The sequence below is a fragment of the Noviherbaspirillum suwonense genome, assembly GCF_900182955.1.
GTDB classification, from domain to species: Bacteria; Pseudomonadota; Gammaproteobacteria; order Burkholderiales; family Burkholderiaceae_D; genus Noviherbaspirillum_A; species Noviherbaspirillum_A suwonense.
In genome coordinates, this window is sequence record NZ_FXUL01000005.1 from 1 (window position 1) to 57671 (window position 57671).

Below are 57671 nucleotides of genomic sequence, written 5' to 3' on the forward strand. Positions count from 1 at the left end.
AAAAGGCGACCCCTACGATGGCGGTCCGCTGCGCGGACTGCACGCGCCGCCAGCACCTGAAACGGGAAGCGTCCGAAACTCGCTTCGCTCAGACAACGGACGCTTCTTTATCCGTTTCAGGCGCTGGCGACGCGTCGCCATCTAACGGGGATTCACTGCAACGGCAACAGCCACTTCACAGGCAACGGCAACTGCAACTGCAACTGCAACTGCAACGGCAACAGCAACAGCAACAGCAACAGCAACAGCAACGGCAACAGCAACAGCAACAGCAACAGCAACAGCAACAGCAACAGCAACAGCAACAGCAACAGCAACAGCAACAGCAACAGCAACTGTCGCTACGCGGAACGGCAACTACAACGGCAACAGCCGCTTCAAAGGCAACAGCCACTTCAAATGCAACAGCCACTTCAAATGCAACGGCAACTGTCGCTACGCGGAACGGCAACTACAACGGCAACGGTCGCTGCGCGGAGCTAACTGCAACAGCAACGGTCGCTACGCGGAACAACAACGACAACTGCAACGGTCGCTGCCCGGAGCAACCGTCACTCCACAAAACCGCTTCATCAACGGCTGCCTCCGCGAGTGCATAACCGCCCACGCCCCCACCAACTTACCGAAACACCACCGTCTTATGCCCATTCTGCAGAATGCGCTGCTCGACAAACCACTTCACCGCCCGCGCCAGCACCACACACTCGACATCGCGACCGATAGCCGTCAACGTATCCGGCCCCATCGAATGATCAACCCGCTCTACGTCCTGCTCGATGATCGGTCCTTCATCCAGGTCGCTGGTGACGAAATGGGCAGTCGCCCCGATCAGCTTCACGCCGCGGTCGTGAGCCTGGTAATAGGGCTTGGCGCCCTTGAAGCTGGGCAGGAAGGAATGGTGGATATTGATCGCCTTGCCTTTCAGGGCGGCGCACATCTCCGGCGACAGGATCTGCATGTAACGGGCCAGCACGACCAGGTCGATATCGCAATCCCGCACGATCTCCAGCACCTTGTCTTCCTGCGTGCGCTTCGCGGCGGCCGATGCGCCGGGTGCGAGCGGCAGATGGTGGAACGGGATGTTGTAGCTGGCGGAGAGCTGGTAGAAATCGGTGTGATTGGAGACGATCGCCGGGATCTCGACCGGGAGCAGGCCGCTCTTGTAGCGGAATAGAAGGTCGTTCAGGCAGTGGCCGATCTTCGAGACCATGATCAGCATGCGCGGCTTCTTGTGCGCGTCGTGCAGCTGCCAGTTCATCTGCATCGTGTCGCCCAGCGCCGCGAAGTCGCCGCGCAGCTGCTCGTCGCTGACGCCGGCATCCTCGAGCGAGAAATGGACGCGCATGAAAAACAGCTTCGACTGGGCGTCGCCGAACTGGGCGGAGTCGATGATGTTGCAGCCGTGGTCGGCCAGGAAGCCGGACACGCGATGCACGATGCCGCGCTGGTCGAGGCAGGAAAGGGTCAGGATGTATTCCGGATGCGTCATGTCTTGTTCGGATAGCTCGTGGTACGGGAAGGCCGCCATTGTCGCATGCGCCACGGTTTCCGAATATAAACGGCAGGCACAAAAACGCCGGCGACCCCTTCGGGACGCCGGCGTTTCTGGAACGTCGTGCTGTCTGGCTTAGACGGCTGCCTTGGCGACCGACAGGCTGGAGCGGGAGTTTTCCGCGCCGACCTGGGTGTCGCCGGCCAGTTCGCCGCCTTCTTCGATGACGATCTTGCCGTAGCGGACCGTGCCGATGACCTTGCCGGTCGAGTAGATGACCAGCTTCTGGCGGGCAGTCAGGTTGCCGTCGAACGTGCCGCGGACATGCGCGACGTCGATTTCGGCGGAACCGCTGAAGGAACCGTTTTCAGCAATCTGGATCTCGCGGGCTTCCATCGTGGCTTCCACGGTGCCTTCGACGACCAGCGTGTCGCAGTCGGTGATCTGGCCGCCGGTCAGCTTGATCTTCGGGCCGACGATCAGCTTGCTGCCGCCTTCATTGGCGACCGGCGCCTGGGCTGCCGGCTGGGGCGCTGCATTCGCGCTGCCCGGGGCCATGCCGACCGGGGAGCCGGCTGGCTTGACCGAGCCGGGCGCGGAACCGGCCTGGGTGGCCGTGCTGTTCAAAGGCGAGTTCGGGGTGGGGGAATTCGGTTCGCGCTTGCCAAAAAGGGTTTCGGAACGAAGCATGGGATCTCCTGGAAATAACAAGGGCTGGTTAAGGACACGTCAAGGACACATCGGGACACGTCGGGACACATCGGGAGCGCGCTTAAACTATCGTGGGATCAGTCGTTCGCCACCGGTAAGGGGCATCTTGAACGCTGGATCATCAGGGTAACACTATTGAGCCTGCGCATGAGCAGGCTCCCGGCTTGGTCTGGTGATCGGACGGAAAGTTCCTGTACTCTTAGAAAAACTCAAAAAAGCACGACCGTTTCAATCTACGCTATAGTGCCTCACCCATACTCAAGGAGACCTTTATGACAACCACTCTCGCCAACCAGCAGTTCCGCCTTGCCGCCCGTCCCGTAGGCCTGCCCAAGGACAGCGACTGGCAGCGCACTTCCGAGCCGGTACGCGAACTGGCGGACGGTGAAATCCTGGTCAAGGTGCTTTACCTGTCGCTGGACCCGGCGATGCGCGGCTGGATGAACGAAGGCAAATCCTACATCCCGCCGGTCGGCATCGGCGAGGTGATGCGGGCCGGCGGCATTGGCCGGGTGGTGGCGTCGAAGTCGCCCAAATTCGCGGTCGGCGACTTTGTCTCGGGCGGCACCGGCGTGCAGGAATACTGGATCGGCGCGGCGGATGACAAGACCGCCGCCTTCTACAAGGTCGACCCGAAGGCCGCGCCGCTGCCGAAGTACCTGAATGCGCTGGGCATGCCCGGCATGACCGCCTACTTCGGCCTGCTGGAAGTCGGCCAGCCCAAGGCCGGCGAGACGGTGGTGGTGTCGGGCGCGGCCGGTGCGGTCGGCCAGACCGTGGGCCAGGTCGCCAAGCAGCGCGGCTGCCGCGTGGTCGGCATTGCCGGCGGCCGCGAAAAATGCGACTTCGTGGTCAACGAGCTCGGCTTCGACGCCTGCATCGACTACAAGACCGGCTCGGTCAAGGACGGCCTCAAGCAGCACTGCCCCAAGGGCGTCGATGTCTATTTCGACAACGTCGGCGGCGACATCCTCGACGCCGTGCTGACCCGCATCAACCGCAAGGCCCGCATCGTCATCTGCGGCGCGATCTCGCAGTACAACAACACCACGCCGGTCAAGGGCCCGGCCAATTACCTGTCGCTGCTGGTCAACCGGGCGCGGATGGAAGGCATCGTGGTGTTCGACTGGGCCGACCGTTATCACGAAGGCGCGGCGCAGATGGCGCAGTGGATGAAGGAAGGCAATTTCAAGACCCGCGAGGACATCGTCGACGGCCTGGAAAACTTCCCGCAGACGCTGCTGATGCTGTTTGAAGGTCGCAATTTCGGTAAGCTGATCCTGAAAGTTGCCGACGAGAATTCCTGACGCGAGTCCGGCTACCGTACGGTTTTTGACGCCGACCCGCGTAAAGGTCGGCGCAAACGATTGACAATTTCCTGGGAGCAGGCAATCTGCTGCTCTCGCCCGATTCCCAGGAAAACCAATGACCAACCCCGGCCACCTCCCTGCGGTGCAATCCGTCATCGTCGAGCCGCTCCGGTTTACAGGCAGCGGCAGCGAATACTTCCGCATCTGGATCACCAACACCTTCCTGTCCATCATTACGCTGGGCATCTACTCGGCGTGGGCCAAGGTCAGGCGCACCCGCTATTTCTACGCGAACACCCGGCTTTCCGGCGCCAGTTTCGATTACCACGGCAAGCCGACCGCGATCCTCAAGGGCCGGGCCGTCGGGCTGGCGCTGCTGGTGGCCTACCAGCTGGCGACCGAATCGACCAGCGCGCTGGCGGCCGCCCTGTTCGCGCTAGCCTTGATCGGCATGCCCTGGCTGATCTGGAAAAGCCTGCAGTTCCGGCTGGTCAATTCCAGCTATCGCGGCCTGCGCTTCGGCTTTGCGGGCAGCCTGGCGGGCGCCTACCTTGCCTATCTGCTGTGGCCGGTGCTGGCTTTTTTCAGCGCCTTCCTGCTGGCGCCGTTCGCGCACCAGCGCATCAAGCGCTACCAGCATACGCAAAGCCGCTACGGCGCCGTGCGCTTCGATTTCCATGCCGGCGTCGGCGGCTTCTATCTCACTTACCTGAAGACCCTGCTGGTGATGCTGGCGGGCGTCGCCGTGCTGGCGCTGCTGTTCAGCGGCACGCTGTCGATGGTGACCAGGCGTTCCGTGGCGCCGGGCGCCCATGTCAGCCTGCTGGGATTCATCGCGGCGCTGTATGCGTGGTTCTTCCTGATCGTTCCGCTTTTCTCGGCCATGATGCAGAACCTGGTCTGGAACCACACCAGCATCGGGCCGCACCGCTTCGAGAGCCGGGTGTCCCCAGGCCGGGTGCTGTTCATCGCGCTGACCAACCTGGTGGCCATCGTCTGCACGGCCGGCCTCTTCACCCCGTTCGCAAAGATAAGGATGCTGAAATACCGGATCGAAGCCATGGCGCTGCTGGCCGACGGCAGCCTGGACGACTTCGTGGCCGATGCCCAGGCCCAGGCCGGCGCGCTGGGCGAAGGCGTGGCAGACCTGCTCGACCTCGACCTGGCGCTCTGAACATGCCCGCGACGCTAGCGCCGACGGCAGCGCCACTGGCGGCAGTCTATTTCGACGGCCTTACCTCGCGCCGCCACCGGGTCATGCTGGCTGTCGAGGATGGCGTCGCCCGCGTCACCGGCGAAGCCGAACGCCGGTGCCCGCTGGCCGACCTGCGGGTTTCGGAAGCGAGCCGGCATGGCGCCCGCATCGTCACCTTTCCGGACGGCGCCTTCCTGGAGATCGATGACAAGGCCGCCTTCGCCAGCCTGCTGGCCAGCACCGGCCATCGCGGCACGCTGGTGGCGCGGATGCAGCAAAGCTGGCGCGCCACGCTGCTGGCCGCCGCGGGCATGGCCGTCGCCCTGCTGCTGCTCTGGCGCTTCGCATTGCCGCTGCTGGCGGACGCGGTGGCCGCCGCGGTGCCGGCCGGCGTGGAGCAGGCGCTGGGCAAGCGCGTGCTGGAGGAAATGGACCGGACCTATTTCGCCGCGAGCACGCTGGGCCAGGCCGCGCAGGCGCGCATCGCCGCGCAATTCGCGCAGTTGACGCAGTCGATGCGGCTGACGGCAGGCGCGGACGGCGCGCCGCCCTACCGGCTGCTGTTCCGGAAAAGCCGGATCGGCCCCAATGCGCTGGCGCTGCCGTCCGGCCAGGTCGTGCTGACCGACGAACTGGCGCGCCTGCTGCAGGACGACGGCGACGCGCTGACCGGCGTGCTCGCGCATGAACTCGGCCACCTGCAGCGACGCCACCTGATGCGCCGCGTGGTCCATGGCGCGGCGACCGGCGCGGCCGCCACGGCGCTGTTCGGGGATGCGTCCGCGATGCTGGCGACGGTGCCCGCGCTGCTGCTGGACCTCAAGTATTCGCGCGACGCCGAGATCGAGGCCGACGACTTCGCCGCGGGCGCAATGGCGGCCGCCGGGCTGGACCCGGAGCGGCTGGCGGAGGCGCTGGAACGGCTGGCGGGCGACGGCGGGCATACGGCCGCCTACCTGTCGAGCCACCCGGACACCGCGGAACGGGTGGCCAGGCTGCGTAACCGGCGGCCCTGATGCAAGTTGGAATTGGCCGGTGGCTGGCCCGGCCGCCCGGCGCGGTGCCGGGCCAGGCTCAGGCGGTGCCGCCCACCGTCACCCCGTCGATGCGCAGGGTCGGCTGACCGACGCCCACCGGCACGCTCTGCCCTTCCTTGCCGCATACGCCGACGCCGGAATCGAGCCGCATGTCGTTGCCTATCATGGACACGCGGTTCAGCACGTCCGGGCCGTTGCCGATCAGCGTCGCGCCCTTGACCGGGTAGCTGATCTTGCCATCCTCGATCATGTAGGCCTCGCTGGCCGAGAACACGAACTTGCCGTTGGTGATGTCGACCTGGCCGCCGCCGAAGTTGACCGCGTACAGGCCGTTCTTCACCGACGCGATGATTTCCTGCGGGTCGCGGTCGCCGCCCAGCATGTAGGTGTTGGTCATCCGCGGCATCGGCAGGTGGGCGAAGGATTCGCGGCGGGCGTTGCCGGTGACCGGCATCTTCATCAGGCGGGCATTCATGGTGTCCTGGATATAGCCTTTCAGGATGCCATCCTCGATCAGCGTCGTGCACTGGGTCGGGTTGCCTTCGTCGTCGATGTTGAGGGAGCCGCGGCGGTCGGCCAGCGTGCCGTCGTCGACCACCGTCACGCCCCTGGCGGCGACGCGGTCGCCGAGGCGGCCGGAAAACGCGCTGGAGCCCTTGCGGTTGAAGTCGCCTTCGAGGCCGTGGCCGATGGCTTCATGCAGCAGGATGCCGGGCCAGCCCGGGCCAAGCACCACGGTCATCGGGCCGGCCGGCGCGGGACGCGCCTCGAGGTTGACCAGCGCCGACGCCACCGCGTCGGACGCATAGGTTTCCAGCAGCTCGTCGGTGAAATACGCATAGCTGTAACGGCCGCCGCCGCCGGACGAACCCATCTCGCGGCGGCCGTTCTGCTCGGCGATGACCGTCAGGGACAGGCGCACGAGCGGCCGGATGTCGGCAGCCAGCACGCCGTCGCTGCGCACCACCAGCACCACGTCGTATTCGCCGGCGAGGCCGGCCATGACCTGCACCACTCGCGGGTCCTTGGCGCGGGCGATGCGCTCGATGCGTTCGAGCAGCCTGACCTTTTCGGTCGCGTCCAGCGAACTCAGCGGATCGTGCGGCAGGTACAGCGAACGGCCGCCCGACGCGGTCACGCCGGCCGCCACCTTGACCCGGCCGGCGCCCTGGCGGCCGATGGTGCGGGTGGCCGCCGCGGCTTCCAGCAGCGCCGCTTCGGAGATTTCATCGGAATACGAGAAGGCGGTCCGGTCGCCGGAAATCGCGCGGACGCCGACGCCCTGGTCGATCGAAAAGCTGCCGGTCTTGACGATGCCTTCCTCCAGGCTCCAGCCCTCGCTCTTGGTGAACTGGAAATACAGGTCGGCATAGTCGACCTTGTGGGTGAACATCGTGCCCAGCACCTTGATCAGTTTGGACTCGTCCAGGCCGAAAGGCGTCAGCAGCACGTCGCGGGCGAGCGACAGGGTCTGGATATTGGGTTCGAATGGTTTCATGGTGTCGGTGCGGTCGCTGGTTGGCTCGGATAGGCAAAACAGATTAACCGATTGCCACGCTTCTTGTCTTCAGGCGCAAATCACATCGGCGATTCACGCCAGAGAATCACATCACCCGGTGCCGCAGCGCCGGCAGGTTGCCGCGCACGGTCTCGATCTTTGCCGGATCGAGGTCGCCGCCGACCACGCCCTCGCCTTCCGGCAGCACGGCCATCACCTCGCCCCAGGGGTCGACCAGCATGCTGTGGCCCCAGGTGCGGCGGCCGTTGGGATGCACCCCGCCCTGCGCGGCGGCCAGCACATAGCACTGGTTTTCGATCGCGCGTGCGCGCAGCAGGATGTCCCAGTGCGCCTGGCCGGTGGTGTAGGTGAAGGCCGAGGGCACCACGATCAGGCTGCAGCTTCCCATGGCCCGGTACAGTTCCGGGAAGCGCAGGTCGTAGCAGACCGACAGGCCGACCTGGCCGAACGGCGTCTCCAGCGTCCGCACGTCGCCGCCGGCGGCGATGGTGCGCGACTCGTCGTAGCTTTCCTCGCCGCGCGTGAAGCCGAACAGGTGGATCTTGTCGTAGCGTGCGGCGGCGCTGCCGTCGGGACCGTAGGCCAGCAGCGTGTTGAGCACCTTGCCGGGCGCCGGCGCGGCCAGCGGCAGCGTGCCGCCGATCAGCCAGATGCCGAGTTCCCGCGCGAGGGACGCCATCGCATCCTGGATCGGGCCGCCGCCCGGCTGCTCGGCAACGGCCAGCTTGTCCTTTTCGTGCATGCCGAGGATGGGCCAGTATTCCGGCAGCAGCACCAGGCTGGCGCCGTCGCGCGCGGCCTCGGTCGCCAGCCGGCGGGCCGTGGCGATATTGTCGGCAACGACGGGCGTGGAAATCATCTGTACGGCGGCTATCCGGTTCATCGCGCTTGTCTCTCCTGGCTGGCGGTAGGGTTGCTGGCGACCGGGCTGGCCTTGCGGTTGCGCCGGTCCACCTTGGCGATCTCCGGGTCCTTCCACGACCCGGCAATCTGGTATTCCATCGTGAATGCCTCGGTCAGCGGGTCCCGCAGCACCAGCTGGGCGAGGAAGGTGCCCAGGCCGATGACCGGGTTGACCAGCAGCCCGTAGGCCACCGACGCCGCGCCCACGTTGATCTCGGGCAGCACCACCACGTTCAGGTTCTGGGTTTCCTTGACGATGTCGACCGAGCCGTCCAGCAGCACCGCGGCCGACACGCTGCGCATCTTGAAGCTGTCGGTGGTCATGATGCCATGGGTGATGCCGGCGCTGGCGACGATGCCGTCGAATGCGAAGCCCTCGGAAAACACGTCGCGGAAGTCCAGCGTCAGCCGCCGCGGCAGCGACTGCAGGCTCAGCACGCCCAGCAGCTTGGCCGCGCCCGGGTCGACCTTGAGGAACTGGCCGGCCGCCAGGTCGAGCTGGACCTGGCCGGACAGGCTGGCGAGATCCAGCGAGAACGGCAGGCCGTTCCAGGCCAGCGTGCCCTTCATGCTGCCGCGCCCGCCGCGCAGCACGTGCTGGAAGCCGAAGCGCTCCAGCAGCCGGCCGGCGTCGGCCACGTCGAGCGTGTAGTCGAGGCCGGACAGGTTCGCGCCGTCGCGCAGCGTCCATTTGCCGGTCGCCTTCAGCGCGCCGTCGGGATTGGTGATCGAGAGCTTGCCGATCCGCCATTCGCGCCAGGTGTCGGTGCGCACGTTGTTGGCCGCCAGTTCGAGGCGGCCCAGCTTCTTGCCGCTCAGTTCGAACTGCTCGGCGATGATGTCCAGCGCCGGGATCTGCGTGGTCGCGCTCTTTTCCTCCATCAGGTCGGACATGCCGGTCGTCGCCGACTCGGGTATGGTCAGCGAGGCCAGGCGCGCCGTCACCTTGCCCAGGCCGCGCCCGGAGCGCGACTCGTTCCAGGCCACGTGGCCGGACGCCTGCGCCGACTGCACGTTGGCCTGCCAGACATTGCCCTCGTGCGACACGCCGACCACCACGTTGTCCAGCTTCTTGCCCATGATGACCAGTTCGGTCGCGCTCAGGGCCAGCGTGTCGGGGTCCACGTACTGGCGCATGCCCTTGTCGCCTTCCGGGGCGGTAGTTGCGGCAGTTGCGGCGGTCGCGGCGGTCGCGGTTGCTTCGGATGCTTCGGCGGCGGCTGCGCCGGGCGCGGCCGGCTTGCTGGCGGCCATCGACGCCACGAGGCCGCGCCAGGCGTCGGCATCGAGCCGGTCGACCGCGAGGTTGAGCATCAGCCCGCTTTCCGGCTGCGGCGCCGGGGCGTCGACGCCAATGCCGCCCCGGACCACTTGCCATTCGGCGTGGCGGTCGTCGGCCTTGCGGCGGCTGTAGCGCGCCTCGATCGCGCGGCCCAGGGCCAGGCGCAGTTCGTCGCGCAGTTCGCCCGGCTGGGCGGAAGGCATGCCCGCCATTTCGAAGCGCAGCGGCATCGCGTCGCCGGCGGCCTTGCGTAACGGCGCCGGGAAGTCCAGCGCCACGCCCTGCAGCGCGGACTCGACGACGATATCGGGCCGCTTGTTCCTGACATTGATCTGCGCGGTGTAGCGGCTGCCGCCGCTGATGCGGCCCAGCAGCCCCTGCATCGCGGGCGTCGGGTAATTCTTGCGCAATCCTTCGGCGGTGAACGCGCCCTCGGCCCGGATCGCGATGTCGGCGTCGCGCTGGCCGCCGCCGGTCACGGTGGCCGGGCCGCCGAGGAAGGTCGAGCGGATATTGTTCAGCGCGAATCCCTTCTCGTGGAATTTCAGCTCGCCGCTGGTCTGCAGCAGCGGCGGGATCGTCGGCTCCAGCGTCACGTCATTGCCGGCGAACTGCAGCGCGCCCTGCACTTTCGTCTCCAGCAGGCGCGCCAGCGGCAGCTGCAGCTTCAATGCCATCTTCGCGTTGCCGGTGCCCACGCTGTGTTCGGTGAAGTGGCCTATCCATTCGCCGATCGGGCTGTCCTTCGTATATTGCAGGTAGTCCTGCAGCGCGCCGGCGCCGCTGCCGTGGATGTCGAGCACATGGTCATGGTCGAGCAGGTCGGCGATCACCGCATCCACGTTGCTGAGCATGACATTGCTGGTCTGCGCGCTGTCCGCATGGATTTCCATCCGCGCGCGTTCGAAACTGAAATTGCCGCGTATCTTCTCCAGCAGCGGCCACATCGGCTTGACGTTGTCGGCGGCGAGATGGCCGGGCGTGTAATTCAGGCTGCCGTTGTCGAGCTTGCCGCTGACGGCGAACTGGCCGTGCTGGCGCTGGCTGCCATGGAAGGGAAAATGCGCCAGCTCGCCCTTGAGCACGACGCTGACATCGTGCGCGCGGCCGGCGACCAGCGCGCCGCCCAGCCATTCGCGCAGCTTGGCCGGCGTCTGCAGCGGCAGCAGGCGGCCGGTCTGGCCGACGTCGAATTCGCTGATCTTCGCGCTCAGGTCGGCGACGCCGGGCGACTTCAGGCCGCCGGCAGACAGCACCGCCTGGTATTTGCCCGAGACCGACGCCGTCATTGCCGCCTGCCTGAAGCGCAGGCTGTCGATATCCACCTGCAGCTGGCCCTCCTCCTGGCCCTCCCGGTGCAGCGCCCATTTCGCCTGCAGGTCGAGCTGGCTGAACGGCAGCGACGGGTCGGCGAGATAGCCGGGCAGCTGCAGCACCGCGTCCCGGGACGCCAGCCGGATGCTGCCGCCCTGTTCGCCGGCGTCGATACTGCCGCTGAGGTTGGCGAAGCCGGGCATGGCCGCGACCGCTTCCTGCGCGGCCTGCCCGCCGGCGGCGGCGCGCGCTGGCCGGGCCGGCCGCGGCGCAAGCGACAGCCCGCTGAAATTGCCCTTGACCCGGTATGCGACCACGTGCGGATACTCGCCCTGCCAGCTCGCCGCGAAGTTGCTCAGCACGCCGCGCGGCGCGATTTCCGCCAGCAGGTGCCGCCGGGTCGCGTCCAGCGGCAGCCGGCCGACGAAGCTGGCGATGGTCTGCAGGTCGAGCAGGCTGGCCTGCACCTCGGTACGCTGCGGTGCCCTGGCCGTCGCCGCGACGAAGGTTTCGCTGATGGTGGTCGACGGCAGCTTCAGCCCGTCCTCGGTTTCCATCGAAAAGTCGCTCAGGCCGACGGTATGGCCCAGCGCGCCCAGCGTCGGCATGCCATCCGGATTGGCGTCCAGCACTTCGCTTGCCGATATCCGGCCATTCGCCTGCTTCAGGGCCAGCGGCTCCAGGTCGGGCGCGAGCCGGGTCCAGAGGCCGTCCAGCGACAGGTCGGCGGTGAAGCTGGCCACCCGGGCCTGGTCGAAATCCAGCCAGGCGCGAACCGCGCCGGTGCCGGCGCGCACTTCCACCGGGTAGTCGAAATAGGGCCGCCAGCGGGCGAGGTCGGTGTCGCGCCAATCCGCGTACACCGTGCCGGTCCAGCGCCTGACATCGGCGATGCGGCTTGCAAACGACGGATGGCTGAAGTCCGCGCGGATGTCGAGCGGCGCGCCCAGCGCGGCCGGCGGCGTCGCCTTCAGCGCAAAACGGTGATGCCGCCACTGGTTCAGCAGCAGCAGGTCCACTTTTTCCAGCTTCAGTTCGGGCGCGCCGCGCTGCGCATCGCGCCAGCGGACCCAGCCATTGCGCACCACGATCTGCCGCTGCGACAGCAGCCAGTTCAGGCCTTTTCCGTCGTCATTCGGCGTCTGCTCGACCAATACGCCGCCGACATACAGCTTGCCGTCGGCGCTGCGTTCCACTTCGAGGTCGGGGCGGTCTATCTGCAGCGAGTCCAACCGGAGATCGGCTACCAACAGCGACTTCCATGACAGCGTGGCAGCCACCTGCGGCAAGCTCAGCGCCGCTTCCCCGCCGCGGTTGTGAACCACGACATTGCCCAGCACCAGGCGGGGATTCAAGCCCTGCCAGGACGCATGGATCGTGCCGATGGTGACGGTCCGCGCCAGCGTCTTGCTGGCCATCTGCTCGACATTCGCCTTGTATCTATCGATATTCGGCAATACCAGGTAGCGCAGTCCGATCACCGTCGTGCAGAAAATGAAATACAAGACCACCAGGCCGGTCAGCAAGGCGCCCAGCAGGTGATGCGACAAGCGGTCCGCCATCCGATACCACACCCTGGCGCGGCGCCAGCCGTAGTCGGCAAGACTGCCCAAGCGCTTGAAGAGGGGTGGTTGACTGGACATCGGGACAGGGAACGGGGAAAGGAAAGGGAACTCGGATGCGGGATGCAAAAACCGCATGTTCGCATGGATGACTGTGATTCGCCGCCGGAAACCGCAAATCGGCCTAAAATACCCGCCTTGTTTTCCAGCCATTTTTCCCCGCCATTCTTTGCCAGGAAGCATCAACTTGACTGACCAGACCGCCTCGCGTTTCCTCCGCCGCTGGCTGCAGGCCGACCCCGGCCGCACCGCAATGCTGCAACAGACCGCGGGCGCGCCGCTCATGCCGGACGATATCGCCCGCCTGCTCGACGAGCAGACCGAGGCGGGCATGCCGCTGCCGCGTGCGATGCGGCGCGTACGCAACCTGGTAATCGCCACGCTGATCGAACGCGACCTCGGCGGCCGGGCCGACCTGGCCGAAGTGGTGGAAACCATGTCCCGCTTCGCCGATTTCGCGGTGCGCACCCATCTCGACGCGCTCAGCCGGGACATGTGTGCGCTCCACGGCACGCCGACCGGCGCGGAATCCGGCAGGCCGCAGCAGCTGATCGTGCTCGGCATGGGCAAGCTGGGCGGCGACGAGCTCAACGTGTCGTCCGACATCGACCTGATCTTCGTCTACCCGGAAGACGGCGACACGCAGCCCGACCAGCCGGGCCAGCGGCAGTTGTCCAACCATGAATTCTTCATCCGGCTGGGCAAGAAGCTCATTGCCGACCTGTCCGAGATCGCGGAAGACGGCTTCACCTTCCGGGTCGACATGGCGCTGCGCCCGAACGGCGCGTCCGGCCCGCTCGCGGCCAGCTTCAACATGGTCGAGCAATACCTGATGGTGCAGGGACGCGAATGGGAACGGTACGCCTGGGTCAAGGCGCGTGCGCTGACCGGCGACCCGGATGACATTGCCGTGCTGGACCGCATCGTCCAGCCCTTCGTCTACCGGCGATACCTGGATTTCGGTTCGATCGACGCCATGCGCAACATGCATGCGCAGATCCGCGCCGAAGTGCGGCGGCAGGAAGCCCGCCACCCGGAGCGCAGCGACAACGTGAAGCTGGGCCGCGGCGGCATCCGCGAGATCGAGTTCCTGGCCCAGGTCTTCCAGCTCATCCGCGGCGGCCGCGAACCCGAATTGCGCGACCGCTCGACCCGCCGGACGCTGGACATCCTGGCGCAGAAGCGGCTGCTGGGCGACGAGGAAGTCGCGCAGCTACAGCAGGCATATGCGTTCCTGCGCAATCTCGAACACCGGCTGCAGTACCTGGACGACGCGCAGACCCATACGCTGCCGGCAAATGACGAAGACAGGCTGGTGATCGCACAAATGGCAGGTCACGCCGACGTGCCCAGCCTGATGGCGGAATTGCAGCAGCATCGCTCTATCGTCGCCGCGCAGTTCGATGCGATATTCAGCGACAAGACCGTGGCCCCGGCGGACGAGCAGAACACGATGTCCAGCCCGGAACTGTCGGCCGCCTTGACGGACGGCGATACCGAAGATGCGATCACCGCTCACCTCAGTGCGCTGCAGTATGAGAATCCCGTGGTCGCCGCGCGCCGCCTGACCGATGTCTGGAACTCGCCGCGCATGCAGGCGATGACGGAGAACAGCCGCAACCTGATGGTGTCGCTGGTCAATCGCGCCCTCCCCGTCATTGCCGGCATCGCCGAGGACAAGTCGGCGACGCTGGGCCGGCTGCTCGACTTTTTCGACACGATCGCCCGCCGCGCATCCTACCTGGCGCTGCTGACCGAATATCCGCAGGCGCTGGAGCGGGTGATCAAGATGATGGCGGTCAGCGCCTGGGCCGCCGGCTACCTGACCCGGCATCCCCTGCTGCTCGATGAATTGCTCGACGACCAGACCCTGCGTTCACCGCCTGACTGGACCGCCTTCGCCGCCGAATGCCAGCGCCAGCTCGATGCCGCCGCGGGCGACACCGAACGCCAGATGGACCTGCTGCGCGAATTGCATCATGCGCAGCTGCTGCGGCTGCTGGCGCAGGACCTGGAAGGCGACCTGACGGTCGAGCGCCTGGCCGACCACCTGTCCAGCCTGGCCGATGTGCTGGTCGGCGCGACTGTCCGCGCCGCCTGGCAGACGGTGCGCACCCGGCACTGCGAGGTGCCGCGCTTTGCCGTCATCGCCTACGGCAAGCTGGGCGGCAAGGAACTCGGCTACGCGTCCGACCTCGACGTGGTCTTCCTCTACGACGACGACGACCCGGAGGCGCCCGGCAACTATGCGCGGCTGGCGCAGCGCTTCATCACCTGGATGACCAGCCACACGCCCGCCGGCATCCTGTTCGACGTCGATATTGCGCTGCGGCCGGACGGCGCGAGCGGACTGATCTGCTCGTCCATCGCCTCGTTCGAAAAATACCAGCTGACATCGGCCTGGGTCTGGGAACACCAGGCGCTGACCCGCGCCCGCTTCTGCGCCGGCGACGAAACGATCGGCCAGCGCTTCGAGAGCCTGCGCGAGCAGGTGCTCTGCCTGCCGCGCGACCCGGACAAGCTGCGCGCCGACATCCTGAACATGCGCAGGAAGATGCACGAGGCCCACCCAAACCGCTCGCCGATGTTCGACCTCAAGCATGATGAAGGCGGCATGATCGATATCGAGTTCATGGTGCAGTTCCTGGTGCTGCGCCACGCGGCCCGGCACCCGGAACTGACCGGCGACATCGGCAACATCGCGCTGCTGAAACTCTGCGGCCGGCTGGGCCTGATCGACGCCGCGCTGGCCGAACAGTCCGCCAACGCCTACCGGCTGTTCCGCCGGCTGCAGCACCAGATCCGGCTGCGCGGCGAGGAACGCGCCCGCGTCGCCGTCGAGCGCATCGCCGCCGAACGCGCCAGCGTCGAGGCGCTGTACGCCCAGGTCTTTGCCAGCCCCGACTGACGCCGGGAAGCCAAGTTGCCGGAATGCTTCGGATAAGGGATAATCCGGCCTGCGTTGCCGAGATGGCGGAATAGGTAGACGCACGGGACTCAAAATCCCGCGCTGGAGACAGCGTGCCGGTTCGATTCCGGCTCTCGGCACCAATGAATTCAAGGGCTTAAGCGATTAAGTCCTTTTTTCATTTTTGGGCTCAGTTTTGCAATTTGGTTCAGTTCCGCAAAATGGCATGGTGAAAGGTTGATATGCGCGCCCTCCCCCGCCTTAATCCAAGCTTGCTTCGAAGCCCTCGACGACAGCGACGGGCCGCCCGCCCCCCTTTCTCGACCGTGGATTCGGGCTCCGGCCTTGAACCGGTAGATATCGCCGAAACCCGCATCACGGATGAGGAAGTCCAAGCGCTGCATCAGGTAATTTCCGAACTGAGCGACTACATCCGGCGGACGGCGCCGGGGCCGGGGCCGGGGCCGGAGGCAATGACACTGCTGATCAAGGCGGAGCAGATTGTTGGTTTGACCAGCAGGTAAAACAAAATTTAAGTGCAAAACCTCATCTTGCTGATGATCGCACATTGGTGCATAAAGCAACTGTCATTGTCATTGATGCAACGTATGTAACCGTAGATACTAAACTGTGCAACTGGAATCTAGTTGCACTACACTGAACTCCAACAGATAATCCCGTGTTCAAAAAAGATAAGCTTTTTGCCAGACTGTACAGAGTCCCGCCGCCTAAAGATTTTGGATGGGATGACTTGATAACAGTGATGCGACGAGAAGGTTTTTAGAAAACTGCGATGGTGGATCACATTACATTTTTGAACATGAGAGCGGCTTTCGATTTTCAATGTCAAAAACGCATCCATCTGGCATTTCGAAACGTTACCAGATCGAAAACGCAAAGTCGGCCATTAAAGCAGTTCAGAGTGCAAGCGAGGGAACGCCATGAGTAAATTAAATCTAGCCCACAAAGGGTTTACTGGGTCCTATGAGATCAGCTTTGAGGATGATTGTCTTCATGGAAAAGTTTTATTCATCGAAGATCTCATTACCTATGAGGGTAATACAGCAGGCGAGTTGAGAAAAGCTTTCATAGCTGCAGTCGACCGTTACTTGGAATATTGCAAAAAGACTGGAAAGCCAGCGAACAAGCCATATAGCGGCACGTTCAATGTCCGGGTAGGCGCAGAATTGCATCGGAAGGCTGCGGTATGCGCTCAAAGGCGAGGAGTTAATTTAAACGAAGTTGTCGCGCAAGCGCTCCAGGTTGCTGTTGATCATGACGGACTGGCTAAAGTCGCGCATTTGCACAAACACGAAGTAACGATTGCGGCACCGCAGGTTTTTGAGGATGTCATCGTGACAATGGAGCGGCCGACAGCTTGGGGGCAGCTCAATGCAGCAGCTCACTGATTCGATGCCCGCGCCACTTCAATTAAATTTGTCTTTGTCTCAGCTGGCCGAGGTGCTTATCAAGCATCACTCTATCCATGAAGGGCTGTATGACGTTTCCTTTCATTTCCAGATTGCCGTTGGCGCCGTCGGCCCCCAGGGTGAGCAAGTAGTGCCAGGGGCAATGATCGGTATAAACGGAATTGGCCTCGCAAAAACTGAAAATCCGGGGCCGCATACCGTTGATGCAGCTGTTTGCAATCCCGTGAAAAAAAGCCGAAAAAAAGATCCGACGTAAAGCAAGCCCACCGCGCGCGGGCTTTTTCAATTCCCCATTTCATCTACTTTTTAAAGCTCATTGGCCCAAGCGCGAGAGTATTAGACTTACTCCCCGGACGGCTTCTTCCGCACATCCCCCCACACGATTTTCCCGACAAACAGCGGCGCCAGCGCCCTCGTCCGCGGCGACACCAGTTTATACGAGACGACCCGGATCTTGCCGTCGTTGCCCATGCGTCCGTGCATCACATGCCGAAATGGCCTTAGTCGCTTTTCCGCACCACCAGATACTCGTCATTCCTCCGCATCGACGGCACGCCCTTTTTCCGGCGCCGGTCGTCCGCGGCGCGCCGGCGGAACAGCAGGACGAACGCGAGGAGGATGCAGTTGGACGGGGCGCAGGCCCATGGCATCAGGACCTCGTCAGATTGTTATCGTGTCGTCCTTCCTGGCGCTGGTGCGGGCAATGCCGAACTCGAACGAAACACCTGCTCGACCCGGCTCGTAGGATGTAATAAGCAAAGCGCATTACACCGTTCGTTGCGGACAGGCGATGGTGGTTGATTGGACGGTGGTGCAATGCGCTTGTGCGCATTACACCCTACGGATTTTCAACGCACCTTGTGAACGGGGATTTGTATAAGACATGTCCTGGCGTTTTCAACCATGCCGGCGACAACCCGAAACCGGGCACGGGCTGAAGCGCCTGTCCAAATGCCAGGCCGGTCGACCTCCCAAGGTAATGCGAGCTAACCGGTCCCGTCTGCTGCCCACCCTGACCCAGGCTCCGGAAAACTTCCTGAGCAATAGGGATGTGCCGGACGAAGCCTTGCACTACAACGGGCCTTTCGCCCACGGTCCGGTAATGGCCACCGTGATGCCGGGCGTATAGATATTGGCGAACAGGGTGCGGCCGCTCGGGTCGAAGCATGCGCCGGCGAGTTCGGCGGTCCGGTGGTCGCCGGCGGCGCTCGTGGGTTTGCCCGCAGTGGCAAGCTGGTCGGCGGCCAGGTTGACATTGTTCTTTGCAAAGATGTAGGCATCGCCCGATGCGGTGATGCCCATCAGCCGCTGGCCGACGCCGTACGGGTCGAGAGTCAGTTCCTTGCCGCCGTCCTCGCACATCAGCAGGCCGCCGCGCGGACTGACAGTCAGGTTGTCGCCCATGCTGCCGACCAGCGGACTTGGGCTGCAAAAGATGCACTTGAGGCTATGCCGCGCGAGATCCAGTTCGAAGATGGTGCCATTCGCTTCGGCGCCGCCGCTGGTGTCCATCACATAAATCTTCCCGGCGTGATGCCAGATGCCTTCGCCGCGGTTCATGCGCAGCGCGCCCTGCGCCCACCCCTGGACGAAGGGTCCGGACGCCGACTTGATGGCGATGCCCGTGGGGCCGGTGGCATCGCCGCGGTTCTGGTCCGGGTCGGCGATGTCGACCCATTCCAGCGGATAGACCGAGTTGATCGAAGCAGCCGCAAGATTGGCGTTGGGCGTGCCGCGCACCCTGGCCATCTGCAGTTGGCCGCCCTGCGCCAGCGAGCCCGGCGCGCCGGTTTTCACGGTCGGCACATAACGGTAGAAGCCTGAGCGGGCAGCACTGTCCTCGGTCATGTAGACGATGCCGCTCGCCGGATCGACTGCAACCGCTTCATGCCCGAACCGGCCCATGCCGACGATGGGCCGGCCGGTGGTTTTGCCCGGGTCGGGCAGCACCTCGAAGACGTAGCCGTGCCGCTTGCCCTCGGTGCTGGCAGTGTCCGAGCCGATTTCCTCGCAGCTTAGCCAGGTTCCCCAGGGCGTCACGCCGCCGGCGCAGTTGCCAGTGGTGCCGCCCAGGCTGGGCGTGACGCTGACCCAGTTGCCGTCGCGGTAGACCAGGTTGGTCGTGCCGCCACTGGCGACGCTGGCAGAGGTGGCATTTTTGGCGCCGCGGTCGTAGACGGCCGGCGCGTGGATGAAGGATGCGGCCGCGCCGAATAGGCATTCGTGGTTGCGCACCAGGACCAGTTCAGTTGCGCCGCCCGCCTTGCGAGACAGGACGACGCCCATGCCGTCATGGTTGCCCGGACATGGCCTGCCATCGGCCATGATGTCGTCGCGCCAGCCGAAGCTCTTGTAGCTGAAGCCAGCCGGCAGTTGCAGCAGCGGCAGCCCGGTGGCGAGATCCCTTGCCGGCGCGATCGGGCCATAGGGGCTGTTGACGAGCGCGCTGGCAGCGCCCGCGCGGGCCGGGCCGGACTGCAGCGCGGCAAGCACGCCGAGGAAAGGCGCGGCATTGGCGCCTGCGAGGCCCATGAGAAGGCCGCGGCGGGTACGTGAGAAATTCTTGTCGTTCATTGTTTTTTCATCTGTTGAAAACGTTGCGTGCCAACATTCCGTGACGGCCCGCCGGGATGATTTCGCCAGGGACGCTGCGCCGGAGCGCTTCCTGATCGATGGCGCAATTGCGTCCCGGGCCAGGAACCGCGTGATGACACACGCAGCGCCCCGCTCCGCCAGTCATGCGCTCCCTGTCCTGTCACGATGCCCGCGACCGGCCAACCGCGCCGGACAGCAGCGAAACCAGTTCCTTCGTGTCGATCGGCTTCACGAAATAATGGTCGAATCCCGCGGCCATGCTGTCTTCGCGGTCTTTTTCCTGGCCATAGCCCGTCACCGCGATCAGCATCGCGTCCGCGGTTTCAGGCGCGGCGCGCAGTCTTCGCGCCAGCGCATTTCCATCGATGTCCGGCAGGCCGATATCGAGCAAGCACACTTGCGGCGCTTCCTTGCTGGCCCGTTCCAGCGCGGCAAGCGAGCCATGTTCGACAATGACTTCATGCCCTGCCGCTTCCAGCAGCATCGCCAGCATCGCGGCTGCGTCCGCATTGTCATCGACCAGCAATACCTTCACGCGCTGCGATACGGCCTGCAGGTCGTCGGACGCTTGCGGTTCGCGCTCCTGCCTTGCCACCAGCTCGCGCGGCAGGCGGATCGTGAACCGGCTTCCCTTGCCGACGCCGCGGCTTTCGCACTCGACGCTGCCATGGTGCAGTTCAACCAGGTGCTTGACCAGCGCCAGCCCAAGCCCGAGCCCGCCCTGCGCCCGGTCGGAGGTGCGTTCGGCCTGGGAAAACAGGTCGAACGCGCGCGAGACGAGTTCCGGCGCCATGCCGATGCCGTTATCGCTGATGTCGACAAGCACCTGCGCATCGCGCACGTCGGCCGCGAGCGAGATCGTGCCATCTTCAGGCGTGTATTTCGCGGCATTGTTGAGGATGTTGACGATCACCTGCACCAGCCGTTTCCTGTCGCCGGTGACGGTGATGGCATGCTCCGCCAGATGCAGATCCAGGACCTGGCGCCGCGACTGGATGAGCGGCATCACCTGTTCGACTGCGTCGCTCACGACATCGCGCATGTCCAGCGACGCATTGTCGAGTTCGACCAGGCCGCGGGTCACGCGGGAAACGTCGAGCAGGTCGTCGATCAGGCTGGTCATGTGGCGCACCTGCCGGTCGATGACCTGGCTCGTCCGGCGCACATGCTCGTCATCGAGCTTCACCCTCTGCAGCAGCGTCGCGGCCGCCCCGATCGGCGCAAGGGGATTGCGCAGCTCATGCGCGAGCATCGCCAGAAACTCGTCCTTGCGGCGATCGGCGTCCTTCAACCTCTCCTGGTAAGCCTTGCGCTCGGTGATGTCGCGAAAGAAGAAGGCCAGGCAATCGTCGAGCGCCGGATGTGCCCGCACTTCGATCCACCCCTGCTTGCCGTCGGGGAAGGCATAAGGCATCTCGACGATTTCCGCCTTCCGTGTTTCCTTGACCTGGCGGTAGACCGCCTCGAGGCCTGTGCCCTTGAGCTCGGGCCAGATGTCCCAGTGGTTCTTCTCGAGGACCTCCGGCGCCGTGCGCTGCGTGATCCGCAGCCCTTCGCCATTGACCCGCAGCACGGTCCAGTCGCTGTCGAGCACGGCAAAGCCTTCCGCCATGCTGTCGAAGATGTACTTGCTCTGGTCCCGCTCGGCCCGCAGTTCGGTTTGCGACCGGGCATGCTCGGCGGCGGACCAGGTTCGATCGACCATGTCCTGGGCCACGGCGATTTCATCCGCTGTCCAGTCGTGGCAATTCGCATCGTGGATGTTGACGATGGCCCGCAGCGCGCCGGACTTCATCAGCGGTATGCCCATGAAGGACCGCACGCCGTTGGCCGCATAGACCGACGCATAAGCCGCCGACCGGGCGTCGCTCGTGACATCCGGCACGGCAAGCCAGGCGCCGGCGCGTATCGCCCCGGCCAGCACGGGGCCGAAATCGTCCAGGCGCAATATCGCGCCGGACATCGATGGCAGCTCGCCGTCGGACCAGTCGCGTTTCATGCTGATGGTTTCCCCGTGCCCGGCGACTTCGCCATACACAACCCGCGTCACGCCCAGATACCGGCCCAGCATTTCACAGGCGGATGCGATTACTTCGTCCGGATCGGTCAGCGGCCTTATCCGGTCGGCCAGGCGCAGCTGGAATTCCTGCCGCCGGTTGAACATCACGTGGCCGGTGGTTTCCACGCCGGAATTGAGCACGCCGATGACGCTGCCGGACGCATCGAACACCGGCAACAGCGAATAGGTGAAATAGACCTTTTCCAATGCGCCATTGCGCAAGATGGAAAACGCCATGTTTTCCATCGAACAGAATTCACCGCCCAGCGCGCGTTCGAGGATAGGCGCGAAGCTTTCCCGGGTTTCCTCCCAGCTTTCCCAGAACGGGCGCACCAGCGCGCCCGGATGCTTGGCGCCGATTAACTGCACATAGGCGTCATTGTAGAAATAGGTTAATTCGGGCCGCCATAGAAAACACATCGGGGCGTTCGAATTGAGCAGCATCCGGAGAATGCCGGTGACCGCAGCAGGCCATCGTTCCGGCTCGCCGCCGGGAAACGTCGACCAGTCGTGGCGACGAAGCAGCGAGCGAACCTCGCCCTCCCCGGCGAACAACGAATAATTTGACGAATATTCCATTGCGTCATTTTCGCACGGTGCGGTGACAGTTCAGGCGTGCGACTTTGCGCCGGACGTACGATCATGCCGTTTCGGGCGGCCGGCTCCTGCCCTTGCCTGTCGCAGCGGCCGGGGGACGCGCCGCGCGGCGCCGGGCAACCGGCGCAGTCGATAACGAATGGTAACTTTCCATCTTCCGCTGATCGCCCTGCGTGTCGGAAATCCTTACAACCATCGCCGTCGCCATGGATAGATTAAACGCAACTAATTGGTTTATATCAATAATTGCGCGCTGGCACTGTTATTGCAATGACTGCTGCATCACGAACCAGACATTGTCATTCCAATGCGCCGCTATCTACTTCGTCAATACATGCATGGTGAACAGAGCCATGACCCTGCGAACGTCACCGGCACGTTCGACGAACTCAAGCGGGCGCAGGCATTTGCCGGCATGCGCCTGTGCGACTTCAACGAGGTCATCGACAGCGATACCTGGGAAGTGGTGTGGCGCTTCAATACCGGCGCATCGAAACGGACGGGCAGCCCGGCGCTGCAGCTCTCGATCGAAAGCCAGGACGCGCGGCAATCGACTCATTGGTTCAACTAACCCTTCGCTACCCGCATTCCTCGATATATCCCGGTGCGGTTCAATTGGCCCGCCTGGCCGCGGCCATGGTCTGCAGCGCGCCCTGCACGCCCGGCTTCGCCGCCAGCGGCCGCGTCGCTGCCGGATGCACGTATTCGAATTTCGGCGTCAGACTGACGCCATTGACATCGTCGGGCGCGACGAACTTTGCTTCGATGTCCGATCCCGACAGCAGCCGGTAGTCATAACGCATCGGCAGCGCAAGCACGGTCCAGTCCACATTGATGTTGTTGACGAAACTGCCCTTGATCGCGGGCCCCGGCCGAGGCGCCGACCTGTCCTGTGAATACACGGCCCTGGCAAGATCCTTAACCTTGTCGCGCCAGTCCTTGATCTCGCCACCCTCCAGCTTCGCGCTTCCGACCACCAGGTTGTTGATCGCCTGGACCTGCTGTACGCCAGGCTGAACCCGCAGCATCACGCCATTAGTCGGGCGGTCATCGATGATCGTATTGCTGGCGAGATAAAGTGCACTGGCCGGCGACGCATAGCCCTCGGCGCCGAAGGAAATAATGGCGGGATTCCCGGTGGTCGCGGACTGTTCGATGATGTTGCCGACCAGATAAGCCAGGCCGCCATTCGGAAAATCAAGTTCGAGACTGCTCTCGCCGCCGACTTCATCGGTCAGTCGGTTGTAGAAAATATGGTTTTCCGCGGCCCGGCTCCTGAGCAGGCTGCCCTTCCTCGCCTGGTGGACATAGCTGCCGGTGACCTTCAGGCTGCGAATGCTGCCCACGTTCAGCTGATGGGTGCTGCCGCTGCCGTCGCCATTCTCGCCGAACTCGCTGTTTTCGATCTCCAGCACGCCATCGCCATCGGTGGCCAGCAGGCCGTTTTCATTGTCCCTGAATGAACAGCGGCGCACGACCAGGTGCCCGCTTTCGAGGACGATGGCGGCGCCATTGCGCCTGGGCGTGCGGGCGCCGCGAAAGTCGATGTCCTCGACGGTGATCCGGCCGCCGCCGATGACCCAGGTGCCCTTGCCCTGTACATGCGAGCCGGCGGCGATCAGCCTGACCCTGCCGCCGGCGCCGGCACGTATGGTCAGCTGGTCCTGTTTCCAGACCGCGACGTCGCCATAGTAGTCGCCGGGCGCGATGACGACCGTGTCGCCGTTGCCGGCAAGCGCGGCTGCCTCGGCAATGGTGCGCACCTGGCTTTTGCCGCCGACCTGGATGATCTCGCCCGCCAGCCCGGCGCCAGCAGCCAGCGCGAGCAGCGCGGCCAGCAATAAACGGCAGGGCCGGCCGCCAATGCGCATCCGGCGGCGCGGGTCATGGTTCATCGCACGGTAAGGCATGCGTACATCGATGCTTGATGGAATCATCATCGTCGGGTCGAATGAGGGCCAAGCAGTAATTTACAGGATCGGGTGGCAAATTTGGCAACGAAAGGCGGGTGCCGGCGATGTTGCCCCATTCGATTGCCCCTGGCTTAGTCCGCATGGCGCTCCGCGGAGCGCGAGGTCCGTGACGCATGGCGTGCGCCACATGTATCCGCCAACTCGGTTTATCCTAGCGCCGGGACGCGCCGGCCGACGGGGCCGGCCTTATCGGGCTGCTTAGCGACAAGGAGAGAGATGAAATTCTGCATCGTAGGATTGGGCGCCATCGGCGGCCTGTTTGCCGCCAGGCTGGCCGCGGCCGGGCACGAGGTGTCGGCACTGGCGCGCGGCGCCACGCTGGAAGCGGTGCGCCGCGACGGCCTGACGCTGCTCGAAGGCGAGCGCAGCCGCCAGGTTCGCATCGACGCGTCGGACGATCCGTCTGCGCTGGGTCCGCAGGACGTGGTCATCGTCGCGGTCAAGACCACCGGCCTGGCCGGCGCGGCCGACAGCATCGCCGCCCTGCTGGGACCGGGAACGACCGTCCTGTCGGCGATGAACGGCGTGCCGTGGTGGTTCTTCCACGGACTCGCGCCCGAACTGGGCCGGATTGCGATGCCGTCGGTGGATGCGGGCGGCCGCATGTCGCGTGCGATTCCTCCGGGGCGGGTGGTGGGCTGCGTCACCCACCTGTCGGCAGCGTCGCCGGCGCCGGCGACCGTGCGTTCGGTCGCCGGCAATCGGCTGATCATCGGCGAACCCACGGGCGGCGCCGCGTCGCCGCGCGCATCGGCAATCGCCGTGGCGTTGCGCGAAGCCGGCTTCGACGTGGAGGAAGCGGAAGTCATCCAGCAGGAGATCTGGTTCAAGCTGTGGGGCAACATGACGATGAACCCGATTTCGGCACTGACCGGGGCCACCGGCGACCGCATCCTGGACGACGAGCATGTGCGCAGCTTCATGTCGCGCTGCATGGTCGAGGCGGCGCAGATCGGCGAGCGCATCGGCCTGCCGATCGCGCAGGACCCGGAGCAGCGGCATGCGGTCACCCGCAAGCTGGGCGCGTTCAGGACGTCGATGCTGCAGGACGTGACGGCCGGCAGGCCGGTGGAACTGGATGCGCTGGTTGCGTCGGTGATGGAGATAGGCCGGCAGGTGTCGGTGCCGACGCCGAATATCGACGCGCTGTTCGGCCTTGCCCGGCTGCAGGCACAGGTGCGCGGCCTGTACTAGGCGCTGTACCAGGGCCTGCATCAGGGCCTGCAGCAGGCGGGAACGGCCGTACGGCGCAGCCGCGCCGCCCGCCGTGCAGCCTACCCCGCGACGCCCGGCAAAGCCACCGGCGCGCGCGACCAACCGGTCTGTGCACGGTCCGCCGGCTGGTCCCGGTCTTTCAGCCTGAAGATGCTGACCTCGGCGGCCAGCTGCCCGGCCTGCTCCTGCAGCGCGCCGGCAGCCGCCGCGGCCTGCTCGACCAATGCGGCATTCTGCTGGGTCACCTGGTCCATCTGGCCGATGGCCTGGTTGACCTGCTGGATGCCGGCGCTCTGCTCGTCGCTCGCCGCGGCGATCTCCGCCATGATGTCGGTCACCCGCTGCACGCTGTCGACGATGTCGCGTATCGTGGCGCCGGCCTGGCCGACCAGCTCGCTGCCGGCCTCGGCATTGCCGACCGACTCGGCGATCAGGTCCTTGATTTCCCTGGCAGCCGCCGCGCTGCGCTGCGCCAGGCTGCGCACCTCGGTCGCCACCACGGCGAATCCCCTGCCCTGCTCGCCGGCGCGGGCCGCTTCCACGGCGGCATTCAGCGCCAGGATGTTGGTCTGGAACGCAATGCCGTCGATGACGCTGATGATGTCCCGGATGTTCTTCGACGAGCGGTCGATCGCGCCCATGGTGTCGACCACTTTCGCCATCACGTTGCCGCCATGCGCGGCCACGGTGGAAGCGGCGACGGCCAGCTGGTTGGCCTGGCGCGCGTTGTCTGCATTCTGGCGCACGGTGGCGGTCAGTTCTTCCATCGCGGACGCGGTTTCCTCGAGCGAACCGGCCTGCTGCTCGGTGCGGGAAGAAAGGTCGAGGTTGCCGGACGCGATCTCGCTGGACGCGGTGGCGATGGTGCCCGCGCTGCGGTGCACGCTGCCGACGATGTTGACGAGGTTGCCGTTCATGTCCCGCAGCGCCTGCATCAGCTGGCCGGTTTCATCCCGGGAACGCGGGCGGATGTCGCTGGTCAGGTCGCCCTGCGCGACCCGCTGCGCGACCTTCAGCGCATGGCCGATCGGACGCGTGACCGAGCGCGCTATCAGCAGGCCGACGGCGAACAGCGCGGCGCCCAGCACGGCGGCAATGAGCAGGGCCATCCGGGTCCGGCTCCAGACCGCGGTGTCGACCGAATCGATATAGACGCCCGAGCCCACCACCCAGCCCCACGGGGCATAGCCCTTGACGTAGGACACCTTGGCGACCGGCGCGTCGCTGCCCGGCTTGGGCCACATGTAGAACTCGAAGCCGCCGCCGTTCTTTTTGACCAGGTCGACCATCTCGACAAAGATGCGCTTGCCGTCCGGGTCCTTGTTTTCCGCCAGGCTGGTGTTGTCCAGTTCCGGCTTGAACGGATGCATCAGCATCGTCGGCTTCATGTCGTTGATCCAGAAATATTCGCCATTGCCGTAGCGCATGCCGCGGATAGCCGACATCGCACGCTGCTGCGCTTCCTTGAGCGGCATTTCATTGGCGGCCACGCGGGCCTGGTAGTACTCGAGCGTGCCGTACACCGTTTCCACCGCCTGCTGGACGCCGTTCTGGCGCTCCTGCAGGATCACTCCGCGCTCGGTGTAGAGCAGGAAACCGGTGATGATGAGTATGCCGACGAGGGCATTGACCGTGAGGACGAAAAGCTTGTTGGCTATGGTGGGAGCAGGCAGCCGGAATGCATTCATGACCTAACCTTTTATTGGTATTTTTAGGAATGCCGGAAATTGCCGGGGCGCATGATAAAACGCTGCAGCCGCGCCAACCAACAGTTACAAAATTGGGGCCGGGCTGAAACTTTGGCAATTGCCGGTAACGTCGAGTACGGCATACATACAGCCGTACGCGTAGCAAGACGTGGGCGCGATCGCCGTGCACCGAAGAAGTTTCCAACAGGAATTATTTTGATTATAGTGAGCGTTTTAGCAAATAACAACAAGTAAATGCCATCAGGAAACACACTGTTGTATTGACTGCTGTCGCCGGCAGAAAGGCCCGGCTGGCCGCCGGCCGCCATGGTCTACGCACGCGATGCGATGCCTGCCAGCTGCCGGTTCCGCCGCACCTGCGCGAGCAGGCCGAGCATGCGCGTCCGCATGGCGATCCGCAGCTTTTCGATCGGCTGCGTCGCAAACCACACCACCAGCAGGGTGCCGCCGATCAGCAGGACCCTGCGTGGCCAGCCCGACGCATCCGCCGGACCCGCGTAGCTGAAAAACTGGATCAGCGGACGGTGCAGCAGGTAGAGCGGAAACGTGGTCGCGGATACGGTGGAGATCGTCGACTTCGCGGACGCGGGCAGCCGGGGCAGCGAACGGCTCAATCCATGCACGCCGACCAGGTGCATGAAAAAGGCAAGGCCGTCGATATAGCGGCCGAGGATCTCCGCGCCCATGATCTGGAAGCGCAGCGCAGGCAGGGACCGAAGGAAAGGCGAGGCTGCGAGCAGCGCGAGGCCGGTAATCGCAAGCACCATGCAGAGCGGTGTGCCCAGCGTCCTCGACTTGCACAGCCGGTAGGCGAGCAAGCCCAGTCCCCATACGGGAAACAGCGCCGCGATCACCGGGCCGCCCAGCAGCAGCAGGGCCGCAACCGCCAGCCATTTCAGGCGCTGTCTTCCATAAAAAATGACGCCGAACAGCAGGTAGTAGAACGCCTCGTAGCTCAGCGACCAGAATGCGCCATTAATGCCCGGCACCAGGTTCAGCTTCCAGACTTCCTGCAGCATCAGGAACGACGCAAGATAACGCAGCACGGGATGGTCGCCGGCGAACCAGGGCTGTCCGAGGTATAGCCCGGGCGCGGTTCGCACGCCGAACCAGTCCACGACGAATGTCAGCGCCAGCGCCGGCAGCACCACCGACCATAGCCGGGCGGCGCGGCTGACCAGGTAGTCGCCGGGCGCATGCTCCTTCACGTCGCTCACGTAGGCAATGACCAGCCCTGACAGCACGAAGAAGATCACCACGCAGGTGTCGCCATAGGCGCCCAGCGGCCAGAGAAAGCCGGCAGTCCAGTTCAGGCCGGCAGCATGGCCCAGGAAGACCACCATCGCGGCGAGGAAACGGACCAGGTCCAGGTAGGCGGAAAAATTCGACGGCATTGCTGAACGGCAGCATTCGCTGCTTTACATTGACAGGCTGGCGAGCATACGGACCGGCGAGATTGGGAAAACGGATATCGGCACGCTTGTTGATGATTTGCAGTGCCGCGCTGCCTGAACGGCTGCCGACGGCGCAACCGCCGGCCACCGGAAAGCCGGCATGCCGCAGGCCGGCGCTAGCCTTTCCGGCGCGGGTAGCCTTCGCGCGTGATGCGCTCCCAGACCGCGTCCTTTTCCTGCTGGGTCATGAATACCCAGTTCGCCACTTCGCCCACGGTACGTCCGCAGCCCCGGCAGATATCATCGAACAGGGTGGAACAGACGGCGACGCATGGGGTGTCAGGACGGTGTGGCGGGGGTTGTTGCATCGGGTTGGTCGCTGTGCGGGGAAGCCGCCATTGTACCGGTCCCGGAAAGCGGCAGGCGGACGGTGAAGGTGCTGCCCTGGTCCGGGCCGGGGCTGGCGGCGCTGACGTCGCCGGCATGCAGCACGACCAGCTGGCGAACCAGCGCCAGTCCGATGCCAAGGCCGCCCTGCGAACGGTCCAGCGCGCCGGCGCCCTGCACGAACACGTCGAACACACGCTCGACCAGTTCGGGCGGCATGCCTATCCCGGTGTCGCTGACGGTCAGCACCGCGCTGTCGCCGAGGGCGCCGACGTCGACCGTGATGCTGCCGCCGGGCGGGGTGTATTTCAGCGCATTGCTGACCAGGTTGGAGATGACCTGCTCGATGCGGGTCGGATCGGCGTCCACCCAGGCCGGCGTCGCCTGCAGCTGCAGCCGATGCTGGTCGATCCGCCCGGTGGTCTGCATGCTTTGCACGCAGTCCCGCACCGCCTCGGCCAGGTCCAGCCGCTGGCGCACCAGCGCCACCTTGCCGTTCATCAGCCGGCCCAGGTCGAGCAGGTCGTCGACGATATGGGCCAGGTGCCGGCTCTGCCGCTTGATGATGTTGCGGGCGCGGGCGGCGATGTCGGCCGGCACCGCCGGATGCTCCATCAGCGCGATCGAGTTGCTGATCGCCGCCAGCGGATTGCGCAGCTCGTGGCTCAGCATCGCCAGGAATTCATCCTTGGCCCGATTCTGGTTTTCCGCGAGCAGCCGCGCTTCCTGCTCGCTGGTGAACAGGCGCGCCCGCTCCTGCTCGACGACGCCGCGCGACTCCCGCTCCTGCTGCAGGATGCCGCCGGCCGCCACGAGCGCCGCATGCAGCCGGTCGAATTCGAGCACGCCCGACGCGAACTGCTGCGGCGCCTCGCCGCGGCCCAGCGCGGCGGCCGAGGTGACCGCGCTCTCGATGGACAGCGCCATGCGCCGGCTGAAGTACAGCGCCAGCGCCAGCGCGCAGATGATGGCCGCCATCAGGCCCATGGAGGCGACCATCACCGCGCGCCGCGCCGACGCCTCGATCACATCGACCGGAACGCCCACGGCGACGGTCCAGCCGGACAGGGCGGAACGCTTGAACGCATCGTAGACCCGGATGTTTTCGCGGGTGTCATGCTGCAGCACGCCCTCGGTCGCCGAGCGCGAGCTGTCGAACAATTCCTTGCGCACCGGCTTGCCGACCAGTTCGCTGGCGCGCTGGCTGCGCGCAATCGAGATGCCCTTGCGATCGAAAATGCCGATGATGTAATTGGCCGGGACTTCATTGCGCCGCAGTGCGGCGTCGAGGTCGGCCGGCGAGAAGGCCTGGTTGAGCACATAGCGCTGGCGCCCGCCATCGAGGACCACGGGCACCTCGATCGCCAGCACCTTGCCGCCGGCGACCGTACCGTCGAGCAGGTTGGAGACCCGCATGGCGCCGGTCCGCAGCACTTCGTGGCCGTATTCGGGATGTCCGCGCCGGGGCAACTCGGTGCCATAGGGAACCAGGGTATTGACCAGCTGCCGGCCGCTTTCGTCGAACAGCACGGTCCAGGATTTTCCACCCCTGTTGGCAAGGCTGGCACGCTCGTGGAATGCCTTGAAGTCGCCGTCGACCAGGCTGGTGGCCGTCGCCAGCACTTGCGCCCGCGCCTCGGCGATGCTGAGTTCCCGGTCCACGGCCAGCGTGGTCGCGCGCGCGGTTTCCTGCAGGCTGCGCAGTGCGGTTGCCCGCTCGGCCTGCATCAGCATGGACAGCGCGATGGCGGAGAACAGGATGATGGGCACCAGCACGGCCAGCGCCATGACAGCCAGGTAGGCGCGCGCTTTCAAGGGCCGATCCCCTGCCCTGCCGCCCGCCTCCGGCGCTGTTCCATTGCCTCGTTTACGCCCGCTATCATTTCCTCGCCAACCGCTCCACAGACCGCAGGCGTCCTGGATGACGCGATGCAAGAATGGACAAGATAATAGCCGGTTAGCACCCAAACCTAAATCACATTTTCTTCAAGCAATTTTTTCGCGGTTTGTAATGCGGCCAGCATGGCCTGGAATGCCGCATCCTGCTCTTCGCGCCCGGGCAGCCGCAGCACGTACGAAGGATGCCAGGTCGGCACGACCAGGCGGCCGTCCACTTCCAGCACTTGCCCCTGCACCGCCGACAGCGCCAGGTCCCGCCTGCCGGTCACCGCACGCAACGCGGTGCTGCCCAGCGCCACGACGACTTTGGGCGCCACCGCGGCGAGTTCCTGCCGGAGCCACGGGTTGCAGGCGTCGACCTCGCGCTGCGCCGGCGTCTTGTGGATGCGGCGCTTGCCGCGCGGCTCCCACTTGAAATGCTTGACCGCGTTGGTCAGGTAGGCCGCGTCGCGGGCGATGCCGGCATCCTGCATCGCCCGGTCGAGCACCTTCCCGGCCGGCCCCGCGAACGGCACGCCGATCAGGTCCTCCTGGTCGCCCGGCTGCTCGCCGACCAGCATCAGCCCGGCGGTGGCCGGCCCGACGCCGGCCACCGCCTGCGTCGCATTGCGCCACAGATCGCACTGGCGGCACTGCGACAGCGCGCTCGGCAGCGCGCGCACCGGCATCGCCTGCGCCGCCTCCACCCGCACCTGCGTGCCCTGCCGGTCACCGACGCCCTTCGCCTGCCCGACGCGCCGCGCGCCGGCGCCGGCGGCGCTGATCAGGCCGGGAATGAGCCGGCCTTCCGGCAGGTTCTTCCAGTAGCGGACCGGCATGTGCATTTCCATCGCGCCGGCATTGAGCCGCGACGGGTTGTAGATGCTGCGGTAATAGGCCAGCCACAGCGCTTCGCCCTGGTCGTCGATGTCGACTTCGGCCGGCCTGCCGGCCGGCGCGGGACCGAAGCGCACCGTCTCGCCGTCGGACGCCGCGGTGCCGTCGGGCGTGACGATCAGCCAGCTGGCGCGGCCCATGCGCCTGGCGAAATGGCCGGCCGCGTCCGCCAGCACGTCATGCGCCGGCTCGAACCAGGCGATGAAGCGGGGGTCGCCGGCGGCCGGGTCGCGTTCCCGGAAACGCACGAACGCATGCATCTTGTGGGCTTCGCGCTTGACCGCCTTCGCCATCGCATGCAGCCGCGCGCCGTCCGGGTCGGCGGCGGACATCGCGGTGGCGTCGCCCTGCTGGCTGCGCCACAGGATGCGGTACAGCAGCGCCCAGCGGTCCGGCGCGCGGAAGCAGGAAGCCGCTTCGAGCAGGGTCATCAGGCTTGATGAAATGCGCAGCGCCGCGCTGGGCGCGGCATCGATGCCGGCGACCGCGTCCGGCGCGTCGCCGAACAGGTCGGCCTCATGCTGCGCGGCCCAGTCCACTTCATGCGGGGCCGCGCCCAGCGTCAGCAGGCTGCGCGCCGCCTTGCGCCACTCGGCGAAGGTCGCGGCGGAAACCCGGTGGTTCAAGCCGCTTCCTGCAGCGCCGGGAACAGGCTCATCTGCTGCGGCGCCTCCGACATCATCCGCCGCAGCGATTCCGACGGAAGCGTGTCGCGCTGCGGCCGGTAATCCACGGTGACGATGAAGGGCTTGATCTTGTCCATGCTGCAGCGCAGCCGGGCCAGGTCGACATAGCGTATGCGCCGGCTGCGCCTGAGTTCGACGATGCGCTTGGCGTTGCGCACGCCGATGCCCGGCACCCTGGCGATCATCTGCGGCTCCGCCAGGTTCAGGTCGAGCGGAAACAGCTCGCGGTGCTGCAGCGCCCATGCGAGCTTGGGGTCGATGTCCAGCGCCAGGTTGCCGCCGCCCTCGGGCAGCAGCTCGCCGGCCTGGAAACCATAGCCGCGCATCAGGAAATCGGCCTGGTACAGCCGGTGCTCGCGCATCATCGGCGGCGGCCGCTGCGGCAGGCCGGTCGGGCTTTGCGGGATCGGGCTGAACGCCGAGTAGTAGACCCGGCGCAGCCGGTAGGCGCTGTACAGCGTCTGCGCGGTGCCGAGGATGGTGCTGTCGTCGGTCTGGTCGGCGCCGACGATCATCTGCGTGCTCTGCCCGGCCGGCGAGAAGGACGGCGCCCTCGGCTCCTCGGCCTTCTGGTCGATGCGCCGGCGGATCGCGCCCATCGCGAACTTGATGGTGTGCATGCTCTTTTCCGGCGCCAGCTTCTCGATGCCGGCGTCGGTCGGCAGCTCGATGTTGACGCTGAGCCGGTCGGCCCAGCGGCCGGCTTCCTCGATCAGTTCGGGCGCGGCGTCGGGAATGGTCTTCAAGTGGATATAGCCGCGGAACTGGTGCTTCTGGCGCAGCGTCTTCGCCACCAGGATCAGCTGCTCCATCGTGTAGTCCGACGACTGGATGATGCCGGAACTGAGGAACAGGCCGTCGATGTAATTGCGCAGGTAGAAGTCGACCGTCAGCCGGATCACTTCTTCCGGCGTGAAGCGGGCGCGCGGCACGTCGCTGCTGCGGCGGTTCACGCAATACTGGCAGTCGTACAGGCAGAAGTTGGTCAGCAGGATTTTCAGCAGCGAGACGCAGCGGCCGTCCGGCGTATAGCTATGGCAGATGCCGACGCCGTTGGTCGCGCCCAGCCCGTCCTTCCCCTTCGACGACCGGGTGGCGGCGCCGCTGCTGGCGCAGGAAGCATCGTATTTCGCTGCGTCGGCCAGAATCTCCAGCTTGTCGGTCAGTTCCATGGCGTCTTCCACTGTGTTTAATCACAGTATTTTACAGCAGTCAACGTCCTTCCATGCCGATCCCCGCAGTGTTTTTACATTCGGCGCGCAAATTAACAAGGCTCGCGGCAGCGCGTTGCGCGGCTAGCCTTTGCCGGCCTGCCATTCCTCACAAGGGAGCGGCCGGGCAAGCATGCCACCTGTCCAACCATGAAAGGAATGCATCATGCCGGAACCAGTCGCAAGCAGCCATCGTCCCGCCGCGCAGGTCACGTTACGCGGGCTCAGCGCCTCGGGGAAAACCCAGGCGAAAATAATCGCAGGCGAACTCGGCATAGACGCTGCGAAGCAGCCGAGGTGCATCAACAAGGCCATGAAGCAGATGTCGCGGCCGCAGTTGCTCAGCGCCCTTGACCGCCAGGAACGCGCCATCCACCAGCAGAAGCTCCACGACAGGCTGCTCATCGTCGCCCAGCGAAGCGAAGATGCAAGCCGGGCGGCAGGGAAACGGGAAGCGGCGGCCCAGCGGATCGCCGGCGCCACGGCGCGATCGCTGGAGCAGGCGGACCCGGAACTTGGCGTGGCTTTGATCGCAAGCCCGCGCAACCCGCGCATGCTGGTCACCCATGCGCCGGAAACGCCCGCCGACTGCCTGGTCCCGGCCTTCCATGATTTCCACCGCGCGAAGGATGCGGCCGACCGAACAGCCTATCGCATCGCGCGGGCGCAGACGTATCTGGCCGAAATGCTGCTGGACCGGTTTCCGGAAAGCGAGGAAGTCCAGGTTGCGTTTTCGATCGATGGGAAAACGGTGATGGTGTCGGCCAATATCGATGCGCAGAACGCGGCGATCGGTCGTTTCTGCAGCGATAAAAATGCCGAAAGCCTGATTGCAGCGCTGACCGGCAGGCACGAGGCGGCACTGGCCGACCCGGCGAAAGTGGACCAGTCCGATCGCACCATCCGGCACGCGGCGAAGCTGCAGCGCCACTGGCCGACGCTGCTGGAGGCCGACGCCGCCATCCGCGTCCCGGAACGGGTGAAAAAGCAGGATGGCAAACACGCGGAACTGCGCATCGCCGACGACCCGGCCTATTTCCTCGCAGGCGTCGCCCTGTTCCACCCGCCGACCGGCGTGCGCGAACCGTGCATCGCCTGCGCGATCGCGCTGCACGAGAAGACCGGGACGGCGCCGGCGCAAGCCACCGCGTTGTGGCTGACGCGTCCGACGCGCAAGGCACTCGGGCTGGTGGGGTCATCCGTCGAGGTGATGGGCGAACGCCTGTCCGGGGGCATACTCGTCCTCGCCGGAGAGCAGGTCCGCTTTGCCGAGAAAAGCCGCATCCGGGGCAATGCGCCCGACGGCTCGCCGCGGATCACCGCCAGTCATGCGGCGGACTCCGACAGCGACCTCGAGAGTCCCGGGCCGGCGACCCCCGTTGCGCGGAGCCCGGCATCGAAGCGGCGCGCCTGATGCGGTGAACGCGCGGGATGCGACGCGACATGCGCCGCACCCGCGCCCTGCCCTCAGGTCAGCACCTTGTCCAGCGTGATCGGCAGATCCCGCACCCGCTTGCCGGTCGCATGGTAGACCGCGTTGGCGATCGCCGCGGCCACGCCGGTGATGCCGATCTCGCCTATGCCCTTGGCGCCCAGCGGATTGATCTGCGCATCCTTTTCCGGCACCACGACGATGTCGATGACGCCGATGTCGGCATTCACCGGCACATGGTATTCGGCGAGGTTGGCATTGACCGGGCGGCCGGTGCGCAGGTCGTATTCGGTCGCTTCCATCAGCGCCATGCCGACGCCCCAGACCACGCCGCCCATCAGCTGGCTATGCCCGGTCTTTTCGTTGAGCAGCCGGCCCACGCCATAGGCGGCGCTGATGCGCGGCACGCGGATCTCGCCCAGCTCCGCATCGACATGCACCTCGGCGAAGACCGCGCCGAACGAGTGCATCGAATATTCCTCCTTCTCGCTGCCGGGCTTGGCTTCGGCGCTCGCCTCGATCGGCCGGCCGCCGTGTCGGGCCAGCACCGCCGCATACGGTTCGCGCCGGTCCGGCGCCGAGGTCAGCACCAGCCAGCCATTGTCCGATGCGATGTCGGCGGCGCTCGCGCCGGCCAGCGGCGAGCCGCGGTCTGCAATGGCAAGCGCCACCAGCTTGTCCCGCACCGCGGCAGCCGCCGCCTGCACCGCCGGCGACACGCTGGCGACCGACTGCGAACCGCCGGACACGGGCGCTTTCGGCAGCGCGGAGTCGCCCAGTTCGAAGCGCACCTTGTCCACCGGCAGGCCCAGCGCGTCGGCCGCGACCTGGGTCATCACCGTGTAGGTTCCGGTGCCCAGGTCCTGCGTGCCCGACTGCACCAGCGCGCTGCCGTCGGGCAGGATGCGCGCGGTCGCGGTGGCGGCGGAACGGTTGGCCGGATAGGTCGCGGTCGCCATGCCCATGCCGATCAGCGTATTGCCATTCCTCATCGACATCGGACGCGGGTCGCGCTTGGCCCAGCCGAAACGCTCGGCGCCGACCCGGTAGCATTCGCGCAGCGCATTGCTGGACCACGGCTTGTTCTTTTCCGGGTCGCGCTCGGCGTAGTTGCGCAGCCGCAGGTCCACCGGGTCCACCTTCAGTTCATAGGCCAGTTCGTCCATCGCGCATTCGAGCGCAAAGCTGCCGCTGGCCTCGCCAGGGGCGCGCGTGAAGGTCGGCGTGCCGGTGTTGAGCCGGCCCAGCCGGTGCGTGGTCTGCTGGTTGGGCGCGGCATACATCATGCGCGTGACCAGCGCCGACGTCTCGAGCCAGTCTTCCTGGAACGAGGTGCTGGCGACCACGTTGTGGCGCACCGCGGTCAGCGCGCCATCCTTCGCGGCGGCCAGCAGCATGCGCTGCTCGGTATGCGGCCTGTGGCCCACCGGCCCGAACATCTGCGGCCGGTCCAGCACCAGCTTGACCGGCCTGCCGGCGCGGCGCGCGGCCATCGCCGCCAGCACCACGTGCGACCAGGTCGAACCCTTGCTGCCGAAGCCGCCGCCGACATACGGGCAGATCACGCGCACCTTGTCGGGGGAGATGCCCAGCGTCCTGGCGACCGTGTTGCGGTCGCCCGTCACGTACTGGGTCGAGTCGTACAGCGTCAGGTGGTCGCCTTCCCAGACCGCGATGGTGGCATGCGGCTCCATCGGGTTGTGATGCTCGACCGGCGTGCGGTAGGCCGCGTCGATCTGCGCGACGCCGGCCGCGATGCCTTCGTCGAGCTTGCCGCGATTGGTGTCGGCCGGGCCGTTCTTGGCCTTCTTCGGGTCGACCTGCTGCAGCTTGGCCTTTTCGAAGTCGGTCGTCGCCTGCTCGGCATGGTAGGTCAGGCGCACGCGGCGGGCGGCATCGACCGCGTGTTCGAAAGTGTCGGCCACCACCAGTCCGACCGGCTGGTTGTTGTAGTGGACACGGTCGTCCTGCAGCAGGTTGAGCACGCGCCCGGCCGGCGGCTCGCCGGCGGCGGCCTTGCCGGCCGATGGCAGCCGGGGCGCATTCAGGTGCGTGATGACGGCGATCACGCCGCGCATCCTTTCCGCTTCGGCGCTGTCGACCCGGGTGATGCGGCCGCTCGGTATCGTGCTCGTCACCAGCACCGCATGCGCCAGCCGCGGTATCTTGTGCTCCGCCGAAAACGTCGCCGTGCCGGTCACCTTGCGTATGCCGTCGACCCGGTTCAATGGCTGTCCTGTCACGCTCATGCTGTCTGCCCCGCTATGCGCACCGCGCGCGTGATCGCCCGCTGGGCGAGGGTTATCTTGAAGCCGTTGTGCTCGTAGGCGCGGGCGCCGGCCAGCGCCGCCGTCGCGCACTGGCGCAGCAGCGCGTCGTCCAGCGGCTTGCCGACCAGCAGCGCTTCGGCCGCGGTCGCGCGCCATGGCTTGTGGGCGACGCCGCCCAGCGCGATGCGGGCCTGGCGCACCACGCCGTTGTCCATCTGCAGCGCCGCGGCCACCGACACCAGCGCAAACGCATAGCTGGCGCGGTCGCGCACCTTCAGGTAATGCGCATGGTCGGCAAACAGCGGCGGCGGCAGGTCGACCCCGAGGATCAGTTCGCCCGGCCGCAGCGTCGTGTCCCGCTGCGGCGTGTCGCCCGGCAGCGTGTGGAAGTCGGCGATCGGTATCGCCCGCTCGCCGTCGGCGCCGCGCACCCGCACCACCGCGTCCAGCGCGGCCAGCGCCACGTTCATGTCGGACGGGTTGGTCGCGATGCAGTGCTCGCTGGCGCCGAGGATCGCGTGGATGCGGTTGTGGCCTTCCTTCGCCGCGCAGCCGGAGCCGGGCTTGCGCTTGTTGCACATGTCGAAGGCGGTGTCGTAGAAGTAGTAGCAGCGGGTGCGTTGCATCAGGTTGCCGCCCACCGTGGCCATGTTGCGCAGCTGCGGCGACGCGCCCGACAGGAAGGCCTGCGTCAGCAGCGGGTAGCGCTGCCGTATCAGCGCATGGTTGGCCGTGTCGCTGTTGCGGGCCAGCGCGCCGATGCGCACGCCGCCCTGCGGCAGCTCGGTGATGGCCGCCAGCGGCAGCCGGCTGATGTCGATCAGCCGCTGCGGCGTTTCGACGCCGCCCTTCATCAGGTCGAGCAGGTTGGTGCCGCCGCCGATAAAGCGCGCGCCGGGCTGCTGGGCCATGCGCACCGCCTGTTCGACATCGGCCGCGCGTTCGTAGGAAACCGGGTTCATGTGGGCTGCTTTCTCGGCTAGGCCTTGTTGCCGGCGACATCCCGGACAGCGGCGACGATGTTGGGATAAGCGCCGCAGCGGCAGATGTTGCCGCTCATGCGCTCGCGGATTTCACTGTCGTCCAGCACGACGGGGATCTTGCGCACGTCGGGCGTGACCGCGCTGGCCGTGTTGGCCGCGGCTTCCTTCAGCAGGCCCACTGCCGAGCAGATCTGTCCCGGCGTGCAGTAGCCGCACTGGAACGCATCCCGCTCGATGAAGGCCGCCTGCAGCGGATGCAGCGCATCGGCCTGGCCCAGGCCCTCGATGGTGGTGATCTCCTGGCCTTCGTGCATCACCGCCAGCGTCAGGCAGGCATTGATGCGCCGGCCCTCGACCAGCACCGTGCAGGCGCCGCACTGGCCGCGGTCGCAGCCTTTCTTGGAACCGGTCAGTCCGACCACCTCGCGCAGCGCGTCGAGCAGGGTCACGCGCGGCTCCAGCGTCAGCCGGTGTTCCTTGCCGTTGATGCGCAGGACCACCGGCATCGCGTTGGCCGCCGCGGCGGCGGTCCCGGCGGGCCGGGCCGCTGGCGCCGCGTCGGCTGCACCGAGGGGCGCGGCAATGCCGCCCAGCGTGGCGACGGTGGCCTGGATGAAGCCGCGGCGGGAAATCGACGCGGGAGAGGGATGGGAGCCGGAATCGGAATCCAAATCGGGATCGGGAGCGGAATGGCCGGGATGCGCTTTCCGCGAACCGCTGTCGGATGAATCGTTCTGCATGGTCGTCGCCTGTCTGCCAACGGTGGTCCGGCATCGTGCCAGCCCACAACGGGCAGCACTGATGCAAATTCGATACCAGTTCGCTGACAGGGCAGCAATCGGCGGCCACGATGGCCGGCCGGCGTTGAAATATCGGTAGCCCCGTGTAATTTTTACATCCGCGCAATGGCGCTCCGTTCCAGCCTGGCAAACCGTCGCGGCTTCGTGTAACGTCCGCGAAGGTTTAATTCGAACAACAATCCGGAGACATCATGACCTGTTTTTCCCCGCGCTTTTCCGTCGCTGCGGCAGTCGCCGCGGCCTTGCTGGCTTCCGGCTGCGCTTCGGTCGGGACCGACCGGGCCGGCGCTGACGACGCTACCCCGCCCATCGTTTTCGTCCACGGCAACGGCGACAGCGCCGCGCTCTGGCAGACCACCTACTGGCGCTTCGAGAGCAACGGCTGGCCGCATTCGCGGCTGCATGCGATCAACCTGCCCTACCCGCTCGCGCGCGACGACGACGGCAAGCCGCAGCCCGGCCGCACTTCCACCGCCGAGCATCGCGATTACCTGAAGAGCGAGATCGACAAGGTGCTGCGCCAGACCGGCGCCCGGCAGGTGGTTTTGGTCGGCAATTCGCGCGGCGGCAATGCGATCCGCAACTACATCCAGACCAGCATGCAGTCGGGCACGGTCAACGTGTCGCACGCGATCCTGGGCGGCACGCCCAACCACGGCGTCTGGGCGCGGGCAGGCGACCGGGAAGGCAATGAATTCGCCGGCGCCGGGCCGTTCCTGACGGGTCTGAACGCGCCGAAAAACGCGGCCGGCGATGAAGTCGCCGGCCCGGTGCGCTGGATGACGATACGCTCGGACAACAATGACAAGTTCGCCCAGCCCGATGCCGGCTGGCCGGGCTCGAACGGCAAGCCGACCGGCGTCAGCTACGCCGGCCCGGAACTCAAGGGCGCGCAGAACGTGGTCATCGCCAATATCGACCACCGGGAAACCTCGTACAGCGCGCCGGCGTTCGAGGCCACCTACCGCTTCATCACCGGCCGCGCGCCGGCGACGACCGCCATCGTGCCCGAATCGACCGTCACGCTGTCCGGCATGGTGACCGGCTCGGGCGTCAATTCGCTGGATCCGAAAACCGGCAGCTTTTCCAACAACCTGCCGATACCCGGCGCAAAGGTCGAGGTCTACGCGGTGCAGGCCGGCGGCGCGGACGCGGGCAGCCGCATCGGCCAGGCGCTGCACACCCAGAGCATCGCGGCGGACGGCAAATGGGGACCGTTCAGGGCGCAGCCCGGCGTGCCCTACGAATTCGTCGTCAGCGCTCCCGGCTATGCGACCACGCACATCTACCGCAGCGGTTTCCCGCGTTCGAGCGACATCATCCTGCTGCGCCCGGAACGCATTGCCGAGGCTGACCGCAGCGCGAAGCAGATCGTGCTGATGACCCGTCCCCGCGGCTACATGGACGCCGCCCGCGACCGCATGCTGCTCGACGGCCGCGCGCCGGGCGGACTGCCGCCGCGCGGCGGCATGCTGGCCACCAGCAAGCTGCTGCTGCAGGAAGAGGCGCCGCGCACGGTGCAGGCCGAGTTCAATGGCGAACGGCTGGTCGGCCGCAGCTGGAACGCGGCGGACGGGCATGTGACGCTGCTGGAAGTGACCCAGTAGGCATAGCCAATACCGTGCAAGCCTGCCAATCTGACCGGCCTGGTCAGATTGGCAGGCGATTGTGATGCAATCATGGCAAATGCAGGACGCGAAAGCCCGCCTGTCGGAGGTCATCAAGCTGGCCCAGCATGACGGCCCGCAGGAAATCACCCTGCACGGCCGCCCGGTCGCGGTGCTGCTGTCGCGCGCCGAGTTCGAGAAGCTGTCAGGGCGCGGCCAGTCGTTCGTCGAATTCATGCGCAGCTCGCCGCTTTACGGGCTGGACGAACTCGAATTCGAGCGCGAGCAGACCGCGACCAGCCCGATGCGCGCGTCGTCAGCTGGCTCTCCCAGCGCCCGGCCGCCACCCTCTACCTCAGCGTGCTGACGCTCGGGGAACTGCGCAAGGGCATCGACACCCTGGCCGACCGGAACAGGCGGGGACTGCTGCAGGACTGGCTGGAAGTCGGGCTGCCCGCATTCTTCACCGGACGCATCCTGCCGGTCGACGCGGCGGTCGCGGACACCTGGGGACGCCTGCTGGCCAGCGCCGGCCGTTCGCTTCCCAGCATCGATGGCCTGATCGGCGCCACCGCGGCGCGGCACGGGATGAGCATGGTCACGCGCAATGCGAAGAACTACGCCGGCCTGGGAATCGCGGTGATCAATCCGTGGGATGCGTAATCCAGCCCGCTTCCAGGCTTACCGCCCGCAGTGAAACGCAGGCTGCAGGAAGCCAGCGCACCGCGCTTCATGACGCCAGTGCGGCCGCCACCGTCGGGTACCTCAGCCGCATTCCCAGCTCTTCCGTGATCCGCCGGTTCTGCAGGCGCCGCGACTCCGACATGAAGGACAGCATCATCGGCGACACCATGTCCCGCAGCTGCTCGCGCGGCAGCCGCGGCGGCCGCGGCAGGCCGCGGGCGTCGGCCACCGCATCGAAATACTCGCCCATGCGCATTTCGCTGTCGTCGACCGCGTGGTAGATGCGCGACGGCGCGGCCCGGAACAGCGCCAGCGCGATCAGCCTCGCCAGGTCGTCCGCGTGGATATGGTTGGTGTAGACATCGTCGTCATGGGCCAGCGCCGGCGTCCCCTTCTGCAGCCGCTCCAGCGGCAGCCTGTCCTGCGCATAGATGCCCGGCACCCGCAGGATCGCCAGCCGGCTGCCCGAGCGCCGCGCCCAGCGCCGCAGCGTGCGTTCGGCATCGACCCGCCGCACCGCGCGCGGGTTGGCCGGGCGCACCGGGCGGGTTTCGTCGAACGCCGCGCCGCCGCAATCGCCGTAGACGCCGGTGGTGCTGACATAAACCAGTGTTGCCCCCTCGGGTAAAATGGCGGCCAGGTTGCGGGTCCGGGTGTCGATTGCGCCAGCAGACGGCGGCGGCGCCAGGTGGACGATGAAACTGGCCAGCCGCGCCAGCCGCGCCAGCGTCGCCGGCCGGTCCAGGTCGGCGGTCAGCGGCACCGCACCGGCCGCCCGCAGTTCGGCATGCCGCCCCGGCTGGCTGGTGACGGCATATATCCGGAAACGGTCGCGCAGCAGCGGCAGGAGCCGCATGCCGACATCGCCGCAACCGAGCACCAGCAAGCGCGGCTTGCCGATTTTATTCATGGACACTTTTTTCATCTGCGGGATTGTATGACTTTTCAAGTAACGGTAGAGCCCAGCGGCCGCCAGTTCAGCTGCGACGAAGACGAGACCGTGCTCGCCGCGGCCATCCGCGCCGGCGTCGGGCTGCCCTACGGCTGCAAGAACGGCGCCTGCGGCAGCTGCCGCGGCAAGCTGCTGTCGGGCGAAGTCAGCCACCGCGCCCACCAGGAACGCGCGCTGCCGGTGGCCGACGAGGCGCGCGGCTTTGCGCTGTTCTGCTGCGCCACGCCGCACAGCGACCTGGTGATCGAGGCCCGCGAGGTGCTGGGCATCGGCGAATTCCCGATCAAGAAGATGCCGACGCGGGTCGCGAAGATCGACCGCGTGACCGATGACGTCATCATCCTTTCGCTCCAGCTGCCGGCCAACGAGCGGCTGCAGTACCGGGCCGGCCAGTTCATCGAATTCATCCTGAAGGACGGCCGCCGCCGCAGCTACAGCATGGCCAATGCGCCGCACCTGGACGAACAGCTGACGCTGCACATCCGCCACCTGCCCGGCGGCGTTTTCACGGACCATGTGTTCAACACGATGAAGGAGCGCGACATCCTGCGCTTCGAAGGCCCGCTAGGCACCTTCTTCCTGCGCGAGGACAGCCCCAAGCCCATCGTGATGCTGGCTTCCGGCACCGGCTTCGCGCCGATCAAGGCCATGGTCGAGCAGGCGCAGCACAACCGGCTTGCGCGGCCGATCACGCTGTACTGGGGCGGCCGCCGGCCCGGCGACCTGTACATGGATGCGCTGTGCCGCGAATGGGCCGGGACGGTGCCGGGCCTGCGCTACGTGCCGGTGGTGTCGGATGCGAAGCCCGAGGACGACTGGCAGGGCCGCACCGGATTCGTGCACCAGGCGGTGATGCAGGACCTGCCCGACCTGTCGGGCTACCAGGTCTATGCCTGCGGCGCGCCGGCCATGGTGGAGGCGGCGCAGGCCGACTTCGTTGCCCGCTGCGGCCTGCCGCCGGACGAGTTTTATGCCGACGCGTTTACGTCGGAAGCCGACCTGGCGCCACCGTGATTGCGCAAACCCGGGCGTCGAAGGTTTGACGCACCCGGATAAAAATCATACTATCGGCCGCATGCAACCATTCCTGACACTCTCGCGACGCCGCAGCCCGAATCCGAATCCCGGGACGCCGTGCATGTGAGTGTTAGAAAATCACCAAGCCACAGGTCAGCCCTGTGGCTTTTTTTTTGAACAGGAGCCATGAAATGGAATTCAGCCAGTACCGCACCGACGCGCTGCTCACCATCACCAACCGGCCGCCGCTGGTCTTCGTCGAAGGCGAAGGCATGTGGCTGACCGACCACCAGGGCAAGCGCTACCTGGACTACCTGCAGGGCTGGGCCGTCAACTGCCTGGGCCATTCGCCGCAGTGCATCCAGGACGCGTTGGCTGCGCAGGCGAAGAAGCTGATCAACCCGTCGCCGGCGTTCTACAACGAGCCGATGGTGTCGCTGGCGTCGGCGCTGACCGCCGCCTCCTGCTACGACCGCGTGTTCTTCGCCAACAGCGGCGCCGAAGCGAATGAAAGCGCAATCAAGCTGGCGCGCAAGTGGGGCCAGAAAAACCCGAATGCGAACGGCGAGAGCCGCCACGAAATCATCACCTTCGACCACAGCTTCCACGGCCGCACGCTGGCGACGATGTCGGCCAGCGGCAAGCCCGGCTGGGACAAGATCTTCGCGCCGCAGGTGTCGGGCTTCCACAAGGCCGACCTGAACGACATCGCCAGCGTCGAGAAGTTCATCGGCGACCGCACCGTGGCGGTGATGCTGGAGCCGGTGCAGGGCGAAGGCGGCGTGATACCGGCCACGCGCGAGTTCATGCAGGCGCTGCGCGAGCTGACGAGCAAGCGCAACCTGCTGCTGATCGTCGACGAAGTGCAGAGCGGCATGGGCCGCTGCGGCGAGCTGTTCGCCTACCAGCTCTCGGGCATCGAGCCCGACATCATGACGCTGGGCAAGGGCATCGGCGGCGGCGTGCCGCTGTCGGCGATGCTGTGCAAGGAAGCATTCGCCTGCTTCGAGCCCGGCGACCAGGGCGGCACCTATAACGGCAATCCGCTGATGACCGCGGTCGGCGGCGCGGTGCTGGCAGCCTTGCAGGCGCCCGGCTTCCTGTCCTCCGTGCGGGAAAAGGGCCAGTACCTGCGCAGCGAACTGCTGAAGCTGACCGAGCGCTTCGGCCTGGCCGGCGAGCGCGGCGAAGGCCTGCTGCGGGCGCTGAAACTCGGCCGCCCGATCGGGCCGCAGATCGTCGAACTGGCGCGCGACATGGGCCCGGTCGGCCTGCTGCTGAACTCGCCGCGGCCTGACCTGCTGCGCTTCATGCCGGCGCTGAATGTCAGCAAGGACGAGATCGACCAGATGATCGCGATGCTGGCCGAGGTGCTGGAGACGATCGCGGCGGCGGAAGCGAAGCAATAGGTTGTGCGATGCATCGCCGCTGCTCCGGCAGCGGTGAGAAATCCGGTCCGGCGCCATGTTGAACACGCGCCGGACTTTGCAGTGACGAAAAAACAAGGGCGCCGCAGCGCCCTTGTTTTGTTACACGTCGACGCGTGCTATTTCTTCTTCGGCGGCACGTACAGGTCCGTGATCACGCCCAGCCCCATTTCCGCCGCGAACATCGGCGTTTCCGACAGGGTCGGATGCGCATGCACGGTCAGCGCCAGGTCTTCCAGGTCCGCGCCCATTTCCATCGCCAGCACGGTTTCGGCCAGCAGCTCGCCCGCGTTCACGCCGACGATGCCGGCGCCGATGATGCGCTTGGTCGCCGGGTCCCACAGCAGCTTGGTGACGCCGTCGTCGCGGCCCATCGCCAGCGCCCGTCCTGACGCGGCCCACGGGAAATTGGCTTTCTCGTAGGGGATGCCCTGCGCCTTCGCATCGTTCTCGGTCAGGCCCATCCATGCGACTTCCGGGTCGGTGTACGCGACCGACGGGATGGTCATCGCGTCGAACTCGACCTTGTGGCCGGCGATGACTTCCGCCGCCACCTTGGCCTCGTTGGTGGCCTTGTGCGCCAGCATCGGGTCGCCGCAGATGTCGCCGATCGCGAAGATGTGGCCGACGTTGGTGCGCTGCTGCCTGTCGACCGGGATGAAGCCGCGTTCGCTGACGATGACGCCGGCCTTGTCCGCGCCGATTTCCTTGCCGTTCGGACGCCTGCCCACCGCCATCAGCACCATGTCGTACAGCTGCGGTTCGGCCGGCGCGTTCTCGCCCTCGAAGGTGGCCAGCAGGCCGTCTTCCCGGGCTTCCAGCCTGGTGACCTTGGTCTTCAGGTAGATGCCTTCATACCGCTTCTCGATGCGCTTCTGCAGCGGCTTGACGATGTCGCGGTCCGCCGCCGGGATCAGGCCGTCGAGGAATTCGACCACCGTGATCTTGGTGCCCAGCGCATCGTAGACGCAGGCCATTTCCAGCCCGATGATGCCGCCGCCGATCACCAGCATGCGCTTCGGGATCTGCCGCAGTTCCAGCGCGCCGGTCGAGTCGATGACCCGCGGGTCGTCGTACGGGAAGCCCGGGATGCGCGCGACCGACGAGCCGGCGGCGATGATCGCGTTCTTGAAGGCGATGGTCTTGCTGCCGTCGGCGGTGTCCACCGTCAGCGTGTTGGGCGACGAGAATGCCGCGGTGCCCTGGACCACCTGCACCTTGCGCGCGCGGGCCAGGCCGGTCAGGCCGCCGGTCAGCTTCTTGACCACGCTGTCCTTCCAGCCGCGCAGGCTGTCGAGCTCGATCTCGGGCGCGGACATCTTCACACCGAAATGCGACATCTCCTCGGCTTCGGTGATCACTTTCGCCGCATGCAGCAGCGCCTTGGACGGGATGCAGCCGACGTTCAGGCAGACGCCGCCCAGCGATGGATAGCGTTCGACCATCACGACCTTCTGGCCGAGGTCGGCGGCGCGGAAGGCCGCGGTGTAGCCGCCCGGGCCGGCGCCGAGCACCAGGGTGTCGCATTCGATGTCGGCGGTGCCGGAGAAGGACGCTGCGGCGGGTGCAGGTGCCGAAGCGGCCGGTGCGGGCGCAGAGGCGGGCGCAGAGGCAGGCGCAGCCGGGGCGGCCGCCGGAGCGCCCTGCCCTTCCAGCACCAGCAGCGGCGAACCCTTCGAGACCTTGTCGCCGATCTTGACCTTTATTTCCTTCACCACGCCAGCCTGGTTAGACGGAATCTCCATGCTGGCCTTGTCGGACTCGACCGTGATCAGCGACTGGTCGACCGCCACCGTGTCGCCCGGCTTGACCAGCAGCTCGATGACTTCCACTTCCTTGAAGTCGCCGATGTCAGGCACGTCGACATTGATGGTTCCCGATGCCGCAGCGGCGGGCGCTGCCGCAGCGGGGGCGGCGGGAGCGGGCGCGGGTGCTGCGGCAGCAGCGGGAGCCGCCGCAGCGCCTGCGGCCGGGGCAGCCGGCGCCGCTTCCTGCGGCGCATCGCCTTCGGCTTCCAGCATCAGCACCAGCGAGCCCTCGGCCACCTTGTCGCCGATCTTGATCTTCAGTTCCTTGACCACGCCGGCCTGGTTGGAGGGAATCTCCATGCTCGCCTTGTCCGACTCGACGGTAATCAGCGACTGGTCCACCGCGATCCGGTCGCCCGGCTTGACCAGCACCTCGATCACTTCCACTTCCTTGAAATCCCCGATGTCGGGTACCTTGACTTCGACCAGGCTCATAACGTAGCTCCATGTTCATCCCGGCCAGCCGCATCGCGCGCGCCGGGGTTTGTTATTGCTCCCTGCAAGTCCATGCGGGAGGATCTGTCCTTCATTGAAGCGCAATACTGTAGATCTGCAGCGGACCGGCCGAGTTCTTGTCGAACTCGATGCCCGCGGCCACGCCGACCTCGGCGATCTCGCGCGCCGTGTCGAGCTTGTCGTACACCGCATGCATCGCCCCCAGCGCGAAGTTGCGGCCGCTCCCGATGCCCCAGAAACGGTCGAAGCTGAATACCTCGCGATACGAGTAGACGCCGAAGATGCCCTGCGGATTCGCGATCAGCGAGATCAGCTGCGACGACTCGTAAGGGTCGTCCTCGTCTTCCCGCGTGTTGAGGAAGTATTTCTCCTTCAGCAGGTTGTGCACCCTCGTGTAGGTCTCGAACACGTCTTCCCTGCTGCCGAGCTTGCAGTCCTCGCCCATCTCCGCCATCAGCTTGCGCATCACCGGGAAATGGGCGGTGGTGCCGGCCAGCGTCACCAGCGAATCGCCGACGCGGAAGATCTTGCTGTTGGCTTCGTAATTGCCCGGCAGCCGGGTATCGCCAAAGGTCACCAGCGAATCGGCGGCGATGGCAGCCTGGCCATTCTTCCTGACGACGACACATGTGGTCATTGCGGGTCTCCATGCAGTTGCCGGACGCTGGCGGCGCGTCCGGCGGGTGTTGCCGGTGTCGCTACAGCAGCGTCTTGCGCATGTCGGCCAGCACCTCGGTCAGGTAAACCGAGAAGCGCGCCGCCATCGCGCCGTCGATGACGCGATGGTCATACGACAGCGAAGTCGGCATCATCAGCCGCGGCACGAAGGCCTTGCCGTCCCATACCGGCTTCATCTCGGACTTCGACAGGCCGAGGATGGCCACTTCGGGCGCATTGATGATGGGCGTAAACGCGGTGCCGCCGATGCCGCCGAGCGAGGAAATCGTGAAGCTCGCGCCCTGCATGTCGGCCGGCTTGAGCTTGCCGTCGCGGGCCTGGGCCGACAGGTCGCCCATTTCCTGCGCGATCTGCGCGATGCCCTTCTTGTCCGCATCCTTCACCACCGGCACCACCAGCCCGTTCGGCGTATCGGCGGCAAAGCCGATGTGGTAGTACTGCTTGACGATCAGGTTTTCTCCCTTGGCGTCCAGTGAGGAATTAAAGACCGGGAATTTCTTCAGCGCGGCCACGCAGGCCTTGATGACGAAGGCCAGCATGGTCAGCTTCACGCCCGACTTGGCCATAGCCGCATTGGACGCCTTGCGGAATTCCTCGAGCTCGGTGACGTCGGCCTGGTCGAACTGGGTCACATGCGGGATCATGACCCAGTTGCGGTGCAGGTTGGGGCCGCTGATCTTCTTGATGCGCGACATCGGCTGCAGTTCGGTCGGGCCGAACTTGCTGAAGTCCAGCGAAGGCCAGGCCAGCAGTTCCAGCCCGCCGCCGCCGCCCTTGGCCGCGGCAGCCGGCGCGGACGCCGCTGCAGCACCGCCGGCGATCACGCCCTTCACATAACCCTGCACGTCTTCCTGGGTGATGCGGCCCTTCGGCCCGCTGCCGCCGACCTGGCTCAGGTCGACGCCCAGTTCGCGCGCAAACTTGCGCACGGACGGCGACGCATGCGGCTTGGCGCCGCTGGTCGCGACCGGCGCAGGCGCGGGCGCAGCTGCAGGCGCCGCAGCTTGCGCCGGGGCCGCTGCCGGGGCCGCAGCGGGAGCTGGGGCCGGGGCCGGCGCAGCCGCAGCGGGCGCTGCCGGAGCAGGCGCCGGCGCGGCGGCAGGCGCGGGCGCCTGCTGCGCCGCAGCCGCGCCCTCCGTTTCCAGCATCAGCATCAGCGATCCTTCCGCCACCTTGTCGCCGATCTTGACCTTGATCTCCTTGACCACGCCGGCCTGGCTGGACGGGATCTCCATGCTGGCCTTGTCGGACTCGACCGTGATCAGCGACTGGTCCACCGCGACCGTGTCGCCCGGCTTGACCAGCAGTTCGATGACCTCGACTTCCTTGAAGTCGCCGATATCCGGGACTTTGACTTCCACCATGCTCATCTTTTAGCTCCGTTTTTATTTCCTGCCGCGCTCAAGGAAAGTCCGGGAAAGGAGACATCCCGGCGACTGCCGTGATGCCTGCGGTTCCCGGACCCTGTAAGGCATGGCGAGGAGTTCGTTAGTCTTATTTACACTAGGACCGGATTCGGCTTGTTCGGATTGATGCCGTACTTTTCGATGGCCTGGGTCACCACGCCCGCGGACAGCACGCCTTCATCGGCCAGCGCCTTGAGCGCGGCGATGACGACGAAGTGGCGGTTCACTTCGAAGAATTCACGCAGCTTGGCGCGGGTGTCGGAGCGGCCGAAGCCGTCCGTGCCCAGCACCTTGTAGCTGCGGCCCTTGGGGACATACGCCCTCACCTGTTCGGCGAAGACGCGCATGTAGTCGGTCGACACCACGATGGGACCGGCGGTCGGCGCCAGGCATTGGGTGATGTACGGCACGCGCGCCGGCTCCGACGGATGCAGCAGGTTCCAGCGGTCGGCGTCGGCGCCGTCGCGGGCCAGCAGGTTGAACGAAGGCGCCGACCAGACGTCGGACTCGATGCCCCAGTCGTTGCGCAGCAGTTCCCCGGCGGCCATGACTTCGCGCAGGATGGTGCCCGAACCCATCAGCTGCACGCGGTGCTTCGATTCCTTGCCGCCTTCCTGCAGCAGGTACAGCCCCTTCAGGATGCCTTCTTCCTGGCCCGGCTTCAGGCCCGGATGCGGATAGTTCTCGTTCATCAGCGTGATGTAGTAGAACACGTCCTCCTGCTTTTCTATCATGCGGCGCAGGCCGTCATGCATGATCACCGCGACTTCGTGGGCGAAGGTCGGGTCGTAGGACAGGCAGTTCGGAATGGTCGACGCCAGCACGTGGCTGTGGCCGTCCTCGTGCTGCAGGCCCTCGCCGTTGAGCGTGGTGCGGCCTGCGGTGCCGCCCAGCAGGAAGCCGCGCGCCCGCATGTCGCCTGCGGCCCACGCCAGGTCGCCGATGCGCTGCAGGCCAAACATCGAGTAGAACGTGTAGAACGGGATCATGACCGTGTTGTTGGTCGAGTACGACGTCGCCGCCGCGATCCACGAGCTCATCGCGCCCGCCTCGTTGATGCCCTCCTGCAGGATCTGGCCGGCCTTGTCCTCGCGGTAGTAGCTGACCTGGTCCTTGTCGACCGGCTCGTAGAGCTGGCCGCGCTGGTTGAAGATGCCGATCTGGCGGAACAGGCCTTCCATGCCGAAGGTGCGGGCCTCGTCCACCAGGATGGGCACCACGCGCTTGCCCAGCGACGCGTCGCGCAGCAGCACCGTGATCACGCGGACATAGGCCTGCGTGGTGGAGATCTCGCGGCCTTCCGCGGTCGGGTCGAGGATGGCCTTGAACGCTTCCAGCGGCGGCACCACCAGGGTTTCATCGGCCTTCATCCGGCGCTGCGGCAGGTAGCCGCCCAGCGCCTTGCGGCGCTCGTGCAGGTAGATCATTTCCGGCGCGTCGTCGGCCGGCTTGAAGAACGGCACGTCCGCCAGCTTGTCGTCCGGGATCGGGATCGCGAAACGGTCGCGCATTTCGCGGATCGCTACGTCGTCGAGCTTCTTGGTCTGGTGCGCGGTGTTGCGCGCCTCGCCCGACTTGCCCATGCCGAAGCCCTTGACGGTCTTGACCAGCAGCACGGTCGGCGAGCCCTTGTTTTCCACCGCGGCCTTGAAGCCGGCGTAGATCTTGTGCGGGTCGTGGCCGCCGCGGGTCAGGCGCCAGATGTCGTCGTCGGTCATGTTGGCGACCATTTCCAGCAGCTTCGGATGCTTGCCGAAGAAATGCTTGCGCACATAGGCGCCGTCCTTGGCCTTGTAGTTCTGGTACTCGCCGTCGACGGTTTCCATCATCACGCGCTGCAGGATGCCGTCGCGGTCGCGCGACAGCAGGTCGTCCCAGCCCGGGCCCCAGATCACCTTGATGACATTCCAGCCGGCGCCGCGGAAGTCGGCTTCCAGTTCCTGGATGATCTTGCCGTTGCCGCGCACCGGGCCGTCGAGGCGCTGCAGGTTGCAGTTGACGACCATGATCAGGTTGTCGAGCATCTCGCGGCCGGCCATGCCGATCGCGCCCATCGATTCCGGCTCGTCCATCTCGCCGTCGCCGCAGAACGCCCAGACCTTGCGGTTGGCGGTGTCGGCCAGGCCGCGCGCATGCAGGTACTTCAGGAAGCGCGCCTGGTAGATGGCCATCAGCGGGCCGAGGCCCATGGACACGGTGGGGAACTGCCAGTAGTCCGGCATCAGCTTCGGATGCGGGTAGGAGGACAAGCCCTTGCCGTCGACTTCGCGGCGGAAGTTCAGCAGCTGGTCTTCCGACAGCCGGCCTTCAAGGAAGGAGCGGGCGTAGATGCCAGGCGACGAGTGGCCCTGCAGGTAGAGCAGGTCGCCGCCATGGCCTTCGCTCGGCGCATGCCAGAAATGGTTGAAGCCGATGCCCAGCATGTTGGCCAGCGACGCGAAGCTGGAAATATGGCCGCCGAGGTCGCCGTCGACCCGGTTGGCCTTGACCACCATGGCCATCGCGTTCCAGCGCATCCAGGAGCGCAGCCGCTCCTCGTATTCGAGGTTGCCCGGGCAATGCGCGCCCAGGTGGTTGGGAATGGTGTTGACGTAGGCGGTGTTGCTGGAAAACGGGATATGGGCGCCACGCCTGCGCGCCAGGTCGACCATGCGCTCCATCAGGTAGTGGGCGCGTTCCGGACCCTCGTTTTCGATAACGGCTTCGAGCGCGTCGAGCCATTCCTTGGTTTCCATTACATCGGGGTCGTTGGCGGCTTGCGCCATTACCTGGTCGAGCTGGGCAGACATCGTGCGTCTCCTTAACGTTGCCGGATTGATTTGGACATCGCGGATCTAGGTTTGTTACAGGGTACAACTTGCGCGAAAAACAACCAACGCATTCTAGCAGCGAATTTCAGGATTTCATACTACGATCTTTGATTTCATAATGTGATATTTAGTGTGCAGCGCAGCATGGCGCCGGGTCCTCGTGACGGCGCGCCGGCGCCCGGAAGCGCCCGTATAATCGCGTTTTCCATCCGCATCTTTCCCATCACCATGTCTGCACAAATCATCAGTGGCACCCTGCTCTCCCAAAACCTGCGCGCCGACGTGGCCCGCCGCGCCGCGGCGCTGACCGGAAAGGGACGCCAGCCGGGGCTGGCCGTGGTGCTGGTCGGCGACAGCCCGGCGTCGCAGGTCTATGTGCGCAACAAGGTCAAGGCCTGCGAGGACAGCGGCTTTTACTCGGTGCTGGAGAAATACGACGCGACGCTGTCGGAAGCGCAGCTGCTCGAACGCGTCGCCGCGCTCAATGCCGACCCGAAGATCCATGGCATCCTGGTCCAGCTGCCGCTGCCCGCGCATATCGACGCGTTCAAGGTGATCGAGGCGATTGCGCCGGAGAAGGATGTGGACGGCTTCCACGTCAGCAATGCCGGCATGCTGATGACGGGCCAGCCGCTGTTCCGCCCCTGCACGCCGTACGGCGTGATGAAGATGCTGGAATCGATCGACTACCCGGTGCGCGGCGCGCATGCGGTGGTGGTGGGCGCATCCAACATCGTCGGCAAGCCGCAGGCGATGCTGCTCTTGCAGGCCGGCGCGACTGTCACCATCTGCAATTCCAAGACCCGCGACCTGGGGTACCACACCCGCCATGCGGACATCCTGGTGGTCGCCACGGGCAAGCGCAACATCGTCACCGCCGACATGATCAAGCCGGGCGCCGTCGTCATCGACGTCGGCATGAACCGCGACGACAACGGCAAGCTGTGCGGCGATGTCGATTTTGAGAATGCCAAGGAAGTCGCCGGCTGGATCACGCCGGTGCCCGGCGGCGTGGGCCCGATGACCATCACCATGCTGCTGGTAAACACCATAGAAGCTGCCGAGAGGACCGACCGATGAACATACAGACCAATCCCCTGCTCGACTTTTCCGACCTGCCGCGTTTCGACGCGTTCACGCCGGAGTGCGTCACCCCCGCCATCGACACGCTGCTGGCGGAATGCCGCGACGTGGTCGCCCGGCTCGAAGCGCCGATGGACCAGGTCACCTGGAAAGATTTCGTCGAACCCCTGGAACAGGCGACCGAGAAGCTGGGCCGCGCCTGGGGCGTGGTCGGCCACCTGAACGCGGTGGTCGACACGCCCGAACTGCGCGCCGCCTACAACGAAAACCAGCCCAAGGTCACCGAGTTCTGGACCGCGCTGGGACAGAACCTGGCGCTGTTCGAAAAATACAAGGCGCTGAAGGCCGACGCCGGCTACGCGGCGCTGACGCCGCAGCGCAGGAAGATCATCGACAACGCGCTGCGCGACTTCCACCTCGGCGGCGCCGACCTGTCGGACGACAAGAAAGTCCGCTTCGCCGCGATCCAGGAACGCCAGGCCGAGCTCAGCACGCGCTTTTCGGAAAACGTGCTGGACGCCACCAACGACTATGAACTGATCGTCGACGACGAAGCGCGGCTGGCCGGCCTGCCGGACGACGCCCGGCAGGCGGCGCGCGCCTCGGCCGAGAAGGCCGGCAAGACCGGCTTCCGCTTCACGCTGCATTTCCCGTCCTATTTCCCGGTGCTGCAATATGCCGACGACCGCGCGCTGCGCGAGACCATCTACCGCGCCAACGCGACCAAGGCGTCCGAGCTCGGCGCGAAGCCGGAATGGGACAACACTGCCATCATCATCGAGAAGCTGAAGCTGCGGCACGAGGAAGCGCTGCTGCTGGGCTACCGTAACTATGCGGAGGTGTCGCTGGTGCCGAAGATGGCGGAAACGCCGCAGCACGTGATCGCCTTCCTCGAAGACCTGGCGCTGAAGGCCAGGCCGTATGCGGCCAAGGACCTGGAGGAAGTGCGCCAGTTCGCCCGGGACGAACTGGGACTGGCGTCGGTGGAAGCCTGGGACCTGGCCTACGCGTCCGAGAAGCTGCGCGAGAAGCGCTATGCATTCTCCGAGCAGGAAGTGAAGCAGTACTTTCCCGAGCACAAGGTGGTGGACGGCCTGTTCCGGCTGGTCGAGAAACTGTTTACCGTGAAAATCGCGCCCGACGCCGCCCCGGTCTGGCACAAGGACGTGAAATTCTTCCGCATCGAACGCGACGGCAAGCTGATCGGCCAGTTCTACCTCGACCTGTACGCCCGCAGCGGCAAGCGCGGCGGCGCGTGGATGAACGACGCGCGCGGCCGCCGCCTGCTGGACGAGCGGGTGCAGACGCCGGTCGCCTACCTGACCTGCAACTTCACCGAACCGGCCGTGGTGAATGGCGTGGCCAAGCCGGCGCTGTTCACCCATGACGAAGTCAACACGCTGTTCCACGAATTCGGCCACGGCCTGCACCACATGCTGACCATGGTGGACGAACTCGGCGTCTCCGGCATTGCCGGCGTCGAATGGGACGCAGTGGAGTTGCCCTCGCAGTTCATGGAAAACTTCTGCTGGCAATGGGACGTGCTGCAGCAGATGAGCGCGCATGCCGAGACCGGCCAGCCGCTGCCGCGCGCGCTGTTCGACAAGATGACCGCCGCCAAGAACTTCCAGTCCGGGCTGCAGATGCTGCGCCAGGTCGAGTTCTCGCTGTTCGACATGCACCTGCATTTCGACTACGACCCGTACGGCGGCGACAGCGTGCAAAGCGTGCTCGACGCGGTCCGCGCGAAATTCTCGGTGATGACGCCGCCGCCGTTCAACCGCTTCCAGAATTCGTTCGGGCATATCTTCGCCGGCGGCTATGCAGCCGGCTACTACAGCTACAAGTGGGCTGAAGTGCTGTCCGCCGACGCCTATGGCGCGTTCGAGGAAGCCAGCGCCAGCGGCGACGACGAGCGGCTGGCCGAAGCCGGCCGGCGCTTCCTGGAAGAGATCCTGTCGGTGGGCGGCTCGCGGCCGGCGCTGGAGTCGTTCAAGGCCTTCCGCGGCCGCGAACCCGCGATCGACGCGCTGCTGCGCCACAGCGGCATGAGCGCCGAACCGCAGGCCTGAACGGGATGAGCCGCATGATGAAAAATTCACGCAGGCTGCTGCCGGCCGCACTGCTGTGCTGCGCCGCACTGGCGCATGCGCAGCTGTACAAGTCGGTCGGCCCGGATGGCCGCGTCACCTACAGCGACGCGCCGCCGGCGGCGGCCAGGCAGGTGGAGACCCGGCCGCTGCCGTCGGCTGCTCCCGGGGCCGCGCTGCCCTACGAGCTGGCCCAGGTCGCGAAGGCGCAGCCGGTCACGCTGTACACGTCGGACAAGTGCGCGCCGTGCGAATCGGCGCGCAGCTTTCTCGCCGTCCGCGGCGTGCCCTATGCAGAGAAGACGGTCAGCAGCAACGAGGACATCGCCGCGCTGCGTGCGGCCGGCGGCGACGCGCAGCTGCCGCTGCTGACGATAGGCCGCAGCAAGGAAAAAGGCTACGAGGAAGGCGCATGGAATGCCGCGCTGGACGCGGCCGGTTATCCGAAGTCCAGCCAGCTGCCGGCCACCTGGCGCAACCCGCCGCCGCAGGGCGCGGCGCCGCGCAGCGCGTCGAAAGCCGCAGATCCCGCGGAAAAAGCGCCTGCCGCCGCTGCGCCGCTTAGTCCCAGCCCCGGCCCGGCAACCGAAGCGCCGCCGGCCACCGGCAAGGCGCCGCCGGGATTCCGCTTTTGAACGAGCCGGCCATGACCCGCATCGACTTCCACAGCAATGTGCCGGACAAGCTGGCCTACGCATGCCGGCTGGTGCGCAAGGCGCGATCGCAGAACCTGCGGGTCGTGATGATGGCGGCCGACGCCGCGCAGCTGCAGCGCCTCGACGAGATGCTGTGGACATTTTCCGACCTCGACTTCCTGCCCCATGTGCCGGCCGACAGCCCGCTGGCCGCGCAGACGCCGATCCTGCTGATGGAGATCGGCAGCGACACGGCCGACCTGCCGCATCACCAGGTGCTGGTCAACCTTGCGCAGCAGCCGCCCGGCAATTTCGCGCGCTTCGAGCGGATGTTCGAGATCGTGTCCGCCGAGGATGAAGACCGGCTGGCCGGGCGTGAACGCTACCGGCACTACCAGCAGCGCGGCTATCCACTCACCCATTACGACGCCGAGAAAGCATGAGCATACCCCCGCGCGATGCCGGCATCCCGATGCTGACCGAAGTGATCGAGGACGACATCATGGACTTCGTCGGCCCGCCGCTGCCGGTGGAGGCGAAGGACGACGCCCTTGCCGACATGATGCCGCCGGCCCCTCATCCGCCGGAGACGCAATCCGCGCCTGCGGTCGTCCAGAAGGCGGGCGGCGGCTATGCGTCGCATGGAGTCGGCATCCAGTACGGCCCGCCGGCGCAATTTGCGCCGTCCTACCCGTTGCCATTGAAGCCCGCCGCGCCGCCCGCGTCTCCCGGTTCCCCGGGGCCGGCGGAACAGCGGCTGGCGCAAGCGGCGGAACAGCCTGCGGAGCGTGCCGCCGGCCCGGTCCCGGCAGGCGCGCCGCTGCCGTCGCCGATGAGCGAGGACGAGTGGCAGCGCATGGAACGCCGGGTGCGCGAGCGCATACTCGGCCAGCTGCTGTCGCGCACCGACGCGATGCTCGAGGAACGCATCCGCAGCAGCGTCGCCGGCGTGCTCGAGCAGGCGGTCGACGGCCTCGCCGCCACGCTGCGGGCCAGCCTGCACAAGACGCTGGAGGACGTGGTGTCCCGCGCGGTGGCGCAGGAGATAACCCGACTGCAATCGACGAAAAAATAAGGAAATTGCCGGAATATTTTGTTTTTTAAACAGGACAGTGGTTTTGGCTGTTTGAAATAAAAAATCCCTGGCATGATTTATTCGCTCAGAAAAACCCGATTTCCTTACAATTTCTTTTATTGCATTGCACCAGGAGAGCGGGATGAAGGTCATCGTATTGGGTTCGGGCATCATAGGCACCGCTTCCGCATGGTTTCTGCGGCAATCCGGCCATGAGGTCACCGTCATCGAACGCCAGCCCGGCGCCGCGCAGGAAACCAGCTTTGCCAACGGCTGCCAGATTTCCGTTTCCCACGCCGAACCCTGGGCCAACCCGGCGGCGCCGATGAAGGTGCTGAAATGGCTGGGCCAGGAAGACGCGCCGCTGCTGTTCCGCCTGCGCCCCGAATGGCTGCAATGGCGCTGGGGCCTGCAATTCCTGCGCGAATGCACGGCGGCGCGCACCGACCACAATATCCGGCAGATCGTCGCGCTGTGCGAGTACAGCCGCCAGACCCTGCAGGCCGTGCGCGCTGACACCGGCATCGACTATGACTTCCTGACCCGCGGCATCCTGCACTTCTACACCGAGCAGCGCGACTTCGACGAGTCGCTGCGCGCAGCCAAGCTGATGCGCGACCTCGGCTGCCCGCGCCAGTCCATCGGCGCCGACGAAGTCGTGCGCATCGAGCCGGCGCTGGCGTCCAGCCGCGACCGCATCGTCGGCGGCGACTACACGCCCACCGACGAATCCGGCGACGTCTACAAGTTCACCACCGGCCTCGCCGCCCGGGCGCAGCAGGCCGGCGTCGACTTCCGTTTCAACACCACCGTGACCCGGCTGCTGACCGAGGGCGCCGGCGCTGCCGCGCGCATCACCGGCGTCGAGGTGATCGACGAGCATGGCGTGCACCGCACGCTGCGCGCCGACGCCTACGTGATGGCGATGGGCAGCTTCAGCGTGCCGCTGCTGCAGCCGCTGGGCATCAATCTGATGATCTATCCCGGCAAGGGCTATTCGGCGACCTATGCGGTCACCAACCCCGATCTCGCGCCTTCGGTGTCGCTGACCGACGATGGCTACAAGCTGGTCGTCTCGCGGCTGGGCGACCGCCTGCGCGTGGCCGGCACCTGCGAGCTCAACGGCTATACCCG

45 protein-coding genes and 1 tRNA gene (1 of these 46 running past the window's edge) are annotated in these 57671 nt (G+C 66.0%); 21 read left to right on the forward strand and 25 right to left on the reverse strand.

What is annotated here, in order from left to right; translation table 11 throughout:
- Window positions 1-152: 152 nt before the first annotated feature.
- From QOL82_RS08775 to QOL82_RS08785, 3 genes are all read right to left on the reverse strand, one after another.
- A complete protein-coding gene (locus QOL82_RS08775; RefSeq protein WP_283441879.1) occupies window positions 153-335 on the reverse strand; it encodes a hypothetical protein in 183 nt (60 codons plus the stop codon).
- A 284-nt stretch (window positions 336-619) separates the two neighbouring features.
- Window positions 620-1489, reverse strand: coding sequence for a formyltetrahydrofolate deformylase (gene purU, locus QOL82_RS08780; protein WP_283441880.1), 870 nt, complete (start codon window positions 1487-1489; stop codon window positions 620-622).
- A gap of 138 nt (window positions 1490-1627) precedes the next feature.
- Window positions 1628-2182, reverse strand: a complete 555-nt coding sequence (locus QOL82_RS08785) for a bactofilin family protein (protein ID WP_283441881.1) — start codon at window positions 2180-2182, stop codon at window positions 1628-1630.
- A gap of 293 nt (window positions 2183-2475) precedes the next feature.
- On the opposite strand from QOL82_RS08785, the gene QOL82_RS08790 reads away from it, so the two are divergent.
- The 3 genes from QOL82_RS08790 to QOL82_RS08800 all read left to right on the forward strand — a co-directional run bounded on the left by QOL82_RS08790 (window position 2476) and on the right by QOL82_RS08800 (window position 5724).
- Window positions 2476-3510, forward strand: coding sequence for an NADP-dependent oxidoreductase (locus QOL82_RS08790; protein WP_283441882.1), 1035 nt, complete (start codon window positions 2476-2478; stop codon window positions 3508-3510).
- Window positions 3511-3628: 118 nt separating this feature from the next.
- Window positions 3629-4687 (forward strand): YjgN family protein, encoded by a 1059-nt coding sequence (locus QOL82_RS08795; protein WP_283441883.1) that lies wholly within the window; start codon window positions 3629-3631, stop codon window positions 4685-4687.
- Window positions 4688-4689: 2 nt separating this feature from the next.
- The gene (locus QOL82_RS08800) at window positions 4690-5724 is read left to right on the forward strand and encodes a M48 family metallopeptidase (RefSeq protein WP_283441884.1); all 1035 of its coding nucleotides are present in this window, start codon (window positions 4690-4692) and stop codon (window positions 5722-5724) included.
- A 58-nt stretch (window positions 5725-5782) separates the two neighbouring features.
- On the opposite strand, the gene tldD is transcribed toward QOL82_RS08800, so the two are convergent.
- The 3 genes from tldD to QOL82_RS08815 all read right to left on the reverse strand — a co-directional run bounded on the left by tldD (window position 5783) and on the right by QOL82_RS08815 (window position 12406).
- Entirely contained in the window at window positions 5783-7243 is a 1461-nt protein-coding gene (gene tldD, locus QOL82_RS08805) for a metalloprotease TldD (RefSeq protein ID WP_283441885.1), read from the reverse strand.
- A 106-nt stretch (window positions 7244-7349) separates the two neighbouring features.
- On the reverse strand, window positions 7350-8147 hold the full coding sequence (locus QOL82_RS08810) for a carbon-nitrogen hydrolase family protein (protein WP_283441886.1): 798 nt from the start codon (window positions 8145-8147) through the stop codon (window positions 7350-7352).
- Window positions 8144-12406 carry a YhdP family protein gene (locus tag QOL82_RS08815; protein WP_283441887.1) on the reverse strand — a complete coding sequence of 1421 codons (4263 nt, stop codon included), beginning with the start codon at window positions 12404-12406 and terminating at the stop codon, window positions 8144-8146. Before QOL82_RS08815 ends, QOL82_RS08810 begins: the two co-directional genes overlap by 4 nt.
- 166 nt (window positions 12407-12572) lie before the next feature.
- Between QOL82_RS08815 and glnE the strand changes: the two genes are divergently transcribed.
- Complete coding sequence (glnE, locus tag QOL82_RS08820; RefSeq protein ID WP_488158807.1) at window positions 12573-15293, forward strand: bifunctional [glutamate--ammonia ligase]-adenylyl-L-tyrosine phosphorylase/[glutamate--ammonia-ligase] adenylyltransferase; 2721 nt, start codon at window positions 12573-12575, stop codon at window positions 15291-15293.
- Between the two features lie 56 nt (window positions 15294-15349).
- A tRNA-Leu gene (locus tag QOL82_RS08825) sits at window positions 15350-15436 on the forward strand.
- 6 nt (window positions 15437-15442) lie between these two features.
- On the opposite strand, the gene QOL82_RS08830 is transcribed toward QOL82_RS08825, so the two are convergent.
- On the reverse strand, window positions 15443-15697 hold the full coding sequence (locus tag QOL82_RS08830) for a hypothetical protein (protein WP_283441889.1): 255 nt from the start codon (window positions 15695-15697) through the stop codon (window positions 15443-15445).
- Window positions 15698-16234: 537 nt separating this feature from the next.
- On the opposite strand from QOL82_RS08830, the gene QOL82_RS08835 reads away from it, so the two are divergent.
- A complete protein-coding gene (locus tag QOL82_RS08835) occupies window positions 16235-16702 on the forward strand; it encodes a type II toxin-antitoxin system HicB family antitoxin (RefSeq protein WP_283441890.1) in 468 nt (155 codons plus the stop codon).
- Complete coding sequence (locus QOL82_RS08840) at window positions 16686-16979, forward strand: hypothetical protein (protein WP_283441891.1); 294 nt, start codon at window positions 16686-16688, stop codon at window positions 16977-16979. Before QOL82_RS08835 ends, QOL82_RS08840 begins: the two co-directional genes overlap by 17 nt.
- Before the next feature lie 244 nt (window positions 16980-17223).
- Here QOL82_RS08840 and QOL82_RS08845 read toward each other — a convergent pair whose 3' ends face one another.
- From QOL82_RS08845 to QOL82_RS08855, 3 genes are all read right to left on the reverse strand, one after another.
- Window positions 17224-17373 (reverse strand): hypothetical protein, encoded by a 150-nt coding sequence (locus tag QOL82_RS08845; protein ID WP_283441892.1) that lies wholly within the window; start codon window positions 17371-17373, stop codon window positions 17224-17226.
- Between the two features lie 421 nt (window positions 17374-17794).
- On the reverse strand, window positions 17795-19297 hold the full coding sequence (locus QOL82_RS08850) for a PhoX family protein (RefSeq protein ID WP_283441893.1): 1503 nt from the start codon (window positions 19295-19297) through the stop codon (window positions 17795-17797).
- Between the two features lie 181 nt (window positions 19298-19478).
- Window positions 19479-21956 carry an ATP-binding protein gene (locus QOL82_RS08855; RefSeq protein ID WP_283441894.1) on the reverse strand — a complete coding sequence of 826 codons (2478 nt, stop codon included), beginning with the start codon at window positions 21954-21956 and terminating at the stop codon, window positions 19479-19481.
- Between the two features lie 352 nt (window positions 21957-22308).
- Between QOL82_RS08855 and QOL82_RS08860 the strand changes: the two genes are divergently transcribed.
- Window positions 22309-22545, forward strand: coding sequence for a hypothetical protein (locus tag QOL82_RS08860; protein ID WP_283441895.1), 237 nt, complete (start codon window positions 22309-22311; stop codon window positions 22543-22545).
- Window positions 22546-22585: 40 nt separating this feature from the next.
- Here QOL82_RS08860 and QOL82_RS08865 read toward each other — a convergent pair whose 3' ends face one another.
- Entirely contained in the window at window positions 22586-23914 is a 1329-nt protein-coding gene (locus QOL82_RS08865) for a right-handed parallel beta-helix repeat-containing protein (RefSeq protein WP_283441896.1), read from the reverse strand.
- Window positions 23915-24163: 249 nt separating this feature from the next.
- Between QOL82_RS08865 and QOL82_RS08870 the strand changes: the two genes are divergently transcribed.
- Window positions 24164-25141 carry a 2-dehydropantoate 2-reductase gene (locus QOL82_RS08870; protein WP_283441897.1) on the forward strand — a complete coding sequence of 326 codons (978 nt, stop codon included), beginning with the start codon at window positions 24164-24166 and terminating at the stop codon, window positions 25139-25141.
- 80 nt (window positions 25142-25221) lie between these two features.
- Here QOL82_RS08870 and QOL82_RS08875 read toward each other — a convergent pair whose 3' ends face one another.
- From QOL82_RS08875 to QOL82_RS08900, 6 genes are all read right to left on the reverse strand, one after another.
- A complete protein-coding gene (locus QOL82_RS08875) occupies window positions 25222-26850 on the reverse strand; it encodes a methyl-accepting chemotaxis protein (protein ID WP_283441898.1) in 1629 nt (542 codons plus the stop codon).
- Between the two features lie 332 nt (window positions 26851-27182).
- A complete protein-coding gene (locus tag QOL82_RS08880) occupies window positions 27183-28265 on the reverse strand; it encodes an acyltransferase family protein (protein ID WP_283441899.1) in 1083 nt (360 codons plus the stop codon).
- A gap of 176 nt (window positions 28266-28441) precedes the next feature.
- A complete protein-coding gene (locus QOL82_RS08885) occupies window positions 28442-28633 on the reverse strand; it encodes a DUF1289 domain-containing protein (protein WP_283441900.1) in 192 nt (63 codons plus the stop codon).
- Window positions 28605-30467: a sensor histidine kinase gene (locus QOL82_RS08890; protein ID WP_283441901.1), complete on the reverse strand. Its 1863-nt coding sequence runs from the start codon at window positions 30465-30467 to the stop codon at window positions 28605-28607. The genes QOL82_RS08885 and QOL82_RS08890 overlap by 29 nt, the downstream gene beginning before the upstream one ends.
- Window positions 30468-30622: 155 nt before the next feature.
- Complete coding sequence (locus QOL82_RS08895; RefSeq protein WP_283441902.1) at window positions 30623-32053, reverse strand: UdgX family uracil-DNA binding protein; 1431 nt, start codon at window positions 32051-32053, stop codon at window positions 30623-30625.
- Entirely contained in the window at window positions 32050-33285 is a 1236-nt protein-coding gene (locus tag QOL82_RS08900; protein ID WP_283441903.1) for a putative DNA modification/repair radical SAM protein, read from the reverse strand. The genes QOL82_RS08895 and QOL82_RS08900 overlap by 4 nt, the downstream gene beginning before the upstream one ends.
- Window positions 33286-33490: 205 nt before the next feature.
- On the opposite strand from QOL82_RS08900, the gene QOL82_RS08905 reads away from it, so the two are divergent.
- Window positions 33491-34738 carry a hypothetical protein gene (locus QOL82_RS08905; RefSeq protein ID WP_283441904.1) on the forward strand — a complete coding sequence of 416 codons (1248 nt, stop codon included), beginning with the start codon at window positions 33491-33493 and terminating at the stop codon, window positions 34736-34738.
- Window positions 34739-34791: 53 nt separating this feature from the next.
- Here the strand turns inward: QOL82_RS08905 and QOL82_RS08910 are convergent, their stop codons facing one another.
- The 3 genes from QOL82_RS08910 to QOL82_RS08920 are packed head-to-tail and all read right to left on the reverse strand — an operon-like array spanning window position 34792 to window position 38749.
- On the reverse strand, window positions 34792-37005 hold the full coding sequence (locus QOL82_RS08910; protein WP_283441905.1) for a xanthine dehydrogenase family protein molybdopterin-binding subunit: 2214 nt from the start codon (window positions 37003-37005) through the stop codon (window positions 34792-34794).
- Window positions 37002-37988, reverse strand: coding sequence for an FAD binding domain-containing protein (locus QOL82_RS08915; RefSeq protein ID WP_283441906.1), 987 nt, complete (start codon window positions 37986-37988; stop codon window positions 37002-37004). The genes QOL82_RS08910 and QOL82_RS08915 overlap by 4 nt, the downstream gene beginning before the upstream one ends.
- Before the next feature lie 17 nt (window positions 37989-38005).
- The gene (locus QOL82_RS08920; RefSeq protein ID WP_283441907.1) at window positions 38006-38749 is read right to left on the reverse strand and encodes a 2Fe-2S iron-sulfur cluster-binding protein; all 744 of its coding nucleotides are present in this window, start codon (window positions 38747-38749) and stop codon (window positions 38006-38008) included.
- Window positions 38750-39000: 251 nt separating this feature from the next.
- Between QOL82_RS08920 and QOL82_RS08925 the strand changes: the two genes are divergently transcribed.
- The 3 genes from QOL82_RS08925 to QOL82_RS08935 all read left to right on the forward strand — a co-directional run bounded on the left by QOL82_RS08925 (window position 39001) and on the right by QOL82_RS08935 (window position 41079).
- Window positions 39001-40416, forward strand: a complete 1416-nt coding sequence (locus QOL82_RS08925; RefSeq protein WP_283441908.1) for an alpha/beta fold hydrolase — start codon at window positions 39001-39003, stop codon at window positions 40414-40416.
- A 64-nt stretch (window positions 40417-40480) separates the two neighbouring features.
- Window positions 40481-40783, forward strand: a complete 303-nt coding sequence (locus QOL82_RS08930; protein WP_283441909.1) for a type II toxin-antitoxin system Phd/YefM family antitoxin — start codon at window positions 40481-40483, stop codon at window positions 40781-40783.
- A complete protein-coding gene (locus QOL82_RS08935) occupies window positions 40690-41079 on the forward strand; it encodes a type II toxin-antitoxin system VapC family toxin (protein ID WP_283442103.1) in 390 nt (129 codons plus the stop codon). The genes QOL82_RS08930 and QOL82_RS08935 overlap by 94 nt, the downstream gene beginning before the upstream one ends.
- A 67-nt stretch (window positions 41080-41146) precedes the next feature.
- Here QOL82_RS08935 and QOL82_RS08940 read toward each other — a convergent pair whose 3' ends face one another.
- Window positions 41147-42010 (reverse strand): SDR family oxidoreductase, encoded by an 864-nt coding sequence (locus tag QOL82_RS08940; protein ID WP_283441910.1) that lies wholly within the window; start codon window positions 42008-42010, stop codon window positions 41147-41149.
- Between the two features lie 27 nt (window positions 42011-42037).
- Here QOL82_RS08940 and QOL82_RS08945 point away from each other — a divergent pair, with 27 nt between their 5' ends.
- Together QOL82_RS08945 and QOL82_RS08950 are read left to right on the forward strand one after the other, a co-directional pair.
- Window positions 42038-43066: a CDP-6-deoxy-delta-3,4-glucoseen reductase gene (locus QOL82_RS08945; protein WP_283441911.1), complete on the forward strand. Its 1029-nt coding sequence runs from the start codon at window positions 42038-42040 to the stop codon at window positions 43064-43066.
- A 194-nt stretch (window positions 43067-43260) separates the two neighbouring features.
- Window positions 43261-44478 (forward strand): acetylornithine transaminase, encoded by a 1218-nt coding sequence (locus tag QOL82_RS08950; protein WP_283441912.1) that lies wholly within the window; start codon window positions 43261-43263, stop codon window positions 44476-44478.
- Window positions 44479-44615: 137 nt separating this feature from the next.
- On the opposite strand, the gene lpdA is transcribed toward QOL82_RS08950, so the two are convergent.
- The 4 genes from lpdA to aceE form a co-directional block, all read right to left on the reverse strand.
- On the reverse strand, window positions 44616-46739 hold the full coding sequence (gene lpdA, locus QOL82_RS08955; RefSeq protein ID WP_283441913.1) for a dihydrolipoyl dehydrogenase: 2124 nt from the start codon (window positions 46737-46739) through the stop codon (window positions 44616-44618).
- A 91-nt stretch (window positions 46740-46830) separates the two neighbouring features.
- Window positions 46831-47397, reverse strand: a complete 567-nt coding sequence (locus QOL82_RS08960) for an Ntn hydrolase family protein (protein ID WP_283441914.1) — start codon at window positions 47395-47397, stop codon at window positions 46831-46833.
- Window positions 47398-47458: 61 nt separating this feature from the next.
- Window positions 47459-48808, reverse strand: coding sequence for a dihydrolipoyllysine-residue acetyltransferase (gene aceF / locus QOL82_RS08965; RefSeq protein WP_283441915.1), 1350 nt, complete (start codon window positions 48806-48808; stop codon window positions 47459-47461).
- A 128-nt stretch (window positions 48809-48936) separates the two neighbouring features.
- On the reverse strand, window positions 48937-51633 hold the full coding sequence (aceE, locus tag QOL82_RS08970) for a pyruvate dehydrogenase (acetyl-transferring), homodimeric type (protein WP_283441916.1): 2697 nt from the start codon (window positions 51631-51633) through the stop codon (window positions 48937-48939).
- A 249-nt stretch (window positions 51634-51882) separates the two neighbouring features.
- On the opposite strand from aceE, the gene folD reads away from it, so the two are divergent.
- The 6 genes from folD to QOL82_RS09000 all read left to right on the forward strand — a co-directional run.
- Window positions 51883-52734 carry a bifunctional methylenetetrahydrofolate dehydrogenase/methenyltetrahydrofolate cyclohydrolase FolD gene (gene folD / locus QOL82_RS08975; protein ID WP_283442104.1) on the forward strand — a complete coding sequence of 284 codons (852 nt, stop codon included), beginning with the start codon at window positions 51883-51885 and terminating at the stop codon, window positions 52732-52734.
- Window positions 52731-54809: a M3 family metallopeptidase gene (locus QOL82_RS08980; protein ID WP_283441917.1), complete on the forward strand. Its 2079-nt coding sequence runs from the start codon at window positions 52731-52733 to the stop codon at window positions 54807-54809. Before folD ends, QOL82_RS08980 begins: the two co-directional genes overlap by 4 nt.
- Before the next feature lie 14 nt (window positions 54810-54823).
- Complete coding sequence (locus QOL82_RS08985) at window positions 54824-55462, forward strand: glutaredoxin family protein (protein ID WP_283441918.1); 639 nt, start codon at window positions 54824-54826, stop codon at window positions 55460-55462.
- Between the two features lie 11 nt (window positions 55463-55473).
- On the forward strand, window positions 55474-55905 hold the full coding sequence (locus QOL82_RS08990; RefSeq protein WP_283441919.1) for a DNA polymerase III subunit chi: 432 nt from the start codon (window positions 55474-55476) through the stop codon (window positions 55903-55905).
- Window positions 55902-56537, forward strand: coding sequence for a DUF2486 family protein (locus tag QOL82_RS08995; RefSeq protein ID WP_283441920.1), 636 nt, complete (start codon window positions 55902-55904; stop codon window positions 56535-56537). Before QOL82_RS08990 ends, QOL82_RS08995 begins: the two co-directional genes overlap by 4 nt.
- 142 nt (window positions 56538-56679) lie before the next feature.
- Window positions 56680-57671: the 5' portion of a D-amino acid dehydrogenase gene (locus QOL82_RS09000; RefSeq protein ID WP_283441921.1), read on the forward strand. It continues 325 nt past the right edge of the window; the window shows 992 of its 1317 coding nt (coding positions 1-992); it begins with the start codon at window positions 56680-56682; its stop codon lies off the right edge, out of view.

What these genes read in the sequence shown, in the direction of transcription:
- QOL82_RS08945 (WP_283441911.1), top strand. Translation starts at nt 42,038, where the DNA reads ATGACTTTTCAAGTAACGGTAGAGCCCAGCGGCCGCCAGTTCAGCTGC.
- QOL82_RS08800 (WP_283441884.1), top strand. Translation starts at nt 4,690, where the DNA reads ATGCCCGCGACGCTAGCGCCGACGGCAGCGCCACTGGCGGCAGTCTAT.
- QOL82_RS08910 (WP_283441905.1), bottom strand. Translation starts at nt 37,005, where the DNA reads ATGAGCGTGACAGGACAGCCATTGAACCGGGTCGACGGCATACGCAAG.
- lpdA (WP_283441913.1), bottom strand. Translation starts at nt 46,739, where the DNA reads ATGAGCCTGGTCGAAGTCAAGGTACCCGACATCGGGGATTTCAAGGAA.
- QOL82_RS08785 (WP_283441881.1), bottom strand. Translation starts at nt 2,182, where the DNA reads ATGCTTCGTTCCGAAACCCTTTTTGGCAAGCGCGAACCGAATTCCCCC.
- aceF (WP_283441915.1), bottom strand. Translation starts at nt 48,808, where the DNA reads ATGAGCATGGTGGAAGTCAAAGTCCCGGATATCGGCGACTTCAAGGAA.
- QOL82_RS08915 (WP_283441906.1), bottom strand. Translation starts at nt 37,988, where the DNA reads ATGAACCCGGTTTCCTACGAACGCGCGGCCGATGTCGAACAGGCGGTG.
- folD (WP_283442104.1), top strand. Translation starts at nt 51,883, where the DNA reads ATGTCTGCACAAATCATCAGTGGCACCCTGCTCTCCCAAAACCTGCGC.
- QOL82_RS08920 (WP_283441907.1), bottom strand. Translation starts at nt 38,749, where the DNA reads ATGCAGAACGATTCATCCGACAGCGGTTCGCGGAAAGCGCATCCCGGC.
- QOL82_RS08845 (WP_283441892.1), bottom strand. Translation starts at nt 17,373, where the DNA reads ATGCCATGGGCCTGCGCCCCGTCCAACTGCATCCTCCTCGCGTTCGTC.
- QOL82_RS08905 (WP_283441904.1), top strand. Translation starts at nt 33,491, where the DNA reads ATGCCGGAACCAGTCGCAAGCAGCCATCGTCCCGCCGCGCAGGTCACG.
- QOL82_RS08990 (WP_283441919.1), top strand. Translation starts at nt 55,474, where the DNA reads ATGACCCGCATCGACTTCCACAGCAATGTGCCGGACAAGCTGGCCTAC.
- QOL82_RS08980 (WP_283441917.1), top strand. Translation starts at nt 52,731, where the DNA reads ATGAACATACAGACCAATCCCCTGCTCGACTTTTCCGACCTGCCGCGT.
- QOL82_RS08790 (WP_283441882.1), top strand. Translation starts at nt 2,476, where the DNA reads ATGACAACCACTCTCGCCAACCAGCAGTTCCGCCTTGCCGCCCGTCCC.
- QOL82_RS08795 (WP_283441883.1), top strand. Translation starts at nt 3,629, where the DNA reads ATGACCAACCCCGGCCACCTCCCTGCGGTGCAATCCGTCATCGTCGAG.
- QOL82_RS08885 (WP_283441900.1), bottom strand. Translation starts at nt 28,633, where the DNA reads ATGCAACAACCCCCGCCACACCGTCCTGACACCCCATGCGTCGCCGTC.
- aceE (WP_283441916.1), bottom strand. Translation starts at nt 51,633, where the DNA reads ATGTCTGCCCAGCTCGACCAGGTAATGGCGCAAGCCGCCAACGACCCC.
- purU (WP_283441880.1), bottom strand. Translation starts at nt 1,489, where the DNA reads ATGACGCATCCGGAATACATCCTGACCCTTTCCTGCCTCGACCAGCGC.
- QOL82_RS08880 (WP_283441899.1), bottom strand. Translation starts at nt 28,265, where the DNA reads ATGCCGTCGAATTTTTCCGCCTACCTGGACCTGGTCCGTTTCCTCGCC.
- QOL82_RS08900 (WP_283441903.1), bottom strand. Translation starts at nt 33,285, where the DNA reads ATGGAACTGACCGACAAGCTGGAGATTCTGGCCGACGCAGCGAAATAC.
- QOL82_RS08870 (WP_283441897.1), top strand. Translation starts at nt 24,164, where the DNA reads ATGAAATTCTGCATCGTAGGATTGGGCGCCATCGGCGGCCTGTTTGCC.
- QOL82_RS08855 (WP_283441894.1), bottom strand. Translation starts at nt 21,956, where the DNA reads ATGGAATATTCGTCAAATTATTCGTTGTTCGCCGGGGAGGGCGAGGTT.
- QOL82_RS08940 (WP_283441910.1), bottom strand. Translation starts at nt 42,010, where the DNA reads ATGAATAAAATCGGCAAGCCGCGCTTGCTGGTGCTCGGTTGCGGCGAT.
- QOL82_RS08835 (WP_283441890.1), top strand. Translation starts at nt 16,235, where the DNA reads ATGAGTAAATTAAATCTAGCCCACAAAGGGTTTACTGGGTCCTATGAG.
- QOL82_RS08850 (WP_283441893.1), bottom strand. Translation starts at nt 19,297, where the DNA reads ATGAACGACAAGAATTTCTCACGTACCCGCCGCGGCCTTCTCATGGGC.
- QOL82_RS08840 (WP_283441891.1), top strand. Translation starts at nt 16,686, where the DNA reads ATGCAGCAGCTCACTGATTCGATGCCCGCGCCACTTCAATTAAATTTG.
- QOL82_RS08925 (WP_283441908.1), top strand. Translation starts at nt 39,001, where the DNA reads ATGACCTGTTTTTCCCCGCGCTTTTCCGTCGCTGCGGCAGTCGCCGCG.
- QOL82_RS08950 (WP_283441912.1), top strand. Translation starts at nt 43,261, where the DNA reads ATGGAATTCAGCCAGTACCGCACCGACGCGCTGCTCACCATCACCAAC.
- QOL82_RS08815 (WP_283441887.1), bottom strand. Translation starts at nt 12,406, where the DNA reads ATGTCCAGTCAACCACCCCTCTTCAAGCGCTTGGGCAGTCTTGCCGAC.
- tldD (WP_283441885.1), bottom strand. Translation starts at nt 7,243, where the DNA reads ATGAAACCATTCGAACCCAATATCCAGACCCTGTCGCTCGCCCGCGAC.
- QOL82_RS08865 (WP_283441896.1), bottom strand. Translation starts at nt 23,914, where the DNA reads ATGATGATTCCATCAAGCATCGATGTACGCATGCCTTACCGTGCGATG.
- QOL82_RS08995 (WP_283441920.1), top strand. Translation starts at nt 55,902, where the DNA reads ATGAGCATACCCCCGCGCGATGCCGGCATCCCGATGCTGACCGAAGTG.
- QOL82_RS08860 (WP_283441895.1), top strand. Translation starts at nt 22,309, where the DNA reads ATGCATGGTGAACAGAGCCATGACCCTGCGAACGTCACCGGCACGTTC.
- QOL82_RS08960 (WP_283441914.1), bottom strand. Translation starts at nt 47,397, where the DNA reads ATGACCACATGTGTCGTCGTCAGGAAGAATGGCCAGGCTGCCATCGCC.
- QOL82_RS08985 (WP_283441918.1), top strand. Translation starts at nt 54,824, where the DNA reads ATGATGAAAAATTCACGCAGGCTGCTGCCGGCCGCACTGCTGTGCTGC.
- QOL82_RS08875 (WP_283441898.1), bottom strand. Translation starts at nt 26,850, where the DNA reads ATGAATGCATTCCGGCTGCCTGCTCCCACCATAGCCAACAAGCTTTTC.
- QOL82_RS08810 (WP_283441886.1), bottom strand. Translation starts at nt 8,147, where the DNA reads ATGAACCGGATAGCCGCCGTACAGATGATTTCCACGCCCGTCGTTGCC.
- QOL82_RS08930 (WP_283441909.1), top strand. Translation starts at nt 40,481, where the DNA reads ATGCAATCATGGCAAATGCAGGACGCGAAAGCCCGCCTGTCGGAGGTC.
- QOL82_RS08830 (WP_283441889.1), bottom strand. Translation starts at nt 15,697, where the DNA reads ATGCAGCGCTTGGACTTCCTCATCCGTGATGCGGGTTTCGGCGATATC.